49 protein-coding genes, 1 pseudogene and 2 riboswitches (1 of these 52 cut by a window edge) are annotated in these 57,106 nt (G+C 72.9%); of the genes and pseudogenes, 18 read left to right on the top strand and 32 right to left on the bottom strand.

Going from position 1 to position 57,106, the window contains the following annotated elements; all coding sequences use genetic code 11:
• Both ACZ4XJ_RS11155 and ACZ4XJ_RS11150 read left to right on the top strand, forming a co-directional pair.
• Positions 1-1,016: the 3' portion of an AbfB domain-containing protein gene (locus tag ACZ4XJ_RS11155; protein WP_468496272.1), read on the top strand. It extends 325 nt beyond the left edge of the window; 1,016 of the gene's 1,341 nt are visible here — the last part of the coding sequence; its start codon lies off the left edge, out of view; its stop codon occupies positions 1,014-1,016.
• A 279-nt stretch (positions 1,017-1,295) separates the two neighbouring features.
• Positions 1,296-1,865 (top strand): GNAT family N-acetyltransferase, encoded by a 570-nt coding sequence (locus ACZ4XJ_RS11150; RefSeq protein WP_468495984.1) that lies wholly within the window; start codon positions 1,296-1,298, stop codon positions 1,863-1,865.
• Here the strand turns inward: ACZ4XJ_RS11150 and ACZ4XJ_RS11145 are convergent.
• The 4 genes from ACZ4XJ_RS11145 to ACZ4XJ_RS11130 form a co-directional block, all read right to left on the bottom strand.
• A complete protein-coding gene (locus ACZ4XJ_RS11145; protein ID WP_468495983.1) occupies positions 1,841-2,623 on the bottom strand; it encodes a nucleoside 2-deoxyribosyltransferase domain-containing protein in 783 nt (260 codons plus the stop codon). The two genes, ACZ4XJ_RS11150 and ACZ4XJ_RS11145, sit on opposite strands and share 25 nt — an antisense overlap.
• The gene (locus ACZ4XJ_RS11140) at positions 2,613-3,359 is read right to left on the bottom strand and encodes an alpha/beta fold hydrolase (protein ID WP_468495982.1); all 747 of its coding nucleotides are present in this window, start codon (positions 3,357-3,359) and stop codon (positions 2,613-2,615) included. Before ACZ4XJ_RS11140 ends, ACZ4XJ_RS11145 begins: the two co-directional genes overlap by 11 nt.
• Before the next feature lie 104 nt (positions 3,360-3,463).
• Positions 3,464-4,390 (bottom strand): macrolide 2'-phosphotransferase, encoded by a 927-nt coding sequence (locus ACZ4XJ_RS11135; protein WP_468495981.1) that lies wholly within the window; start codon positions 4,388-4,390, stop codon positions 3,464-3,466.
• A complete protein-coding gene (locus ACZ4XJ_RS11130; RefSeq protein WP_468495980.1) occupies positions 4,387-5,901 on the bottom strand; it encodes an amino acid adenylation domain-containing protein in 1,515 nt (504 codons plus the stop codon). Before ACZ4XJ_RS11130 ends, ACZ4XJ_RS11135 begins: the two co-directional genes overlap by 4 nt.
• Before the next feature lie 70 nt (positions 5,902-5,971).
• Here ACZ4XJ_RS11130 and ACZ4XJ_RS11125 point away from each other — a divergent pair, with 70 nt between their 5' ends.
• Positions 5,972-7,558, top strand: coding sequence for a CocE/NonD family hydrolase (locus ACZ4XJ_RS11125; RefSeq protein WP_468495979.1), 1,587 nt, complete (start codon positions 5,972-5,974; stop codon positions 7,556-7,558).
• On the opposite strand, the gene ACZ4XJ_RS11120 is transcribed toward ACZ4XJ_RS11125, so the two are convergent.
• From ACZ4XJ_RS11120 to ACZ4XJ_RS11080, 9 genes are all read right to left on the bottom strand, one after another.
• Entirely contained in the window at positions 7,523-8,602 is a 1,080-nt protein-coding gene (locus tag ACZ4XJ_RS11120) for a glycosyltransferase family 2 protein (protein ID WP_468495978.1), read from the bottom strand. The genes ACZ4XJ_RS11125 and ACZ4XJ_RS11120 overlap by 36 nt on opposite strands.
• A gap of 56 nt (positions 8,603-8,658) precedes the next feature.
• Positions 8,659-9,891 carry an ATP-grasp domain-containing protein gene (locus tag ACZ4XJ_RS11115; protein ID WP_468495977.1) on the bottom strand — a complete coding sequence of 411 codons (1,233 nt, stop codon included), beginning with the start codon at positions 9,889-9,891 and terminating at the stop codon, positions 8,659-8,661.
• Entirely contained in the window at positions 9,884-10,603 is a 720-nt protein-coding gene (locus ACZ4XJ_RS11110) for a PIG-L deacetylase family protein (RefSeq protein ID WP_362879599.1), read from the bottom strand. Before ACZ4XJ_RS11110 ends, ACZ4XJ_RS11115 begins: the two co-directional genes overlap by 8 nt.
• Positions 10,600-12,639: an NAD-dependent epimerase/dehydratase family protein gene (locus tag ACZ4XJ_RS11105; RefSeq protein WP_468495976.1), complete on the bottom strand. Its 2,040-nt coding sequence runs from the start codon at positions 12,637-12,639 to the stop codon at positions 10,600-10,602. Before ACZ4XJ_RS11105 ends, ACZ4XJ_RS11110 begins: the two co-directional genes overlap by 4 nt.
• A gap of 70 nt (positions 12,640-12,709) precedes the next feature.
• Positions 12,710-13,459 (bottom strand): hypothetical protein, encoded by a 750-nt coding sequence (locus ACZ4XJ_RS11100; RefSeq protein ID WP_468495975.1) that lies wholly within the window; start codon positions 13,457-13,459, stop codon positions 12,710-12,712.
• A 7-nt stretch (positions 13,460-13,466) separates the two neighbouring features.
• Positions 13,467-14,501, bottom strand: coding sequence for an arginine beta-hydroxylase, Fe(II)/alpha-ketoglutarate-dependent (gene vioC, locus ACZ4XJ_RS11095; protein WP_468495974.1), 1,035 nt, complete (start codon positions 14,499-14,501; stop codon positions 13,467-13,469).
• A 250-nt stretch (positions 14,502-14,751) separates the two neighbouring features.
• Positions 14,752-16,620, bottom strand: coding sequence for a non-ribosomal peptide synthetase (locus ACZ4XJ_RS11090; RefSeq protein ID WP_468495973.1), 1,869 nt, complete (start codon positions 16,618-16,620; stop codon positions 14,752-14,754).
• Positions 16,617-17,777, bottom strand: coding sequence for a capreomycidine synthase (gene vioD, locus ACZ4XJ_RS11085; protein ID WP_468495972.1), 1,161 nt, complete (start codon positions 17,775-17,777; stop codon positions 16,617-16,619). Before vioD ends, ACZ4XJ_RS11090 begins: the two co-directional genes overlap by 4 nt.
• Before the next feature lie 21 nt (positions 17,778-17,798).
• Complete coding sequence (locus tag ACZ4XJ_RS11080; RefSeq protein ID WP_362879608.1) at positions 17,799-19,190, bottom strand: KamA family radical SAM protein; 1,392 nt, start codon at positions 19,188-19,190, stop codon at positions 17,799-17,801.
• Positions 19,191-19,693: 503 nt separating this feature from the next.
• Between ACZ4XJ_RS11080 and ACZ4XJ_RS11075 the strand changes: the two genes are divergently transcribed.
• From ACZ4XJ_RS11075 to ACZ4XJ_RS11050, 6 genes are all read left to right on the top strand, one after another.
• On the top strand, positions 19,694-20,290 hold the full coding sequence (locus ACZ4XJ_RS11075) for a helix-turn-helix domain-containing protein (RefSeq protein ID WP_468495971.1): 597 nt from the start codon (positions 19,694-19,696) through the stop codon (positions 20,288-20,290).
• A 74-nt stretch (positions 20,291-20,364) separates the two neighbouring features.
• Complete coding sequence (locus tag ACZ4XJ_RS11070; RefSeq protein WP_468495970.1) at positions 20,365-22,098, top strand: carbamoyltransferase family protein; 1,734 nt, start codon at positions 20,365-20,367, stop codon at positions 22,096-22,098.
• Positions 22,095-23,804, top strand: a complete 1,710-nt coding sequence (locus ACZ4XJ_RS11065; protein ID WP_468495969.1) for a condensation domain-containing protein — start codon at positions 22,095-22,097, stop codon at positions 23,802-23,804. Before ACZ4XJ_RS11070 ends, ACZ4XJ_RS11065 begins: the two co-directional genes overlap by 4 nt.
• A 309-nt stretch (positions 23,805-24,113) precedes the next feature.
• On the top strand, positions 24,114-25,652 hold the full coding sequence (locus tag ACZ4XJ_RS11060) for an AMP-binding protein (protein WP_468495968.1): 1,539 nt from the start codon (positions 24,114-24,116) through the stop codon (positions 25,650-25,652).
• Entirely contained in the window at positions 25,649-27,337 is a 1,689-nt protein-coding gene (locus ACZ4XJ_RS11055; protein ID WP_468495967.1) for an ABC transporter transmembrane domain-containing protein, read from the top strand. Before ACZ4XJ_RS11060 ends, ACZ4XJ_RS11055 begins: the two co-directional genes overlap by 4 nt.
• The gene (locus ACZ4XJ_RS11050) at positions 27,334-29,169 is read left to right on the top strand and encodes an ABC transporter ATP-binding protein (RefSeq protein ID WP_468495966.1); all 1,836 of its coding nucleotides are present in this window, start codon (positions 27,334-27,336) and stop codon (positions 29,167-29,169) included. The genes ACZ4XJ_RS11055 and ACZ4XJ_RS11050 overlap by 4 nt, the downstream gene beginning before the upstream one ends.
• A 20-nt stretch (positions 29,170-29,189) precedes the next feature.
• On the opposite strand, the gene ACZ4XJ_RS11045 is transcribed toward ACZ4XJ_RS11050, so the two are convergent.
• Positions 29,190-29,810 carry a cysteine hydrolase family protein gene (locus ACZ4XJ_RS11045; protein WP_362879620.1) on the bottom strand — a complete coding sequence of 207 codons (621 nt, stop codon included), beginning with the start codon at positions 29,808-29,810 and terminating at the stop codon, positions 29,190-29,192.
• Positions 29,811-29,885: 75 nt separating this feature from the next.
• On the opposite strand from ACZ4XJ_RS11045, the gene ACZ4XJ_RS11040 reads away from it, so the two are divergent.
• A complete protein-coding gene (locus ACZ4XJ_RS11040; protein WP_468495965.1) occupies positions 29,886-30,344 on the top strand; it encodes a pyridoxamine 5'-phosphate oxidase family protein in 459 nt (152 codons plus the stop codon).
• Positions 30,345-30,377: 33 nt separating this feature from the next.
• Here ACZ4XJ_RS11040 and ACZ4XJ_RS11035 read toward each other — a convergent pair whose 3' ends face one another.
• Positions 30,378-31,280, bottom strand: coding sequence for a LysR family transcriptional regulator (locus ACZ4XJ_RS11035; protein ID WP_468495964.1), 903 nt, complete (start codon positions 31,278-31,280; stop codon positions 30,378-30,380).
• A 74-nt stretch (positions 31,281-31,354) separates the two neighbouring features.
• Here ACZ4XJ_RS11035 and ACZ4XJ_RS11030 point away from each other — a divergent pair, with 74 nt between their 5' ends.
• Together ACZ4XJ_RS11030 and ACZ4XJ_RS11025 are read left to right on the top strand one after the other, a co-directional pair.
• On the top strand, positions 31,355-32,383 hold the full coding sequence (locus ACZ4XJ_RS11030) for a DMT family transporter (RefSeq protein ID WP_468495963.1): 1,029 nt from the start codon (positions 31,355-31,357) through the stop codon (positions 32,381-32,383).
• Between the two features lie 28 nt (positions 32,384-32,411).
• Complete coding sequence (locus tag ACZ4XJ_RS11025; protein WP_468495962.1) at positions 32,412-32,672, top strand: hypothetical protein; 261 nt, start codon at positions 32,412-32,414, stop codon at positions 32,670-32,672.
• A gap of 30 nt (positions 32,673-32,702) precedes the next feature.
• Here the strand turns inward: ACZ4XJ_RS11025 and ACZ4XJ_RS11020 are convergent, their stop codons facing one another.
• Positions 32,703-34,043 carry an aminotransferase class I/II-fold pyridoxal phosphate-dependent enzyme gene (locus tag ACZ4XJ_RS11020; protein WP_468495961.1) on the bottom strand — a complete coding sequence of 447 codons (1,341 nt, stop codon included), beginning with the start codon at positions 34,041-34,043 and terminating at the stop codon, positions 32,703-32,705.
• A 28-nt stretch (positions 34,044-34,071) separates the two neighbouring features.
• Here ACZ4XJ_RS11020 and ACZ4XJ_RS11015 point away from each other — a divergent pair, with 28 nt between their 5' ends.
• Positions 34,072-34,737, top strand: coding sequence for a pyridoxamine 5'-phosphate oxidase family protein (locus ACZ4XJ_RS11015; RefSeq protein ID WP_362879629.1), 666 nt, complete (start codon positions 34,072-34,074; stop codon positions 34,735-34,737).
• Here ACZ4XJ_RS11015 and ACZ4XJ_RS11010 read toward each other — a convergent pair.
• The gene (locus ACZ4XJ_RS11010; RefSeq protein ID WP_468495960.1) at positions 34,719-35,783 is read right to left on the bottom strand and encodes a DMT family transporter; all 1,065 of its coding nucleotides are present in this window, start codon (positions 35,781-35,783) and stop codon (positions 34,719-34,721) included. The genes ACZ4XJ_RS11015 and ACZ4XJ_RS11010 overlap by 19 nt on opposite strands.
• 295 nt (positions 35,784-36,078) lie before the next feature.
• Entirely contained in the window at positions 36,079-37,035 is a 957-nt protein-coding gene (locus tag ACZ4XJ_RS11005; RefSeq protein ID WP_362879633.1) for an EamA family transporter, read from the bottom strand.
• 171 nt (positions 37,036-37,206) lie between these two features.
• Here ACZ4XJ_RS11005 and ACZ4XJ_RS11000 point away from each other — a divergent pair, with 171 nt between their 5' ends.
• Positions 37,207-37,635 carry a type II toxin-antitoxin system Rv0910 family toxin gene (locus tag ACZ4XJ_RS11000; RefSeq protein WP_362879634.1) on the top strand — a complete coding sequence of 143 codons (429 nt, stop codon included), beginning with the start codon at positions 37,207-37,209 and terminating at the stop codon, positions 37,633-37,635.
• A gap of 122 nt (positions 37,636-37,757) precedes the next feature.
• On the opposite strand, the pseudogene ACZ4XJ_RS10995 reads toward ACZ4XJ_RS11000, so the two are convergent.
• Positions 37,758-37,835, bottom strand: a pseudogene (locus tag ACZ4XJ_RS10995) (PadR family transcriptional regulator); the annotation flags it as partial.
• A gap of 140 nt (positions 37,836-37,975) precedes the next feature.
• Between ACZ4XJ_RS10995 and ACZ4XJ_RS10990 the strand changes: the two are divergent.
• A complete protein-coding gene (locus ACZ4XJ_RS10990) occupies positions 37,976-38,794 on the top strand; it encodes a PhzF family phenazine biosynthesis protein (protein WP_468495959.1) in 819 nt (272 codons plus the stop codon).
• A 28-nt stretch (positions 38,795-38,822) separates the two neighbouring features.
• On the opposite strand, the gene ACZ4XJ_RS10985 is transcribed toward ACZ4XJ_RS10990, so the two are convergent.
• The gene (locus tag ACZ4XJ_RS10985) at positions 38,823-39,620 is read right to left on the bottom strand and encodes a CPBP family intramembrane glutamic endopeptidase (RefSeq protein ID WP_362879639.1); all 798 of its coding nucleotides are present in this window, start codon (positions 39,618-39,620) and stop codon (positions 38,823-38,825) included.
• Positions 39,621-39,779: 159 nt separating this feature from the next.
• On the bottom strand, positions 39,780-41,315 hold the full coding sequence (locus tag ACZ4XJ_RS10980) for a glutamate-cysteine ligase family protein (RefSeq protein ID WP_362879641.1): 1,536 nt from the start codon (positions 41,313-41,315) through the stop codon (positions 39,780-39,782).
• Positions 41,316-41,811: 496 nt separating this feature from the next.
• On the opposite strand from ACZ4XJ_RS10980, the gene ACZ4XJ_RS10975 reads away from it, so the two are divergent.
• A complete protein-coding gene (locus ACZ4XJ_RS10975; RefSeq protein ID WP_468495958.1) occupies positions 41,812-42,432 on the top strand; it encodes a hypothetical protein in 621 nt (206 codons plus the stop codon).
• Positions 42,433-42,702: 270 nt separating this feature from the next.
• A complete protein-coding gene (locus ACZ4XJ_RS10970) occupies positions 42,703-42,891 on the top strand; it encodes a DUF5999 family protein (protein ID WP_007262885.1) in 189 nt (62 codons plus the stop codon).
• A gap of 112 nt (positions 42,892-43,003) precedes the next feature.
• Here ACZ4XJ_RS10970 and gcvP read toward each other — a convergent pair whose 3' ends face one another.
• Entirely contained in the window at positions 43,004-45,889 is a 2,886-nt protein-coding gene (gene gcvP, locus ACZ4XJ_RS10965) for an aminomethyl-transferring glycine dehydrogenase (RefSeq protein WP_468495957.1), read from the bottom strand.
• Between the two features lie 59 nt (positions 45,890-45,948).
• Positions 45,949-46,083, bottom strand: a riboswitch (glycine riboswitch).
• Position 46,084: 1 nt separating this feature from the next.
• A riboswitch (glycine riboswitch) is annotated at positions 46,085-46,183 on the bottom strand.
• A gap of 114 nt (positions 46,184-46,297) precedes the next feature.
• Here gcvP and ACZ4XJ_RS10960 point away from each other — a divergent pair.
• Positions 46,298-46,693 carry a PRC-barrel domain-containing protein gene (locus ACZ4XJ_RS10960; RefSeq protein ID WP_468495956.1) on the top strand — a complete coding sequence of 132 codons (396 nt, stop codon included), beginning with the start codon at positions 46,298-46,300 and terminating at the stop codon, positions 46,691-46,693.
• Between the two features lie 33 nt (positions 46,694-46,726).
• Here ACZ4XJ_RS10960 and ACZ4XJ_RS10955 read toward each other — a convergent pair whose 3' ends face one another.
• The 10 genes from ACZ4XJ_RS10955 to ACZ4XJ_RS10910 form a co-directional block, all read right to left on the bottom strand.
• Entirely contained in the window at positions 46,727-48,157 is a 1,431-nt protein-coding gene (locus ACZ4XJ_RS10955; protein ID WP_468495955.1) for a DNA polymerase IV, read from the bottom strand.
• 155 nt (positions 48,158-48,312) lie between these two features.
• Complete coding sequence (locus ACZ4XJ_RS10950) at positions 48,313-48,951, bottom strand: MerR family transcriptional regulator (RefSeq protein WP_362879651.1); 639 nt, start codon at positions 48,949-48,951, stop codon at positions 48,313-48,315.
• A 216-nt stretch (positions 48,952-49,167) separates the two neighbouring features.
• Positions 49,168-49,641 carry a bifunctional nuclease family protein gene (locus tag ACZ4XJ_RS10945; RefSeq protein WP_350916703.1) on the bottom strand — a complete coding sequence of 158 codons (474 nt, stop codon included), beginning with the start codon at positions 49,639-49,641 and terminating at the stop codon, positions 49,168-49,170.
• 63 nt (positions 49,642-49,704) lie between these two features.
• Positions 49,705-50,478: a transcriptional regulator FtsR gene (gene ftsR, locus ACZ4XJ_RS10940; RefSeq protein ID WP_362879652.1), complete on the bottom strand. Its 774-nt coding sequence runs from the start codon at positions 50,476-50,478 to the stop codon at positions 49,705-49,707.
• 44 nt (positions 50,479-50,522) lie between these two features.
• The gene (locus tag ACZ4XJ_RS10935) at positions 50,523-51,467 is read right to left on the bottom strand and encodes an FHA domain-containing protein (protein ID WP_362879667.1); all 945 of its coding nucleotides are present in this window, start codon (positions 51,465-51,467) and stop codon (positions 50,523-50,525) included.
• Between the two features lie 82 nt (positions 51,468-51,549).
• Positions 51,550-52,401, bottom strand: coding sequence for a DUF881 domain-containing protein (locus tag ACZ4XJ_RS10930; RefSeq protein WP_468495954.1), 852 nt, complete (start codon positions 52,399-52,401; stop codon positions 51,550-51,552).
• 5 nt (positions 52,402-52,406) lie between these two features.
• Entirely contained in the window at positions 52,407-52,739 is a 333-nt protein-coding gene (locus ACZ4XJ_RS10925; RefSeq protein WP_281207173.1) for a small basic family protein, read from the bottom strand.
• Positions 52,736-53,638, bottom strand: coding sequence for a DUF881 domain-containing protein (locus ACZ4XJ_RS10920; protein ID WP_468495953.1), 903 nt, complete (start codon positions 53,636-53,638; stop codon positions 52,736-52,738). Before ACZ4XJ_RS10920 ends, ACZ4XJ_RS10925 begins: the two co-directional genes overlap by 4 nt.
• A 102-nt stretch (positions 53,639-53,740) precedes the next feature.
• Positions 53,741-56,239, bottom strand: a complete 2,499-nt coding sequence (locus ACZ4XJ_RS10915; RefSeq protein ID WP_362879657.1) for a mannose-1-phosphate guanyltransferase — start codon at positions 56,237-56,239, stop codon at positions 53,741-53,743.
• A gap of 103 nt (positions 56,240-56,342) precedes the next feature.
• The gene (locus tag ACZ4XJ_RS10910) at positions 56,343-56,933 is read right to left on the bottom strand and encodes a CDP-alcohol phosphatidyltransferase family protein (RefSeq protein ID WP_362879659.1); all 591 of its coding nucleotides are present in this window, start codon (positions 56,931-56,933) and stop codon (positions 56,343-56,345) included.
• Between the last annotated feature and the right edge of the window lie 173 nt (positions 56,934-57,106).

The raw sequence follows: 57,106 nt of genomic DNA, 5'->3' as shown, positions 1-57,106 counted from the left end.
TGAGGTCCTTCACGGGATACCGTCGAATCAAGGTACATTCCCTGCCGGCCACCCACGCCTGGGCTCCCGAGGCGTTCTGGGATCCGGCCCGACAGCAGTACGCCGTCATCTACTCGGCCCACAACGGCACACGAGACGTCATCATGGCGAGCTACACCACTGACTTCACCAACGTCAGCGCCGCCGAGACGTATTTCGACCCCGGCTTCGACATCATCGACGCCGATGTCGTCACCGGCGTCAACGGTATGAACTACCTCTACTACAAACGTGACCACGCCCTCTACGGAGCCAAGTCCGCCTCGCTCGCCCCCGGTGCGTTCAACAACGGCACCTATACCGGGCCGATCTCCCACGGCGGCACCGAGGCCCCCGTCCTGACCAAATCCCTCACCGGCACCACGTGGTACCTGTGGGGCGACACCTACACCCCCAACGGGGTCTTCTACGCCTGGCAGACGAACGATGTCGCCACCGGTAACTGGGCACCCGTGGACCAACGCACCTACACCCAGCCCTTGAACTCCAAGCACGCCGGAATCACCCCGATCACCACCGCTGAGCTCAATGCGCTCAAAGCCGCCTGGGGCACACCCCACTGGACCCGGATGAAGTCCTACAACCACCCCGACCGATACGTGCGCCACCTCAACTACGAGGTCCGCATCGACACATACCCCTTCGACCCCTACCGCGACTCGCAGTGGAAGACCGTCCCCGGCCTGGCCGACGGCGCCGGCATCTCCTTCGAGTCCGTCAACCACCCCGGCCGCTTCCTGCGCCACAGCGGCTACTCCGTCCTCCTCCACACCAACGACGGCAGTCCCGGCTTCGCAGCCGACGCGACCTTCTACCCGACTCCGGGTCTGGGCGCCTCCGCGGCAGTCTCCTACCGGTCCTACAACTTCCCCACTCGCTATCTGCGGCACAGCGGCTACAAGTTGCGTATCGACCCGCTCTCCCCCACGTCCTCACTCGGAGACCGTCAGGACGCGACCTTCCTGCTCACCGGCTGATCCCTGCCGTCCCGCGCGGCACAGGGTGGCGCGGGACACTCCCGCGCTGAAGGACGTCTGCGCACCGCACCGACCACCTGCCTGGAGAGCGCGCGCTGCGGAGTTTCCACGATGGGCCTTGTGATCAAAGGCCTCCTCGACGGGCATCGAGGAGCGCCTCCGCCAGGGTGGGCGGCTTGGTCGCCCCGCCCCACCGGGATTCCCCGGGGCCCGGCGTCGCGGACGCCGATTCGGCTGAAATCCGCCCTCAGTCGGGCAGAGCGGCCCTAGCCTCGGGGCATGACCACGACCAGTGACACGACGTACGAGTTCCGCCTCGCCGGGCCGGGGGACAGCGAGGCCATCGAGGGGATCGACGGCTCCTTCACCACCGCCACCGTCTTCGCGGTGGCGGTGACCGGCGAGGGCTTCGCCCTTCGCGAGGTGCCGGTGGATCCGCCGCTGGTCAAGGTGTTCCCCGAGGACGACGCAAGTGACGACGCGGACGGCGCGGACGCCCCGGACGACGACAACCGGACGTTCGTGGCCGTCGGCGCCGACGGCGGGGTCGCCGGCTTCGCCGCCGTGTCGTACTCCCCGTGGAACCGGCGGCTGACCGTCGAGGACATCGAGGTCGCCCCGGACCACCGGGGCCGCGGAGTGGGCCGCTCCCTGATGGGGTGCGCGGTGGACTTCGCGCGCGAGCGGGGCGCCGGGCACGTCTGGTTGGAGGTGACCAACGTCAACGCCCCGGCCATCCACGCGTACCGGCGCCTGGGCTTCGCCTTCTGCGGACTGGACACCGCCCTGTACCAGGGCACCGAGTCGGAGGGTGAGCACGCGCTCTACATGAGCATGCCCTGTCCCTGAGCGGCCAGTACGCGAACCACCGCGGGGGCGGGATCGGGCCCGGCCCCGGCCCGCGCCGCGACGGTGGCCGTCAGCAGCCAGCCGGCGACCCCCTCGGGGTCCGCCGGCGGCGCGTACCACTCCACGCGCGCGTCCAGCAGCCGGTCCCCGGCCGCGCCGCGTTCGGCGTACCAGCTGCGGAACGGGGCGGTCCGCCACACCGTCAGCGGCACTGACCGCTCTCCCCCGGTGCGTAGGGCTCCCGGCCCGACCGCGCGCAGGGCGGCGCCGGCCGCGCCCGTCAGCGTCCGTTCGACGGGCACGTTCAGGGCTTCGGCGAAGTGCAACAGATAGTCCATGCGTTCGGCTTCGGGCGGCGTGCCGAGCACCGCCCGACCCGAGTCGCACCACGTGCCCCACTTGATGTTGGAGACCAGCCCGGGCAACCGGGCCATGTCCCGGGGGATCCAGAACAGGATCACGTCGGAGCGGCGCATGGCGTCCTCCTCCCAGGCCACCTGGTCGGGGTACGCCGGGTAGCCGCCGGCCGCCGGCTCGGGCAGGAACACCACCAGGCGTCCGGCGCCGGACCACGCGGACCGCAGGGCCGCGACGGCGTCCGGCCGCCACGACGGCGCGGCGGGATCGGCCGGGGTGGGGCCGCACAGGTACACGGCCGCCGCCCAGGACTCCGGCGGCTCCTGGCCGACGTGCACGACCCGCACCTCGGCCGGCGCGGGGTCGGGTACGGCGACGGGTGCGGGGGGCTCATGCGACACGGGGGGCTCCGGGGTCGGTCGGGGGCAGGGTGGCGAGGAAGTCCAGCAGGAGGGTGTTGAAGGCCCCGGGGCGTTCCAGGAACCCGAGGTGCCCGGCGTCCGGCAGCTCCGCGTAGTGGGCCCCGGGGATCGCGCGGGCCACCTCGCGCCCCAGGAACGCGGGCGCCAGCACGTCGTCGGCGAACCCCAGCACGAGCACGGGCAGCCGGATCCGGCCGTAGTCGGCCCGTCGGTCGAGCATCGGCGGGGCCGGCCGGTGGGCCGCGGAGCCACCGGTCAGCGCGGCGATTTCGAACAGGTCGAGCCATTGCGCGGTCGCCGCTTCGTCGGCCAGGGTCCGGGGCGAGAGGTTGTGCGTCAGGCTGACGAAGGCCTCGTACTCCGGCGGCGGCCGGACCCCCGCCGCGGCGGACGCGGCCTCGGCGCGCGCCAGGGCCTCCCCCAACACGTCGGGCCGGCCGCGCGTCGCCGCGAGCAGCGCCCCGCTCGCCAGGTGCGGATCGCTCAGGAGCAGTTCCTGGACGGCGAGGGCGCCGAGGGAGTGACCGACCAGGGGGCAGCCGGGCAGGGCCAGTGCTTCCAACAACTCCCTCACGATGAGCGCCAGTTCATGGGGCCCGGTGACGGCGGGTCCGTGGTCGAAGGTGACGACGAGGTGGCCCGCCGCGGTCAGTGCGGGCACCTGGTGCTGCTCCCAGACGCGTCCGCCGCCGCCCGAGCCGGCGACCAGCAGCACCGGTCGTTCCCCGGTCCCGTGAAGGGTGTACGCCGTGCCCGCGGGGGTGCGTCCCGTCGACCGCGCCCCGCACCCCGGGCGGAGCGGGCCCGGCCGGCGGGTGGTCACGGCGCCATCCTGCGCAGCGCCGTCTCCACCCAGGCCGGGCGGCCCGTGTCCAGGCCGCGCAGCGCGACGTGGACCCACAGGAAGGAGGCCCGCTCCAGGACGTGGGCCCGCATGCCGCTGCGCACCTCGCCGCCCGCCGTCCGGTAGGCCTCCAGCAGCCGGTCGAGGACGGCGACGCCGCCCGCGTACAGCATGTCGACGAAGTCGACGGCGGGATCGCCGACATCGGCGTTGGCCCAGTCCAGCAGGCCGGACAGGGTGGGTGGGCCGGAGGGCGGGCGCGTCACCAGGGTGTGGCCGGGGTGCACGTCGCCGTGGACGAGCGCGAGCCGGTCGGGCCACAGGCGGTCGTCGTCCAGCCAGGTCCGCCAGCGCCGCAGGCCGGCGGCCGGCAGCGGTAGTTCGGCCCGGGCCCGGGCGAGCCGGTCCGCGATCCGGGCGCGGACCTGCTCCGCCGTCGCCGGGCGGCCGGGGAGGGCGTCCGGCGGGGTGGTGTGGATCGCCACCAGGGCCCGGGCGAGCGGCTCCAGGTAGTGGCCGAGGTGGGCCAGCGGGTCCATGGCCCAGGCGTAGGCGAGGGTGTCCGGATCCTCGGTGCCCGCCGCCTCGCCGGGCAGTCGGGGGTAGGCGACCAGGTCCGCCGTGTGCGGGCGCCAGTCCGGGACCGGGACGGGCATCCGGTCGCGTACGGCGGCCAGTACGGCTCCCTCGAAGGCCAGGCGCGCCGCGGCCTCGGGCCGGCGGGGGCGGCGCAGGATCCACCACGTGCCGTCGACCGCCCGGATGTGCGTGACCCGGAAGTCCCAACCGCTGTCGTCGGCCCGGGCGGTGGCGGGGTCGAGGTCCAGGCCCAGGTTCCGGGAGGCGTACGCGGCGAGGGCGGCGGGGTCGGTGAGCTCCGGCACGCCCGTCGCGGCGCTCATCGGCCCGTCCCGACGCCGGTCAGGTACCGGTCGCGGGTGGCGGTGCGGTCCACCTTGCCGGTGTGGGTGTGCTCCAGCTCCGTGACCGGCACCAGCAGGCTGGGCACCAGGTGCGGGGCCGCGCCGGCGGCGAGCCGGGCCCGGACTCCCTCGGTCACCTCGCCGGGGTCGTGGTCGGGCAGGGGTACGAAGAAGGCGGCCAGCGTGGTGTGTTCGGCCCGGTCCACCCTGGCTGCCGCCACCTCCCGCACCCCTTCGCAACCGCCGACGAGGGCCTCCACCTCGGTCAGGTCCACCCGGTGGCCCCGGATCTTGACCTGGTGGTCGGAGCGGCCCCGGAAGACCAGGGCGCCGTCGGGCGCCACGGACACCAGGTCCCCGGTGCGGTACCAGCGGGTGCCCCCGTGTTCGGCGAAACGGGCCGCCGTCGCCCCGGGGGCGTCGTGGTAGCCGAGGGCCAACGCGGGCCCGGACACGTACAACTCGCCCGCTTCGTCGACGCGTTGGCCCACGTGCGGCAGGGGCAGCCCGATGGGTGGGTCGCCGTCGCCGTCCCACAGTTCGGGGGTGTCCGGGCCGGCCAACTGCACGGCGTGGGTGACGAGCGCCGTCTCGGTGGACCCGTACGTGTTGAGCAGGCGCACCCCGTCGGCGCCGAGCCGCCGCCAGCGCGCCAGCATGTCGGGGCGTACGGCCTCCCCGCCGATCACCACCGTGCGCAGGGACGGCGGGAGGCCGGCGCCCTGGTGCAGCAGGTCACCGGTCAGGCCGTGCCAGAAGCCGGTCGGCAGGACCGCGACGGTGACCTCCTGGTCCTCGGCGACCTGCGCGAAGCCCTCGCGCGCCGCGTCGTCGACGACGAGGGCGGCGCCGGCCGTCAGGGTGGGCAGGATCTCCTCCAGGCTGGTGTCGCCGCCGGCGCCGTGGAAGTGCAGCACGGTGGCGTCCGGGCCGATGCCGTACAGGGTGCGCAGCGGCGGTACCACCGCGGCCAGCGCGCCGTGCGGCACCACGACCCCCTTGGGCGTGCCGGTGGAGCCCGAGGTGAACAGGACGTACGCCGGGTCCTCGGGCCGTACGCCGGAGTCGGGCAGCGGGTCGGCGGCGTGGGCCGTCGCGCCGGCGGCCGCCCAGCGGGGTCGGATCAGCTTCGCGACGGGTGGCTGCCAGCCGCTGTCCGCGGTCGCCACCGCCTCGTGGACCCCGAGCCGGTCCAGGATCGACTCCAGTCGGAGCGGCGGGTGTTCCGCCTCCAGCGGCACGTACGCGCGGCCCGCCGCGAGGACCCCCAGCAGGGCCGCCACGTCACGGGCCGAGTGGTGCACGACGACCCCGACCGGCGGTTGGGGGTGCCCGGTTCGGGGTGCGACGGAGCGGGCCACGTCCGACACCCAGGCGGCGAGGGTGCCGTAGCCGACGACGAGTCCGTTGTCGACCACGGCCGGGCGGCCCGGATCCGAACGCGCCGTCCCGAAGAACGGTTCCAGGAAATGGATTCCGGAGGACTGCATTGTGAATTCCCTCGTCCTGATGGAATATGGGCGGGTGCGAATTGTCGTGGAACACGATCTGAAAATACCCGTGCGTGACGGCACCTTGTTGAGTGCCGACCTCTACCGGCCGGAAACGGCCGATCCGGTGCCGGTCCTGGTGCGCCGGACGCCCTACGGGAAATCCGGCAGCCCGGGGGGCGCGTCCGTCGACGGCCTGCGCCTGGTCCGCTCCGGTTACGCGCTGCTGGTGCAGGACGTACGCGGCCGGTTCGACTCCGGCGGGACCTTCGAGCCGTACTGGCACGAGGCGCGGGACGGCGCGGACACGGTCGCGTGGGCGGTGGGGCAGCCTTGGTGCGACGGCTCGGCGGGATTGTTCGGCCGCTCGTACGAGGCGATGGCCGCCCTGCTCGCCGCGGCCGAACGTCCGCCCGGGCTGGGCGCGATCGCCCCGCACGTGGCCGGATCCGGCTTCGACGAGGGCTGGACCCACCAGGGCGGGGCCTTCCAGTTGGGCTTCGTCCTGTACTGGGTGCTGTACGACCTGCTGCTGGAGGGGGCCGGGCTGAGCGGCCCGGAACTCGCCGAGGTGACCCGCGCGGTCGACGGGATCGACGGGCTCTACCGCGATCCGCAGGCCGCTGCCGAGCTGCTGGACCGGTTGGCCCCGTACTACCGGCAGTGGCGCGAGCATCCGGCCGGCGATCCGTACTGGCGGCGCGCGGCGCCCCGTGCCTCGTATCCGGCGATCGAGGTCCCGGCGCTGCACCTCACGGGCTGGTACGACATATTCCTGGCCGGCGCCCTGGAGAATTACCGGGGAATCAAGGAATGTGGAATCCCGTCCCGACTGGTGGTCGGCCCGTGGTCCCATTGCGTCACCGGGGGGATATTCCCGCAGCGCCGTTACGGGACGGCCGGCGACGAACGCAGCATTGATGTCACCGGCCTCCACGTGCAGCATTTCGACCGGTATCTGCGGCGGCGCGGGGAAAGCGGCTCGGAGGCCGATCCGGTGCGGCTGTTCGTGACCGGCGCCGACGAGTGGCGCTCCTTCCCCGAGTGGCCCGTCCCCGGCGCGCGGGACCTCGTACTGCACCTGCGGGGCCGGGACCTGACGTCCGGTCCGGCGCCGCGGATCCCGGGAGCCGACCGGCTGCGTCACGACCCGGCCGACCCGGTGCCCACCACCGGCGGGGCCACCGCCCTGCCCGGCCAGTTCACCGGCGGCGACTGCGGCCCGCTGGACCAGCGCGAGGTGGAGCGGCGCCCCGACGTGCTGTGCTTCACCGGGGAGTCGCTCGCCGCGCCGCTGACCGTCGTCGGCGACACGGCCCTGACCGTGTACGTGACCCCGGACGCGGCGGGCGCGGACGTGACGGGCAAGCTCGTCGACGTCCACCCCGACGGCCGGGCGGAGCTGCTGTGCGACGGCGTGCGCCGCCTGGAGCCGGGAGCGGACGCGACGCCCGCTCCCGGTGGGCCGGTCGAGGTCACCGTCGCGCTGGGCGCGGTGTGCCACGTGTTCCGGGCGGGCCACCGGATACGGCTGGAGGTCGCGGCGAGCAACGCCCCGCGCTTCGACGTCCATCCGCGGACCCTCGCCCACCACACCGTCCACCACGGCGGTGACCATCCCTCACACCTGCTGCTGCGGCGGCTGCCCGGCGGTTGACGGGGCGCCCGGGCCGGCGGCGTCCGGGTGGAAGACCGAGAGGTCGGCCACCTTCTCGATCCGCCGGCCCGCCTCCCAGTGGGCCCGCCGCAGCCGGCGCAGTTGGGCGCCGGTCAGTCGGGTGCTGTGTTGCGGGATCGAGCGGACCATCCGGGCCCGTTTGGCCGGGCCCGGGTAGCGGTCGCGGACCCGGTAGGGGTCGTTCAGCAGGTGGTGGGCGGTGCCGGTGTGGAAGGCCGCCTTCAGCAGGGCGTAGTAGGCCGCCGCGGCCACGCCCTTGTCGCGGGCGCAGTGCACCAGCGTGCGGGAGGCCTCGAACACCCGCCAGAGCACCGGTACCGCCGGGGTGGTGAACACGCCGGTCTCCTGGGCGATGCCCTCGCCGACGCCGTAGCGGAAGTAGCTGCGCATGTTGGCGAAGCCGTGCTGGGCGTCGTGGAAGATCCGCGCCTGCGGCAGGTACACGACGGGGATCCCCGCGAGCTGGAGCCGGAAGTCGAACTCCCGGTCCTCGCACCAGTGGATCAGCTCGTCGAAGTGGTAGCCGCCGATGTGGGCGACGATGTCACGGTTGTAGACCAGCGGCGGGGACAGCGCACTGACGTAGTCCCCCTCGTCGAACTCCCTCACCCGCGCGGTGAGCTGACTGAGCAGTCCGTCCGACTGCCCGTACACGACCTGGCCCTTGACCACCGGTTGGGTGAGCACCTCGCGGACCATGGCGCGGACCACCCCCGGGGCGAAGGTGCAGTCGGAGTCCATCAGCAGCAGGTACTGCCGGTCCGTGGCGGCGGCTCCCGCGTTGTAGGCGGCGCCCAGGTTGCCGACGTCCTCGATCTCGGTGACGGTCAGCGGGCGGGGGTGGTCGGCGATCAGTTTCAGTACCGCGTCGCTGGGCCCGTTGAGCGCCAGGACGATCTCGACGTCCTCGTCGATCGACGCGATGCAGTCGGCGATACGCAGGTCGTCGCGCAGGGCGATGACCACGGCGGTCCGGGCGATGCCCTCGTCGACCGCCGCCTCGTCCACCAGGTCGGTGGCCATTGCTGTTCTCCCTCGTCAACTCGTGTGCGTACGGGTGTCTCGGCGCGCCGGCGCGGTCACGGGGACGCGGCCTTGAAGCGCAGGGGCAGGGCGCGCAAGGTGCGTTCGGCGATGGCCTCGGCCTCCGCTAGGTGCTCGGCGTGGGCGATCACCCCGGCCAGGACGTCAGCTCCGCCGCGGTAGGGCGGCACCACGGTGCCGGGGGCCAGGTCGAGGCCCCAGAACACGTCGTGCACGCCGGTCCGGCGGGCCACGTCGCGCGGGTCGCCCACCCACTCGACGACGCCCCCGTCCGCCGGGACGAACCGCTGCACCACCGCCCGCAGCTGCCGGGGCGCGAGTTCGGCCGGCCGCAGCGGTTTGCCCAGGGCCAGCCGGACCACGTTGGGCAGCGGGTCGACGCCGGTGGCCAGCCGCATCACCTCGGTGGCGATGCGGGCGCCGGTCAGCCGGCAGGTGATCTCCAGGAGGATCACCCGTCCGTCGTGGGTGCGCAGGACGTCGGTGTTGATGACCGCCGGGTCCAGGCGCAGGGCGCGCGCCCCGCGCCGGACCGTGTCGGTGACCTCCTCGATCTGCTCCGGGGTCAGCCGGCTGGGAAGGGTGTCGCCGCCCTCGAAGAAGTGGGGGGCGAACTCCTCCTTGCGGCCGTACTCCCGGTCCGCGAACCCGAACCGGTGCAGTTCGCCGTCGACCATGAAGGCCGCCAGGGTGTGTTCGGTGCCCTCCAGGAACTCCTCGATGACGATCCGCCCGCCGGGGCTGAGCCGCAGCGCCTCCTCGGCCAGGGTGCGGACCTGCGCGGCCGACTCCACCTTCAGCACACCCAACGACCCGGTCTGGTCGCTGGGTTTGATGACGGCCGGCAGGCCCATGTCGGCGGCGGCCCGGACCGCCTCGCCGACGCTCTCGGCGGTGGCGAACCGGGGCAGGTCGAGTCCGGCGGCGCGCAGGATCCTCAGCCGCCGGTCCTTCAGCGTGCAGTCGAGGGCCGTCTCCAGCGGCAGCCCCGGGCAGCCGAAGCGACCGGCGAGCACGCTGATCACCGGCGGGTTGTCCGCGCCCAGCGAGAACACCCCGTCGAGACGGTCGACGCCGGCCGCGGACAGCTCCGCGAGCACCGCGACGGCGTCGTTCGGATCGCACACGAGCAGGAGGTCCGCGGCGGCCCGGGCGCGGTCCGTCGGGTGGTCCGTGGCCACGATCAGTTCCCACTGCGGGGACCGCAGTTCCAGCAGGGAACGGTCCATCCCGGAGCCGATTCCGCAGACCAGCAGCCGGTCAGTCATGACCGCCTCCCCCGGGGTCGGCGGCGGCGTGGGCCGGGGCCGGCGCGGCGCCCAGGCTCAGCACCTGGAACACCTCCGCGTGCCCCGAGCCGGCCGAGACGGCGCCCCGGTAGCGGGCCAGGCCGCGAATGCCCTCGTCCCAGGCGGCGTGCCGCAGTTGGGAGACGTACGCGCGCATCGCCTCGACCTTGGCCTCGATCTGCCCGTCGATCTCCTCGACGTACTGGAAGCGCGCCATCGGCGCCCACACCTCGTAGCCGAGCACCAGACGGGGTGCGGGGCTGGGCGGGCCGCCCGCCTCGTGGAAGAACTCCGACTGGGCCATCCACAGCGCCTCAAGGGCGAGTTGGTGCACCATGCGGTGTTCGACGTCGTCGTCGTTGTCGTGCGGCAGGTACACCACCTGGGGCCGGACCTCCCGCAGCACCCGTACGAGGTCCAGATGGACCCGGCGGGAGAGGACGAAGTCCCGCGAGGGCTCGTCGAAGCGGACGCAGCGGTGCACGCCCAGGGCCTTGGCGGCCGCTTCGGTCTCGGCCGTGAACTCGGCGTCGGTCACCGCGTCGTCGAGGGCGCTGCGTTCGCGGCCGATGACGATGACGACCGTCACCCGGGCCCCGTCCCGCACGTGTTTGGCGATGGACCCGCCGCAGCCGATCACGTCGTCGTCGGGGTGCGGCGCGACCACGAGGACGTCGGTGACGCCCGTCACGCGCCGGCTCCCGGCAGTTCCCCCGCCCAGCGGGCCCACTCGCCGGTCGGCGCGACGGCCTCGGCGAAGGGGGTGCGCGCGGTGAAGCCGAGGATCCGGCGGGCCTTGTCGTAGTCCGCGCGGGCGGTCGAACGGTACAGCTCCAACTCCCAGTCGGGGACCGGTTCCGCGGCCGTCGCCGGCTCCCCGGCGGACGCCGTCGCGGGACCGCCGAGGCCGCGCAGGGTACGGACCGCGTCGAAGAAGGTGCCCCAGCGGAGCTCCTCGGGGTGGCCGACGAGGAAGCGCTCGCCCGCGGCCGCCTCGGTGTCCACGGCGCGCAGGACGGCTTCGGCGAGGTCGTCGACGTACACGGCGTTGCAGACCCCTCCGTCGCCACCCGACGGGAGCTGGTCGAAGTCGTCTTCGGGACGGTGCAGTTGGGCGGTGGTCCACTGGCCGCCCCACGGGCCGTGGACGACGCCCGGCTGGAGCACGACCGTCTCCAGGCCGTCGCCGTGGGCCTCCAGGACGAGCTGCTCCGCGGCGAGCTTCTGCTGCTCGTACTCCCGGTCGGCGGGGTCGGCCGGGCGGGCCGGGGAGTCCTCGGTCAGGGCTCCGGTGACGGCCGGGTCGTAGACGTCGATGGTGCTGAGGTGCACGACGCGACGGACGCCGGCGGCCCGGGCGGCCGCCAGGACGTTCGCGGTGCCCCGGACGGAGGCGTCCCAGCGGCCGGACTCGTCGCCGGAGCTGCCGAACGCGCAGTGCACGACGGTGTCGCAGCCCTCGAACGCGGTCCGGAGGGTGTCCGGGTCCAGCAGGTCGCCCCGGCGGAACTCCACCCGCTCCTGCGGCAGGACGGACAGCCGGGCGGCCCGACCGAAGCCGCGGACCACGGGCCGGACGCGGGCCCCGGTGCCGAGGACCAGCCGCTCGACGAGCCGACCGCCGATGAACCCGCTCGCTCCGGTGACCGCCACGGTGCGGCCGCCGAGCGCGGGAGCCTCGCCCGCGTCGCGCGTGGTCCACGGCTGCGCGGACGGGGTACGGGCGGGGCCGTCGTAGCACTCCTGGATCAGCTCGACGACGCGTACGCCGTCCTGAGCGCTGGAGTGGGCGGGGGCGGTTCCGCGTACGGCGGCGGCGAAGTTGGCGAGCTGCTCGGTGAAGAGCGGTTCCCACTCGTCCTGCGCCGGGGCGACGGCCTCCACGTCGCCGCGGTGCAGTTCCACCCCTTCGGCGGTGATCAGGGTGCACTCCCCCGCCGGGAAGTCGGTCCCGATGGTGACGGTCGCCCGGGTGCCGGTGACCTTGCAACTGATGCCGAGGTCGCGCACCCGGCTGAAGTGGCAGTGCACGTCGGCGGCGCCGAAGCGCAGGTGGGCGGAGGCGTCCGCCTCCACCCCGCCGAGGGAGTCGTCCTCGTAGCGGACCACCTCGACCTCGGGGCCCAGCCACCACAGCAGGGTGTCGAAGACGTGGGAGGCGGTGTCGGTGAGCACGCCGCCGCCGGCGAGCCGCCGGTCGAACATCGACCAGGAGACGGGCTCGTGGGCGTAGGGGTGGCCCTCCGACCAGTCGACGCGCACCACCTCGCCGAGTTCGCCGCTGTCGATGAGCCGCTTGACCCAGGCGTAGGCGGGGAAGAGCCGGCGCGGGTGGGCCATGGCCAGTACGGGGGCGCCGTCGGCCGCGGCGGTGGCCGCCAGGCCCTCGGCGTCCTCGACGGTGGTGGTCATCGGCTTCTCCAGCAGGACGTGCTTGCCGGCCGCCAGCAGCGCCCGCACGATCGGCGCGTGCAGGGTGTGCGGGGCCACGACCACGGCGGCGTCGTAGGCGTCGGCGGCCTCGGCCGGGTCGGTGGCGAGGACCACTTGGTCGGCGTCGGCGCCGCCGAGTTCCCGGTACAGGGCGAGGGCTGCCTCGGCCTGACGGGGGTCGCGGTCGATGAGCGCGGTCAGCCGCACGTCGCCCTTGAGCGGGGGCAGAGCGGGCAGGTGGCAGCCGCGGGCGGCGGCGCCGCATCCGACGATCGCGAGGCGTACGGGAGGCATGGGTCTCTCCAGGTTCGTCGAAGGGGGTGTGACGCGGAGCGGATCGGGGGTGGTGGGGTCCCGGACCGGGTTACGGGCCGGCGGGTCCGGCGGGGTGGTGGACCCAGACGTTGGGCTCGGCGTACGTGCCGTGGCCGTCCTCGGTGACGCGCAGCGGGACGAGGGCGCCGGGCAGCGGGTAATCCCCCGGGCCGGGCAGCGGATGCCCGAGGAACTCCGCCCATCGGATTACCGGTTGACGGATCACCAGGGACCGGTCGGCAATGCCCAGTTGACGGGCTCCGAGGTCGAGGTGGGTCCGCAGCCAGGGGTCGAAGCAGCGGCCGTCGGGCCGGCGCCAGGCCGCGTACTCGGCGATCGGGATCAGCGGGTAGCGCGGCTTGCGGGTGGGCCGGACCGGGATGATCACCCCCCGCGGGGCGTCGGTCGCGGCCCGCCGCCGGACCTCCGTCAGCAGTCGTTCCGCGAGGCCCTCGGCCCGGCGGGCGGGATCCACGGACACCGACAGCATGCACACGGCGTCGGGTCGGTCGGGCGGGCCGCGGTCGACGTTCTCCACCAGGACCTCGTCACTGCCGGACGGCAGCGAGGAGGCGCTGCCGTCCCAGCGGACCGGCAGCCCGTTGCCGGCAGCGACCAGGCGCCCGTCCTCGTCCACCAGGCAGAGCTGGTGGGCGGGGTGGCGGTCGTACATGCCGTGCCAGCGCCAGTTGCCGGGGGACTCCCAGCTCATGAAGGCCGGCATGTTGGCGCCGATGAGGGCGTCCACCTCGGGCAGCAGCCACGGGTCCCGGGACAGGTCGGTCAGGGTGAGGGACACCGGCGGGTCAGCCCAGCAGGCGGGTGTCGGCGGTGGCCCGCATCTCGCGGGAGCGGCGCAGGTCGCTCGTCACGCAGACCCGCTTCAGCCAACGGTCGGTGCCGTCGTAGCGGGCCCGGAACGGCAACCGGCCGTGCACGGCACGGTGGTTGTCGATGAAGAGCACGTCGCCCCGGTCCGCGACGACCTCGCGCATCCCGGCGTCCACCACCTTGAACAGCGCGTCGTAGGCGCGCCGCGCGTCGGTGTCCTCCTCGGGAACGGAGGTGAAGTACGGGTCGAGGCGCATGTACGGGTCCAGGCGCGAGCCGTAGAGCAGCGGCGCGAGCGGCCGCTCGTCGATCATCCGTTGGATGGTGGCGAACCGGGCCGCCTCCTCCGTCGAGGCGATCGTGTTGTTCTTCGGCAGGTGCGATTCGTCGGGCGCGATGTGGAAGCGCGGCTCGAAGAGGATGTCGATGTCCTCGACGGACAGGGAGGACAGGTCGAGTTCACCGACCGTCGTGGGCACGTGGTCGGGGTTGCGCAGCGCTCCGAGGATCAGGTAGTCGCTGCGGTAGGGGTGGAAGGCGTCCTCGGTGTGCCAGGTCAGCAGTTCCTTGCTGCCCATCCCGAGCTGGTCGTTCTCGTGCTGCCGGATCGGGAAGATGTCGTGCACGAGGTGGCCGTCCTGCTGGGTGGCCCATCCGAAGGGCTCGCCGAGCAGCGCCGAGTACAGCATCAGCAGCAGCTCTTCGGGGAACTCGGGCCCGGGCCGGGCACGGCCCCGCCAGTGGTCGGGGGTGGGGCCGATCCGTTCCTGGTCGAAGTCGTGGCCGCGGATCACGGTGTGGCCCCGGCGGTCGGCCAGTTTGAACTCGCGCAGGAAGTGCTGCACGCCTTCGGGGAGCCGGGCCGCGAGCCGCGGCAGGTCGCGCAGCAACACGGGGTCGCCGAAGGACGGGTAGTGGGAGGCCAGTTCGAGACCGAGTTCCGCGATGGCGGAGGCCTCGTCGGCCGTGAGGGTGTAGCCGGGCGTGGACTGGTCGGTGAGGTTCGACATGCCAACTCTCGCTGAGTGGTCGGGACGGGTTGCTGCCCGCGGGGCGGCCGGAGCCGGGTTCGCGGGCCCTCGGGTGGTACGGGCCGTCGGGTGACGGGCTGCCCTGCGGTGGTGGGGCGGCCGACCGGTGCGGCCGGTGGTGCGGGTCGCGGGTCGCGGACGGGTACGGGTTGCCGGGGGCCGGCGCGGACCGTGACCCGGTGTTCGGCGACCCGGCGGTCGGCGACCCGGCGCTCCGGTGACGCCGTCGTCAGGCCCGGGCCGTCGCGCGGTCGGCGAGGGCTCCGGCCAGTCGGCGCGGGGTCGGGTGGGTGAAGAGGGCGCTCGCCCGCAGTCCGGCGGCGGCGGGATGGGACTCCCGCAGTCGGGTGAGCAGGCGCATGGCGAGCAGGGACTGCCCGCCGTGGTCGAAGAAGTCGTCGTCGGGGCCGAATCCGGGGGCGTCCAGGACCTCCCGGAAGAGCGCCAGCACGGAGTCCGGCGGCTCCCCCCGGCCGGAATCCGCGGCGCCCCGCGCGTGCGCCGCCCGCGGGCCCGGGCCGGCCACCGATCCGGCTCCGGCTCCGGACGGGGCCGTCACCGCGGCCGCCCAGGCGGCCAGCCGCCGCTTGTCGACCTTGCCGTGCGCGTTCTTCGGCAGGACGGACACCCGGTGCAGCACCCGCGGTACGGCCCAGTCGGGCAGTCGCGCCTCCAGCGGGCCCATCAGCGCGTCCCGGTCGGCGCCCGTGAGGCGCACGGCCTCCCCGGGCGGCGGCGCCGTCGCCGGATCGGTCGGCACGGTGAACGCCCACAGGGCGGTGCCGGTCTCCGGATCGGGCAGCACCACCGCCTGGTCGACGTCGGGCAGCTCGCACAGGACGCGCTCCACCCGTGCCGGCTCCAGCCGGTGCCCGCGGATCTTGATCTGGTCGTCGACCCGGCCGAGGAAGACCAGTTGCCCGTCGGCGTCGATCCGGCCGAGGTCGCCGGTCACGTAAAGGCGCGCTCCGGGCTCGGCGGCGTACCGGTCGGGTACGAAGCGTCGGGCGGTGGCGGCCTCGTCGTCCAGGAAGCCGCGGGCCAGCAGCGGGCCGCCGATGTGGATCTCCCCGCTCTCGCCGTCCGGCACCGGGCGGCCGTCCCGCCGGATGCTGATGTCCACGTCGCGCAGGGGGGTGCCGAGCGGCACTTCCTCGGCGTCGGCGGGCAGCCGCCCGGTGTAGAAGGTGGAGCTGACGGTGCATTCGGTGAGCCCGTACACGTGGGCGAGGGCGGCGGGTTGCCGCGCCTGCCAGTCGCGGTAGGGGCGGGGGTCCATCCGTTCGCCGCCCACCACGACCGTGCGCAGCGTGCTCGGGGTGGTGGCGCCGCGGGCGTCGAGCCAGCGGGCGTACTCCAGCCAGTACTGGGTGGACAGTTCCACGACGGTGGTCCGCGTCCGGGCGAGGGTGAGGTGCAGTTCCTCGGCGTCCAGGGCCTGGGTGTCCTCGCGGCACACGACGGCCGCGCCGGCGGCGAACGCGGGGAACACCTCCTCGATCAGCACGTCGAAGCCCAGCGAGGCCACCTGGAGCCACCGGTCGCCCGGCGTCAGCTCCAACCGCCGCGCGACAGCGTGCGCGAACCGGCGCAGCGCGTCCCGCTCGATGACGGTGCCCTTGGGCCGGCCGGTGGAGCCGGAGGTGAACAGGACGTACGCCGTGTCGGACCCGGCGGCCCGCCCCGACCGGTCCGCGGCGGCGGAACCGGCCGCGTCCGCCGCGGCCTCGTCCGGTACGTACGCCCCTTCCGGCGCGTGCCGGCCGTCGCCGAGCCACACCCTCGCCGCGGTGCGGCCGACGAGCTCCGCCCGGGCGGCGGGCGGCAGTCGGTCGTCGAGGACGGTGAACCCGGCTCCGGCCTTCAGCGCCGCCAGCATGCCGAGCACGGTGCGTGCGGGGTCGGCGAAGGCCAGCCCCACCAACTCCCCCGGGCCGGCGCCGCGCTTCGCGAGGGAGTCGGCCCAGGCGTCGGTGAGCCGGTCCACGTCCCGGTACGACAGGACGCGCCGGGGGGTGACGAGCGCGGGCCCGTCGGCGTGGTCGCGCACCGCGAGGTCCCACAGGTCGAGCGGATCGGAGCCGGGCGCGGCCGTCACCGTCCGGCCCCCCGGGTCCGCAGGAAGTCCGACAGGCCGGCGAGGCCGGCGCGGAAGTCCTCCTCGGGGCCGCCGAAGCCGAGCCGGGCGCCGTGCGGCATCCCGAACGCGGTGCCCGGCACCAGCAGGGTGCGGTGGCGCGCGAGCAGCTCCAGGCAGAACCGTTCCACCGCTTCCGGTCCGGCCTGCGCGCGCTCCAGCTCACGGAAGACGGGCAGCGCGCAGACGCCGCCCTCGGGCGGGGTCCAGCGGACCTGGTCCGCGTGCTCGGCCGTCCACCGCGTCAGGTGCGCGAGGTTGCGCCGCGCCTCGGCCGCCCGTACGCCGATCAGCTCGTCGGCGTGGCGCATGGCGCGCTCGGCGACCAGCTCGACCAGCGGGGAGAGGAACAGGGTGGTCCGGTCGCGCAGCGGATAGGTGGAGGTGATCAGTTCCTCGGGCGCGACGGCCCAGCCCACCCGCAGTCCGGGCAGGCCGAACGTCTTGGAGAAGGTGCCGTACGACACCGTGTCGCCGCCGTCGGCGCCGGGGTCGGGGAGCACGTCCCAGCGGTGGGCGATCTCGGCGGTCGCGGCGTCCCACACGAGCACCGCGCCGGTCTCCGCGGTCCGTTCCGTCAGCGCCTTGAGGCCTTGGCCGGACAGGGTGACGCCGGTGGGGTTGTGCGGGAAGTTGACGATCACGGCCGCGGTACCGGGGGCGATCACGTCCGCCAGCACGTCGGGGTCGATCACACCGTCGCGGACCGCCCGCGCCGGCAGTTCGACCAGGTCGCAACCGGCCGCCCGCGGGTAGTGGCCCAGCGAGTGGTAGATGCCCTCCTGGAGGACGACCCGGTCACCGGGGTGCAGCAGCGTGCTCAGTGTCAGGGCGATGGCCTCGCTGGACCCGTGGGTGACGAGCACCCGGTCGGCGTCGCCGCCCGCGTACCGGTCGGCGATGGCCCGGCGGACGCCGGCGCCGCCCTGGGAGACGCTGTCGTCCATGACGATCCGGTCGACGTCGTCGACCGGGATCCGGCACAGGTCGCGTATCTCCGCGAAGGTGTACGGGTGGACGCCGCTGGAGCTGATGTCGTGGATGTCCGGGCCGAGGTGGCGGCGGTACCACTCCTCCAGCACCGGCGGTTCTTCACGCCGTGGACGCAGACTGCTCATGGCTGTGCAACTGTCCCTTCTCTACCCCTGACGGGCTTCCCGCCACCAGCGCTGCCCGGAGGGCGGCAGCGTGTCGATGGGGTCGTAGTAGTGGTAGGAGCCGCTGTGGGCGTCCGGGTCGGCCGCCTCCAGCGGGGTGAGGTAGCTCTTGCTCCAGTGCGAGACCCCGAGGTCACGGTCGTAGGAGTCGACCTGGTCGACCCACCGTTTGCCGGCCAGCGGTACGTCGCACACGAGGCGCGGGGTGGAGAACCCCGGGAGGTAACCCATGATCTGACGTTGAATCAGCTGGGCGCGGTGCAACGGCACCCGCCAGTGCTCGGCGTTCGGGATCATGTCGCACATGTAGAAGTAGTACGGAGTGATGCCCGCGTGGTCGACGAGCGCGAAGCACAGGTCGAGCAGGTCGTGCGCGCTGTCGTTGATCCCGCGCATCAACACGCCCTGGTTGCGCACGTCGTGCAGACCGGCGCCCAACAGGGCCCAGGACGCACGCGCCACCGCGGGCGTCACCTGCTGCGCGGCGTTGGCGTGGGTGTGCAGCGCGACGCGCACCCCGCGGGAGCGGGCCTTTCGGGCCAGGCGCTCGATCCCCTCCAGCACCGGAGTGGAGTTCCAGTACTGGGGCAGTCCGATCAGCCCCTTGCTGGCGAGCCGGATGTCGCGGATCGAGTCGATGTCCAGCAGGCCGTCCACGAAGCGTTCGAGCCGCGGCCAGGGCAGGTTGGCGAGGTCGCCCCCGGACACCACCACGTCCCGGATGCCGGGAGAGCCGCGCAGGTGCCCCAGGATCCGCTCGGCCCGGTCGACCGGCTTGAGTTGGAGTTTGTTCTTGGTGACCTGGGGGGTCGAGTTGCCCACCAGGTCCATGCGGGTGCAGTGCCCGCAGTACTGGGGGCAGGTCGACAGCAGTTCCGCCAGCACCTTGGTGGGGTAGCGGTGGGTGAGTCCCTCCACCACCCACATGTCCTGCTCGTGCAACGAGTCCCGATCGGCCATCGGGTGCGAGGGCCATTGGGGGTGCCGGTCGGAGAACACCGGCAGCATGTAGCGCCGTACGGGGTCGTCGTAGAAGGCCTTGGTCAGCTCGCCCGGACGGGCGGCCGCGGTGTCGGGCGCGATGGTGTTGAGCATCTGGGGCGGCAGCAGCACCGACATGGTGGCCCGGTGCAGCCGGTCCTGCTCCCAGTCCTCGTAGAACCGCTCGTCGAGCAGGTCGCCGACGACCGCGCGCAGTCCCTTCGCGTCCTTGACGCAGTGGGCGCGCTGCCACTGCGGGTCCGCCCATTCGGCTTCGGTGACCGCCCGCCAGCCGGGCAGACGCCGCCAGTCCGGTTCCACGAGCGGACTGTTCCGGTACTCGTAGACCTCTTCGAGCCCAGCTGACTCCGTCTGGCCGTGTGCTGTGTCCACCAGCCCGCCACCCATTCCCGTCGGTTTCGGCCGTGTCGGCTTACGGGAACCGATCTTGCAGAGCCCCGGCGTTGTACACGAGGGCGTGTTGTACGGGGTGCTCGGGCCCTGTGCCCCTGTACAACATGGCGCCGAAGGCGGATGGTTGTACGGCCAACGAACTGCGGCGATCCTTGACGGCACAACACGTCGCGACAGGAAGCGGAACGTTCGGGGAACGCCCCGGGACGGGCTGTTCGGCGAAGCGGGCCGGCCCACTCCGATCAGGACGAACCCGGTCGCGCGGTGGCCGGATCCATCGGCTGCCGATTGATGGAAATGTCGTTGGCATGTACCAATGTCCGAGAGGTCCGGTGCGGTGTCTTTCGGTTGACTCCGGGCCCTCGAACCGGTCCTCGTCACGGACCCGTGCGCCACTGACCAGGTTGTACGGCATCACAGAACATGCGCTTCGCTCGACACCACTTCACCACCAGGGGAGAAGCATGCCCAGGCCAGAGCGGTTGTTAGACCCCACAGCCGGACCGCTGGAGGAGTTCGCCCACACCCTGCGCGGTCTGCGCAAGCAGGCGGGCAACCCCTCCTACCGGACCATGGCGAAACGCGCCCACTACTCCGTGGCCACCCTTTCGGAGGCGGCGCGCGGACTGCACAAGCCCTCCCTGAAGGTGACGCTCGCCTACGTGACCGCGTGCGGGGGTGATCCGGAGCCGTGGACCCGCCGCTGGTACCGCCTGAGCAGCGAACTGGAGGCGCGCGACAACCCCGCCCGGGGCCAGCCGCGCGGCGCCGGTCGGCCCGCGACCTCCCCCTCGGCCGCGGATCGCCGCCCCGGGCCCGGCGCGTCCCCCGCCGCGGCCCGCCGGGCCGAGCCGCGCGCCGCCGCCCGGGCCGTCGCCCCGCCCGTCGCCGCCGCGCGCCGGCCGGCCGGGGACGCGTTGACCGCCGGCGAGCGGGCGGAACTGCGGCGGCTGCGCAGCGAGGTCGAGCAACTCCGGCACGCCAACGCGGTGCTGAAGGCGGCATCGGCGATCTTCGCCGCGGATCTCCGCACAAACTCACAGGTCGTGTACAACCCGGACGGCCGCCAAGATCCGTAGGCGAGACCGGACGCCGAGCGCCCTGCGGGCCCGAGGCGGAACCGGCGGATCCCGACCGACCTTTGGGGACTGACATGCGTGTGCTCGGAGTCAACGGATGGCCCGGTGCCAGCCACGACGGTGCGGCCTGCCTCGTCGTGGACGGCGAAGTCATCGCCCTGGCCGAGGAGGAACGCTTCACCCGTCACAAGCACGCCTACGGGGAGGCTCCTCTCCACGCCGCCGCGTACTGCCTCGCGCAGGGCGGTCTCACCCTGGACGACATCGATGTCGTCGCCCACGGGTGGGACCTGCCCACCCTCTTCGCGGACCGCGGTCTGGGCTGGTTCGACAACGACGCCGACTGCCTGGAACACCTGCTGCCCAAGGCGCTGTTCCCGCGGTCGCGCGACCCGCGGCTGACCTTCGTCAACCACCACGTCGCCCACGCCGCCAGCGCCTACCTCCTCTCCGGGCGCGACCGCGGCGCGATCCTCGTCCTCGACGGCCAGGGCGAGAACGAGAGCACCACCCTGGCCGTCGGCATCGACGGCGAGATCAAGACGCTGCGCGCCCACTCCCCCGGCTGGTCGCTCGGCTACTTCTACGCCGCCGTCTGCGAGTACGCCGGGCTCGGGTCGGACGCCGCGGGCAAGATGATGGGTCTGGCCTCCTACGGCACCCCCGGCGACCTCACCTTCGGTGGCGCCTTCGCCTTCGCCGACGAGGACTTCAGCATCGGCGTCGTCCCGCCCGACCTGCGCTCCACGGGCACCACGGACGAGGAGACGGCCACCATCCGGTACTGGCTGGAGCACCTGGAGAAGACCCTCCCCGAGGCGCCCAACCGCGGCGTGCGCCGCTTCGACGCCCGCGCCGGCCGGTACGCCACCATCACCGACCGGGACCCCTTCGAGTACCGCGACGTCGCCGCCACCGCGCAGGCCGCCCTGGAGCGGGCCGTCATGGGCCTGGTCCGCGGGCTGCTGCGGGAGACCGGTGAGACCACGCTGCTGATCGCCGGCGGCGTCGGCTTCAACGCCACCCTCAACGGCAAGATCATGCGGATGCCCGAGGTCCGGGACCTCTTCGTCCAGCCCCTCGCCGGGGACCAGGGCGTCTCGCTCGGCGCCGCGGTCCGGGTCGCCGCCCAGGAGGGCGACCGCATCCAACCCATGACGGGCACCGTCGCCTGGGGCCCGCAGTGGTCCCCCGACGAGATACGGCACGTCCTGGACGCCTCGGGCACCGCGTACACCGAGCCCGCCGACATCGCCGCCGCCACCGCCGACGTACTGGCCGCGGGCGGGGTCTCCGGCTGGTTCCAGGGCCGGGCCGAGGGCGGCCCCCGGGCGCTGGGCCACCGCAGCCTGGTCGCCGTACCCGATCCCGAGTCCACGCGCGACCGGGTCAACGTACGCATCAAGGACCGCGAGGCGTGGCGCCCGTTCGCCCCGAGCATGCAGGAGGAGGCCGCCGAGGTCCTCATCGGCACCACCACCCCGCTGCCGTACATGATCGTCACCACTCCGGTGACCGAGGCCGGGGCCGCGGCGATGCCCGCCGTCGTGCACAGCGACCGCACGACCCGCCCGCAAACCGTCTCCGCCGCGGTCGACCCCCTCTACCACCGCCTCATCGGCGAGGTCGGCCGGCACACCGGCACCGCCGTCGTGATGAACACCTCCTTCAACGGGCGGGACGAACCGGTCGTGTGCAGCCCCCGCGACGCCCTCGCCACCTTCCACCGGTTGCCCCTGGACGCCCTCGCCGTCGGGCCCTTCCTGGTGCGCCGCCCCTCCGGCTCCCTCGGGGAGGCCGGCGCGTGACCGCCCCGGTAAGCGCGCACACCGCCGAACGGACCCCGGCAGCGGGGCGGTCGGCCCCGCCCACACCGTCCGCCGAGGAGGTCCGCGTCACGCTGGTGGACTGGCTCGCCGAGGCGGTCCTGATCCCCGACGCGGACCTCACCGCACCGCTGCGCGACCTCGGCGTGGACTCGCTCGACCTGATCCGCACCGCCCGCCGCGTCGAGTCGGCCTTCGGCGTACGGGTGCAACTGCGCGAGCTGTTCGCCCCCGGGCTGACGACGGCCGGCCTCGCCGCGCACGTGGCCGAACGGGCCGCCCAGCGCGGCGCGACCGAGGCCGCGCCGCCCGGCGCCGCCCACGACCCGGTCGTCCTCACCCCCTCCCAGGAACAGGCCTGGGAGGAGCAGACGGGCGAGCGCGGCCAGTGGAACCAGGCTCTCCTGTTCACCACCCGGCCGGACGTCGACCCCGAACGGTTCGCCGAGGCCGTGCGCCGCTTGGTCGCCGGCCACGCGTCGCTGCGCCTCGGCGTCGAGGAGCGCCCGGCCCGCCGGCCCCGTCAGCACACGTCGGCGCTGGCCACCGGCGGCCCCGCGACGGACGCCCTCGGCCCGGTGCTCGACACCGTCGACGTCCGCGCGCTCGCCGACGCGGAGCTGACGGCCGCCGTCACCCTGCGGTGCGCGGCCGAGCAGCGCTCCCTGGACCCGCGGGCCGGACGCGTGGCCCGCTTCGTGCGCTTCGACGCCGGCCCGTCGCGGCCCGGTCGGCTGCTGATCGTCGTCCATCAGTTGGCGATCGACATGGTCTCGTGGTCGGTGCTGCTCGCCGATCTGGAGGAGGTGTACACGGCCCTGGAGGAGGGCCGGTCCGACGTGTGGCCGGTCGAGGGCACCTCCTACCCGGAGTGGGCGCGGACCCTCGCGGCCCACGCCCGCACCCCCGAGGCGCAGGAGCAGGCGCAGTGGTGGACGGAGGTCGCCCGCACTCCCGCCGCCCTGCCCCCGGACCGCCCCGTGGCGGACCCGCGGGCCGTGAACACCGCCGCGAGCGCCGCCACCCACCGCGAGGAGTTCCCCGCGGAGCTCACCGCCCGGCTCCACGCGGTGGCCCGCACCCACCGCGCCCACCCGGGCGACCTCGTCCTGCACGCCCTCGGCGAGGTGTTGGCCGAACGCCTCGGCGAACCCGCGGTCCGCGTGGACGTACTGCGCCACGGCCGCGAGGAGACCGTCGGTGACACCCAACTGGCCCGCACCACCGGCTGGTTCACCACCACGGTCCCCGTCCGCCTGGATCTGGCCCCCGGCTCCCCCGCCGAGCGCCTCGCCCGGACCGTGGGCCACCTCGCGGCCCTGCCCGGCGGCGGAGTGGGCCACGGTGCGCTCGCCCGGCACGGCCGGCCCCGGATCGCCGCGGCGCTGCGCGCCGCCCCACCCAGCAACGTCTCCTTCGACTTCGAGGGCGACGACGCCGACGCGCTCCCCCTGGGCACCCTCCTGCCGGACATCGCCCCGGAACCGGTCGGCGACATCACGGCCCCCCACTGGACGCGCCCGCACCCCGTCGAGGTCATCGCCACCACCGACGACGCGAAACTGTGCGTCGAGTGGTGGTACTCCACCGCCCTGTACGGGGAAACGACCGTGCGCGCGCTGGCCACCCGCCACCGGGAGGCCCTCACCGCACTCCTGCACGCCCTGACCGGATCGGACGCCGCCTAGTGCTGTGGCGGGAAAGGTCCACCGGGTCGCGGCGCCCGGCACGGCACCTCGCCGCGTTGTCGGACCACGGAAGTACGTCCGGTACGAACCGCGGCCCTCCGCCTCGCGACGCACCGCACCGAACACCGCGACCCGGCAAACCTTTCCCGCCACAGCACCAGGCGGTCACTTCCGGATCTCGCCCGACCCGCGCCGCCCGCCCCGCGCCGCCCGCCCGACCGGCGGGATCCGGGCGCGACGGCCCCAGACCGCCCCCTTCGACCCGGGCACCCCTGCACCACCCCACGGACGGACCGGAAGACTCCTGCCATGACCCTGCCCAGCGTGCTGGACCCCTTCTTCGCCATCGCCCACGCGGATCCGGACCGGCCCGCGGTGATCGACAACGGAGTGACCGTCGGATACGGCCAACTCGCTCGCTGGGCCGGGGCGGTGGCCGACCTGGTGGCCGGCCGAACCCCGCCCGGCGCACCACCGGTGGCCATCCACACGCACCACAGCGTCCGCGACATCGCGGCGGTCCTCGGTACGCTCGCCGCCGGCCGGGGGTACGTCCCGGTCGGCGACGGGCCGGCCGGCCACGCCGACCGGGCCCTGAAGTCCCTCGGTTGCCGGGAGATCATCACCACCGCCGGGACCGATCGGATACCGGCCGTCGACCGGGTCCTTCGACCCAACTGGGGCCGCTCGCACGGTCCGCCGCGCGCGGCCGGCGAGTCCGTACGGCCGCAGGACCCCGCGTACGTGCTGTTCACCTCGGGCTCCACCGGCGCCCCCAAGGCAGCGGTGGTCCCGCACGGGGCGCTGCACGCCGTGCTGCCGCACCTGAGCCGGCAGTACGGCGTCGGGCCCGGCACCGTCGCCCTCAACTTCCACCGGGTGGACGGGGACACCAGCCTGGAGGAGATCCTGCCGACCCTGCTGGCCGGCGGTCTCGTCGTCCTCGACGAGGACAGCGAGGCAGACCTCGACCGGGTCCTGACCGAGCACGAGGTCACCCTCGTCAACCTGCCCGTCGACTACTGGCACCTCTGGACCCGCCACCTGCTGGACACCGGCCGCTCCCTGCCCGGGTCCGTCGAGACCGTCGTGATCGGCGGCGAGGCCGTCCGACCCGACATGCTCGACCGCTGGCGGCGGCTCGGCGCCGACCACGTCGTCCTGCTCAACACCTACGGGTCCACGGAGACCGCGCTGGTCACCCACAGCGCCGTCCTCGCCGGCCCGGGCGCGCCCGCGGACTTCCCCGACGGGCTGCCGATCGGCCGCCCGTTGCCCTCGGTACGCCAGCGCGTCGAGCCGAGGCCGGACGCGCCCCACGGGCCGGGTGAACTCCTGGTGGCGGGACCTCAGTTGGCCACGGGTTACGTCGACGATCCGGTGCGCACCGCCGCCCGGTTCGTCGAGTCCGGGCCGGTGGGCGGCGCCGAGCGGTGGTACCGCACCGGGGACCTCGTCTCCGAGGGCGCCGACGGCTCGCTCGTCTTCCACGGCCGCGTCGACCACCAGGTCAAGATCCGCGGGCACCGGGTGGACCTGTTGGACGTCGAGGGGGCCCTAGGCGCCCTACCGGGGGTGACGGCCGTCGCCGCCGTGGCGCACGACAAGGGTGAGCACACGGTCCTGGTCGCCTTCGTGGTGCCGGCGACCGGGTCGCACGACGTACGGGAGCCCGCCGCGGGCGGGCCGCCCCCGGACCCCGCGGCCGCCGCGGCGGCGCTGCGCGAGCGGCTGCGGGCCACCGTCCCCGGCCCGTTCGTCCCCGACCGGATCCTCGTGGTGCCCGAACTGGCGCACACCCGTACCGGCAAGGTCGACCGCGCGGGCACCCGGGACCGGTACCTGTGAGCAACCGACTCTTCGACGCCTCGGTCGACCCCGCCGACGTGCCCGAGGCGGACGCCCGCGGGCCCTGGGCCTACCTGTGGTGGCTGGCCCGGATCCGCCCCTGGCCGCTGGTCCTGGCCGCCGTGCTCGGCGCCCTGTGGATGGTCCCCCTCGCCCTGATACCGCTGGTCATCGGGCGGGCCATCGACGAGGCGGGCCGGGCCGACGGGCAGGTCGGGCTGTACCTGTGGGCGCTGCTCACCCTGGGCCTGGGCGTCCTCCAGGCCGTCGCGGGCGCGGGCCTCATCCAGGCCGCCGTCGGCGCCGAGGCGCACGCCCTGTCGGTCACGCACCGCGTACTGATGCGGCAGGTCGTACGGCTCGGCGCGGCCCTGCGCGGCAAGGCCCGCTCGGGGGACGTGGCGGCCTCGGCGGCCGCCGACGTGGAGAGCATCGGCAACGCCTTCGAGGTCGTCGGCCGCACCATCGGGGCGGTCGTCGCCGCCGTCCTGGTGGCGGTGGCCCTCACGGTCACCTCGCCCGTCCTGGGACTCGCCGTACTCATCGGTGTCCCCGCCGCCGTCCTCGGCATCGGCCCCTTGCTGCGGCCGCTCCAGGAGCGCGACGAGGCGCAGCGCGAGCAGATGGGCATCGCCACCTCCCAGGCCGGCGACATCGTGGCCGGCCTGCGCATCCTGCGCGGCATCGGCGGCGAGGCCGGTTTCGCCGAGGGGTTCAGGCGCACCAGTCAGCAGGTGCGGCGGGCCGGTGAGTCGGCGGGCCGGATGGAGGCCTGGCTCCAGGCGGCCGGCGTGCTCCTGCCCGGGCTGGTCACCGTCGGCATCGTCTGGCTGGGCGCCCGACTCGCGCTGGAGGGGACCATCACCGCCGGTGAACTCATCGCGTTCTACGGCGCGTCCGCCTTCCTCACCCTTCCGGTCAGCACCGCCACCGAGGCCGCCGAGACCCTCAGCCTCGCCAAGGTCGCCGCCGGCCGCGTCTGCGCCCTGCTGCGGCTGACCCCCGACACCGTCCGACCGGCCCGGCCCGAACCGTTGCCGGCCGGCGCCCTCGCGGTGGTCGACGCGGACACCGGGATCACCGCCGGCGCCGGTCGCCTCACCGTGGTCACCGCGCCCGCCGACCGCACCGGCGAGCTGGCCGACCGGCTGAGCCGGCCCGGCGCCGGCGGCGCGGCGACCGTCCTGCTGGGCGGGGTACCCCTGGAGCGGGCCGATCCCGACGAGTTGGCCGCCCGGTCGCTGCGTTCGGGCCCCGCCGACGTCCTGTTCAGCGGCACCGTCCGGGAGGAGCTGACGGCCGGGTCCGCCCGGTCCCGCGAAGCCGTGGCCCGGGCCCTGTTCGCGGCCGACGCCACCGACGTCGTCGACGCGTTGCCCGGGGGCCCGGACGCCTGGCTGGACGAGGGGGGCCGCACCCTGTCCGGTGGGCAGCGCCAGCGGCTGGTCCTCGCCCGTGCCCTGCTCGCGGCCACCGACCTGCTGATCCTGGAGGATCCCACCGCCTCCGTCGACGCCCACACCGAGGCCCGGATCGTCGACCGGGTCGCCGCCCTGCGCGCCGGCCGGACCACGGTGGTCTTCAGCGACAGCCCACTGTGGCGGGGCGCCGCCGACCACGTGGTCCGCCTCGACGCCGAGCCCGCCCCCGGCGGCCCCGACCGCTCCACGGGAGTGCCCTCATGACCACCACCCCCGTCCGGGCGCCCGCTCCGGGTCCCGACACCGACCCGGAGCCCGTCGCCGCACCCGGTGGCGCCGGCCGGCTGCCGCTCGCCGACCGGGCCGAGGTCCGCGCCTGGATCCGCGTCTTCCTCCGGGGCGAGGCCCGCCGACTGGCGGTGACCTTCGCCCTGTTCGCCGCCGCCCTGGTGGCCGGCCTGGTCGGACCCCGCCTGCTCGGGCACCTCGTCGAATCCGTCAAGAACGGCACCACCACCGGCCGGGTCGACGTCCTGGCCCTCGCCTTCGTCGCCATCCTGCTCGGGCACGCGCTGCTCGCCCGCGCCGCCCGCACCCGGGCCACGCTGCTCGGCGAACGGGTCCTCGCCCGTACCCGGGAGAACTTCGTCGGCCGGATCCTCGGGCTGCCGCTGTCCGAGGTGGAGGCGGTCGGTACGGGTGACCTGCTCAGCCGCGCCACCACCGACGCCGACCGGCTGAACGAGAGCATCCGGCAGGCCGTGCCCCGCATCGCGCTGGCCGCCGTCACCCTGGTCTTCACCTTCGCGGCCATCCTGCTCACCTCGCCGCTGCTCGCCCTCGGACTGCTGGCCGGCGTACCGTTCGCCGCGCTGTCGACGTGGTGGTACCGGCCGCGCGCGACCCGCGCGTACGAGCGCCTCCTCGCCCAGGAGGCCGACGTGCTGGCCGTCACCCACGAGAGCGCGCGCGGCGCCGCCACCGTCGAGGCCCTCGGGTTGGGCGCACGCCAGCTCCGGCGCCACGGCGCGGCCGTGGACCGGGTGGTGCGCACCCGACAGCGCACCACCTGGCTGCAGGCCATCTGGTTCCCGAGCCTGGACCTGGCCACGATGGTCCCGATGGCGCTCACCCTCCTCATCGGCGGGCTCGCCTACCAGCGCGGCGAGGTGGGACTGGCGGAGTTGACCGCCGTCGTGCTGTACGTCCAGGCCCTCGGCGAGCCGCTGAACGACCTGCTGACCTGGACCGACGAACTCCAGATCGGCAACGCCGCGCTCCGGCGCATCCTCGGTGTCGAGCGCCTGCCCCGCGAGGTGCGGCAGCCGCCGGCGGACGTCGACGGCCACGCCATCAGCCTGGCGGGGGTCGACTTCGGCTACGGACCGGGCCGCCAGGTCCTCACCGGCATCGACCTCGAAGTCGCCGCCGGTGAACGCCTGGTGGTCGTGGGGGCTTCCGGCGCGGGCAAGTCCACCCTCGGCAAGGTGCTCGCGGGCGTGCACCACGCCACCCGCGGGACGGTACGGATCGGCGGCGCCGACCTCACCACCCTGCCGGTGGAGCAACTGCGGCGGGAGATCGTGCTCGTCACACAGGAGCAGCACGTGTTCACCGGGACGGTACGGGACAACCTGCTGCTGGCGTACGACGACGCCGGGGCCGGCGACGCGGAGGACGCGCGGCTGTGGCAGGCGCTGGAGACCGTACTCCTCGCGGACTGGGTCCGCTCCCTACCGGACGGGCTGGACAGCGGGATCGGGCCGGGCGCGGCCCTGGTGTCCCCGTCGCACGCCCAGCAACTGGCCCTGGCCCGACTGCTGTTGTCGGACCCGTACGCGCTGGTTCTCGACGAGGCCACCGCGCTGCTGGACTCCTCCGCCTCGCGCCGGGTCGAGCGTTCGCTCGCCGCGCTGATCGAGGGGCGCACGGTCATCTCGATCGTGCACCGTCTGGAGTCCGTGCGCGACGCCGACCGGATCGCGGTCATGGACGGCGGCCGGATCGTCGAGCTGGGCAGTCATGACGAGCTGTTGTCGGCCGACGGGGCCTACGCGGCGCTGTGGCGCTCCTGGGACGCGGCGCGCCGCACCTGAGGCCGGCCGCCGGGGCGCGCTCAGCGCGCGGCTGCGGGGGCCCACTGCCGGAGCAGTTCGTCGGTGGTGACGACGGACGCGACGAGGACGAGCGAGTTGCGGATCACCTCGTCGGTACAGGAGGCGGGCACGCCCGCGATGGCGTCCGCCGGCACGACCACCCGGTAGCCGAGGTTCACGGCGTCGAAGACGGTGTTCGGGATCGCGATGTTGGAGGAGACGCCGGTCACGACGAGGGTGCGGATGCCGACGTTGCGCAGCAGCGCGTCGAGGTCGGTACCGGCCATCGGGGACAGTCCGTGCAGCCGGCGCACCATCAGGTCCTGCTCGGCCACCACGATCGGGGGCGCGATCTCCACCGCCCGGGTGCCCGACAGTTGGCGCACGGGTAGTTTCCCGGCGGCGCGGAACAGCCGCGCGTTGGCATTGGCCCCGCGCCCGTCCGGCCGCCGTTCGGCGACCGCGTGCACCACCTGTACGCCGGCCCGGCGCGCGGCGTCGGCCAGCGCGGCGACCCGGTCCAGCATGCCGGAGTCCCGTGCCGCCTTGGCCAGTTCGGGCAGGGCGCTCTCCTCGCCGACGACGCCGTTCTGGCATTCGACGGTGAGCAGCGCGGTGGTGGCGGGATCGAGATCCGGCATGGCTCCCCCTGGTGCGGCGGCGTGAGAGCCCCCATGATTCCTGACACGTAGTCAGATGTGAAGGGACGTGGGCGGATGGACGGCACCCAACGGCGGGGACGCCGCATCATGATGACCGACGGGGAGGTGGACGCCTTCCTGCGCGAGCAGCGGACCTGCCGGGTGGCCACGGTCTCCCCCGACGGGCGCCCGCACGTGGGCGCGCTGTGGTTCGTCTGGGACGGCACGTCGCTGTGGCTGTACTCGATCACCCGCAGTCGGCGCTGGTCCGACCTGCGGGCGGATCCGCGGGTGTCGGTGGTCGTCGACTCCGGGGAGTCCTACGACGAGCTGCGCGGGGTGGAGCTGTCCGGCAGCGTCGTCTTCGTCGGTGAGGCGCCCCGGACCGGGGAGCCCTGCCCGGAACTGGCCGAGGCGGAGCGGCTCTTCCCGGTGAAGAACTTCGGGATCGAGGACATGCCGCACGACGGCCGGCACGCCTGGATCCGGCTCACCCCGGACTCGGTGGTGTCATGGGACTTCCGCAAGATCTGACGGCGCGGGCGCCCGCTCCGGGAGCGCGGGCCATCACCCGACACCGGCCGTCGCCTCGTGCAGCGCCTCGACCGCGGCCCGGATCGAGGGCCTGCGGCCGGCGTCGGTCCGCCAGACGGCGTACACGTGGCGGCGTACGGTGTCGCCGACGGGGAGCAGCCTGACGCCGGGCGGTACGGGACCGCGGCCCAACCTGGGGGTCACGCACACACCCAACCCGGCTTCCACGAAGGCCAACTGGGTGTGGTGTTCCTCGGCGATGTGGCGGATGCGGGGCTCGACGCCGACCCCCCGCAACGTGAAGACCAGCCACTCGTGACAGAACTGCCCCTCGTTCCAGGAGATCCAGTCGTCGTCGGCGCACTCGGCCAGTGAGATGTCGGCGCGATCGGCGAGCGGATGGCCTGCCGGGACCGCGATGTCGACGCCGTCGTCCAGGAGATGGGTTCGGGTCAGCTCGCCGGGCACCGGCATGCGCTTGTTGTGCCAATCGATGGCCAGGGCCATGTCGAGGTCCCCGCGCACGACGGCGGCCATGCTGTCCTCGGGCTCCCGTTCCCGTACGAGGACCCGCAGTTCGGGATGGCCCTCGCGCAGGGAGGTCAGGGCGCGGGGCAGCAGTCCGCGCATGGCCGTGGGGAAGGCCCCGATCCGCAACTCTCCGACCGCGCAGCCCCGTTGGGCCTCCACATCGGCCTGGGCACGTTCCACCTGGGAGATGATCCGGGCCGCGTGCCCCGCCAGCAGCCGTCCGGCGTCCGTGAGCCGCACCCCGCGCCCGTTCTTGGTCAGCAGGGGCTGACCGACCTCCCGCTCCAACTTGGCCATCTGTTGGGAGACGGCGGAGGTGGTCACGTGGAGACCACCGGCGGCCCCGCTGACGGATCCGTGGCGGGCCAGGGCGTCGAGGGTGCGCAGGCGCTCCAGGTTCAACATGTAAGCGATGCTACGTCGTCGCTCCCAAGAAATCTCGCTTGTCCTACGAGGTCGGGCGCTGGAGAGTAAGCCGCATGAGCGCACCCGCCCCTTCCCGCCCCGCCCTTCCTCCCTCCGCCACCCCGGCGCCGGCCGCGACGCCCGCCGGCCGACCGCGCGCCGCCGGCTCCGGGCTGGACTGGCGGCTGCGCTTCGCCCTCCTCTCGGTGATCTGGGGCTTCAGCTTCCTCCTGATCAAGGTGGGCACGCAGGGCTACGCCCCCTTCCACGTCGCGCTCGGCCGGGTGTTCTTCGGGGCGCTGGCCCTGCTCGCGGTACTGCTGGTGCGCCGCGAGCCCCTACCCCGGACGGCGCGCACCTGGGCGCACCTCACGGTGGCGGCGCTGCTGCTGAACTCCGCCCCGTTCTCGCTCTTCGCCTACGCCGAACTCAGCATCCCGTCGAGCCTGGCAGGCATCTGCAACGCCACCTCCCCGCTGTGGGGCATGGCCCTGTCCCTGGTCGCCCTCTCCGAGGACCGCCCGACGCGACGCCGCTTCGCCGGGCTGGGCCTGGGCTTCCTCGGCGTCCTGACCGTGCTCGGCGCCTGGCAGGGCTTCGCCGGGATCGACGCCAAGGGCACGGCGCTCGCCCTGCTCGCGGCGCTCTGCTACCCGATCGGCTGGATCTGGGTACGCCGTACGCTGGCCTCCGTTCCGGGCTCACCGGTGGCGCTCACCGGAGCCCAACTGTTGATCTCGACCGTCCAACTGGCCGCCGTCAGCGCGATGTTCACCTCGGCGCCGGTCTCGTTCCCGCTGTGGCCGACACTGTCCGTGATCGCCCTGGGCGCCCTCGGCACGGGCATGGCCCTGCAGATGCAGTACCAGTTGGTGACAGAGGTGGGCCCGACCACGGCCCAGATGGTCACCTACTTCATCCCGGTGATCGCGACCACGGCGGGCGTCCTCGTCCTCGGCGAGCAGCTGCACTGGAACACCCCGGTCGGCGCGGCCGTCGTGCTGGCCGGCGCCGCCCTCACCCAGGCCCGCCCGAGGACCCCCGGTCCGAAGGCCCCCCGCCCGCAGGGGGCCCGTCGGGCGGCCCTACCCTGGCGGCGATGATCACCGTACGTCTCTCCGGGGGAACACCGTGAGCCCAGCCCTCGCCCTGTTCGTCATCGGTTCCGTCACGCTCGCCTGCGGAACCTGGGTGGCCACGAACCTGCGCGGCTCCGCCGACGCCCTGGCGCGGCGGGCGGCGGCCGCCGGCGAGCCGTCGACGCCCGCGCGCGGTGAACCGGGCCCGCCGGCGCGGATCATGTCCCCCGGGGTCTACCGCTTCCTGGGCGGGATCATCGGCGCCTGCGGGTTCCTCTTCCTGGTGGTATCCCTGGTCGAACACGCGAGTTGAGGGGCCTCCCCGGGCGGGGCGGCCCCCGTTTCAGTCCCGGCGCCCGCCGAGTACGGGACGTACCGCCGACGCCACCGCGTCGGCCAGTACGGGCACTTCGGCCGGCGTGAGCCCGGAGACGGTGATCCGGACCGCGGGCCCCGATTCCACCCGGAACCGGGCTCCCGCCGTCACCGCCCAGCCCGCCGTCAACAGCCGCGTCACCACGGCCGTCTCGTCGGACACCGGCACCCACACGTTCATCCCGCTGCGCCCGTGCGCCCGTACCCCCCGCTCCGCGAGCGCGGCGACCAGCGCGTCCCGTCGGGTCGCGTACGAGCGGGCCACCACAGCCGGGTCGACGGCGCCGGTGGCCCACAGTTCCACCACGGCGTACTGGAGCAGTCGGCTCACCCACCCCGGGCCCAGCCCCTGCCGACCGCGCACCCGGTCCATCGTCACCGTGTCACCGGTCAGCACGGCCAACCGCAGGTCCGGGCCGTACGCCTTCGACGTGGAGCGGATCAGCGCCCAGTGCCGGGTGGCGCCGCTCAGCGCGCACAGCGGCAGGTCCACGATCCCGTGACCGTGGTCGTCGTCGATGACCAGCACGTCGGGGTGGCCCGCCAGCAACTCCCGCAGGACCGCGGCCCGCCCCGCGTCGACCACCGCCCCCGTCGGGTTCTGCGCTCGGGCCGTCACCACCAGGGCCCGGGCCCCTTCGGCCAGCGCCCGGGCCACCGCGTCCGGCAGCGGACCGTCGTCGTCGACGGCGACCGGGAGCACCCGCAGCCCCAGCGCGGGGGCGAGGTCGAGCACGCTCCCCCAGCCCGGGTCCTCCACGGCCACCGCGTCACCGGGCCGCAGGTGGGCGGCCAGCACCCGCTCGATGCCGTCCAGCGCGCCCGAGGTCACGGCCATGGCCCCGGCCGGGACGCCGTCCGCCTCGAACCCGGCCCAGGCGAGGCGCGCCAGTTCCGGGACCACGGGGTCCTGCCCGTACAGGGTCGGCTCCTGCGCGTACCGCCGGGCGGCCGCCGCGAGCGGCCCGTCCAGCGCGGGCAGCAGGGACACGTCGGGGTTGCCCTGGGCGGCGTCCCGCACCCCCTCGGGCACGACCATCCGCAACGAGCTCCGGGGGGCGGTGGCCGGCCGCCGGCGCACCCGGCTGCCGCGCCGGCCGTCCGTCTCGATGACTCCGCGTTCGCGCAGCGTCCGGTACGCGGCGGCCACGGTGTTGGGGTTCACCCCCAACTCACCGGCCAACTCCCGCATCGCCGGCAACAGCGCCCCCGGCTCCAGGGCGCCCGATCCGACGCCCGCTTCGACACTGGCCGCGATTTCCGATGCGCGACGCCCACTGATCCGATACTCTCCTAGCACAAACAACATTATGCACTAGTACAACGGAGTTCGCACCATGACCACCACGCCCGCCGCCTACGAGCCCACCGACCGCACCGTCCCCAGCCGCTCCCGCGACCGGGCGCGCTACGACCGGGAGACCGTGTACTCGATACTCGACCAGGCCTACGTCTGCCACCTCGGGTTCATCCGGGACGGCGCGCCCGTGGTCCTGCCCACCCTCTTCGGACGGGTCGGCGACACCCTGTACGTCCACGGCTCCACGGGCTCCCGCCCGCTGCTCGCCGCGGGCAAGGCCGACCCGGGCCTGCCGGTCTGCCTGACGGTGACCCACGTCGACGGCCTCGTGCTGGCCCGCTCGGCCTTCCACCACTCCCTCAACTACCGCTCGGTGGTCGTCCACGGCACCGCCCACCAGGTCACCGACGAGGCCGAGTGCCGGATGGCGTTGGACGCCCTGGTCGACCACGTGGTTCCCGGCCGCTCCGCCGACTCGCGGCCCGCGAACGCCCGGGAACTGGCCGCCACGGCCGTGATCCGGCTGGACCTGGAGGAGGTCTCGGCGAAGCTGCGCACCGGCGGCCCGAACGACGACGCCGAGGACCTGGACCTGCCGTTCTGGTCGGGCGTGGTCCCGGTCGCCCCGGCGTACGGGACGCCGGTCCCGGCGGCCGATCTGGCCCCCGGCATCGCCGCGCCGGACTACCTCGCCGCGCTCTGAACCTCCGGGGCGGACCGGATCTCCACCGGCTCGCCCCCGGGTCCGCCCGCCTCGCCCCCTTCGCCCCCGGGTCCGGCCGCCTCGCCCACGGGCACGCGCGTCCCGCGCGCCTCGGCCCCGATCAGCGCGCCGACGGCCGCGAGGAGCAGCACGGTGCCCAGCACCACGGCCCCGGTCAGTCGCTCCCCGAGCAGCCCGACCGCGATCGCCGCCGCGCTCACCGGCTCGATCAGCATGATCACCGACACCGTCGCGGCCCGCACCGACGCGGCGCCGGTGAAGTAGAGCGCGTACGCCAGCGCCGTCGGCACGGTGGCGACGTACACCAGCAGCCACAGCACCCGCGCCGGGTCCGCGGTGTGCGGCACCAGCCCCTCCACCACGGCGAGCGGCAGCAGGCACACCGTGCCCACCCCGACCGACCACGCGGTGGTGACGAGCGGGTCCCCGCCCTCCCCGCGCCGCCCGAGCAGGCGCGCCCGCAGCGTCATCGCCGCGTAGCCGGCGGCCGAGAGCAGCGCCCAGAACACCCCGAGCGGCCGCACCTCCCCGCCGCCGGAGCCCAGCACGAGCACGGCCAGTCCGGCGAGCGCGCCGCCGACGGCGGCCGCTCCGCCCCGGCCCAGCCGCTCGCCCGTCCAGTACCGGCCGCCGAGCGCGATCAGTACGGGCCCCGCGCCCAGGGTCACGACGGTGCCGACGGCAAGGCCGGTCTCCCGCACGGCGCCGAAGTACGCGGCCTGGAACAGGGTGAACAGCAGGCCGGTCCCGATGAGCGAAGGGACGGACGGCCGGCCCGCCTCCTCCCGGCCGCCTGCGGGGCGACGTACGGCACCGGAGCGGCGCAGGGCTCCGGCGCGACGTACGGCGAGCACCGCCAGCAGCACGACGAGCCCGCCCGCGCACCGCCAGAAGGACAGGGCGAGCGGACCGAGGTCACTGGCCAGGAAGAGGAGTGAGGCGGCGGCCCCGGCGGTGCCCCAGGCGACTCCGGCGACGACGAGGTACAGCAGATCGCGCCCTGAAGCGGGCGAATGGTTCGACACGTGGATCTCCGCGCATGCGTGAAGTGAAGGATGAGAGGAACGGTCATCACTTCGCGGGCAGCACGAACCCGCCCCGGGCCGTCGAAGGGCGGCCGGGACGGGTGGTCCTCAAGGGAGCGGCCACCCGCGCCAGATCCTGCGCGGAAATCTCCGCGGACACCCGCACGACGGGCGGGATCCACGAGAGCGTCCGGACAGGACCTAGGCGGCGGGAGGCGGAAGTACGGTCAAAGGCATGGTGCGTACCCTACGCGGTCCGCCTGCGGCCCGACCGGTTCGGCGGGCCGCCACCGCGTCACACCCGGGTGTGCTCCGGGTCGAGCACGGCGGGATCGACCGCGGCCGGCGGCGTCGGCCGGGCGGACTGCGCGATGAAGGCACCGCTCAGCACCAGCGCCCCGCCGATGATCTGCGGCAGCGAGAGGTGTTCGCCCAGCAGCACCCACGCGAGGACGGTGGCGATGACGGCCTCCAGGCACGCCACCACGCCCGCCACCTGCGGGGACAGCTTGCGCACCGACACCACTCCGGTGACGTACGCGAAGACGGTGGCGACCAGCACCACCCAGCCGAGCAGCGCGTACGCGGGCACCACGAGGTCGTCGAGGGAGGCGTACCCGCTCAGCACCCCCCAGTCCATCCGCCACGGTCGGGCGATCACGGTCATCACCAGGGTCCCGATGATCATTCCGTACGCGATCACGCCCATCGGGTCGGGCACGTCCTCCCCGTCCGCGCCCTGGTCCGCGAAGACGAAGTAGAAGGCCTGGCAGCAGGCGGCGGCGAGACCGAGCAGCACGCCGAGCGGGTCCAGGCTCAGACCGGACCAGATCTCGACCACGCAGGCCAGACCGACGACGGCCACCGCCGCCCCCGCCGCGGCCGCCCGGGTCACGGGCTTGCGCTGGACGAAGCGGATCCAGCCGAGCAGCAGGGCCGGCCCCAGGTACTCCAGGAGCAGGGCCACGCCGACGGGAATCCGGGACAGGGAGGCGAAGTAGAACGCCTGCACACCGGCGACGGCGATCAGCCCGAAGCCGGCGAGCAGCAGCGGCTTGCGCCGGACGAGATCGCGGTGCCGCCAGGCCAGCGGGGACAGCACCAACGCCGCCCCGGCCACCCTGAGCCAGACCACGTGCAGCGGGTCCAGACCCGCCTCGATCAGCGGCTTCGCCGCGACCCCCGAACCACCGAACGCACACGCCGAGACGAGGGCCAGGCCCAGTCCGGCGTTCTTCCCTGACGCTTGCATCGGGCCATCATGGCAGGACCGGTCAGCACCGTCACGACCGTGACGCCTGTTGAGACGCAGCCGAGACCCGGGCACCGGCGAACCTCCGAACCTGACAGGTCGTCAGTATTGAATGTTGGGGTCGCCGGGACTACCTTCCGCCGCACGTACCCGACGAGAAGGGGTGGACGCATGGCTGAAGTCACCGCGGAATCACGCATCGAGGCGCCCGCCGCGCAGCTCTGGGCCCAGCTGACGGACTGGGACGCGTACGACAAGTGGAGCATGACCCACACCAACTTCCCGAAGGGCGGTCCCGAGACCCTCGCGCTCGGCGCCACCTTCGCGGAGAACATGAAGATGATGGGCTTCCCCGCCGAGGTCCTGTGGACCGTCTCGGAGCTGGAGGACGAGCGCCTGTTCGCCATCACCGGCAAGGGCCCCATGGGCGTGGCCGTGCTGACCCGCTACACGCTGACCCCGAACGGCGACGCCACCACGGTCCGCATCGACGGCGAGTTCACGGGCGCCGCCGTGTCCCTGATGGCGGGCAAGCTCAAGGACTCGGCCACCGCGGCGCTGAACGAGTCGCTGCGCAAGCTGGCCGGACTGGTCGTCTGACCCCGGCACGCGGCGACCGCGGCCGGTTCACCCCGTACGCATGACGGCGCGCCCCGCGAGGCTTCTCGCGGGGCGCGCCGCCGTACGTCCACCCGGCGCCCGGGCGAGGTCGGGCCGGCGGTTCAGTGCTCGTCGGCAAGGATCAGGTGGAGCTTCTTGCGGGCGTCGTTGATCACGGCGAGGGCCTTCTCCCGCTGCTCGGGCCGCAACCGACACCGGCGGCCGACGCCGGAGCCACCGGAGCCACCCCGAACCCGTAACCCACCCACCCCCGCGGCCAGGCCAGCCAGCCCGAATTGGCCTTTGTCCGCGCCCCGGGCGCCGCCCTACCGTCGAGGGCATGCGCATCCGAATCGTCGACGCCTTCACCGACCGCCCCTTCCACGGGAACCCCGCAGGAGTCCTGCTCCTCGACGGCCCCTTCCCCCCGGACTCCTGGCTCCAGCAGGTGGCGGCCGAACTGAACCTCTCCGAGACCGCCTTCGCCCACCCCCTGCCGCCCGGCGGGGACGCGGACTGGGCGCTGCGCTGGTTCACCCCGGCCGCCGAGGTCGACATGTGCGGACACGCCACCCTCGCGACCGCCCACGTCCTCGGCTCGGCCGGCCTCGCGCAGGGCCTGATCCGCTTCGCGGCGCGTTGCGGCGTCCTCACCGCCCGGGCCGCCGAGGACGGCTCGATCACCATGGACTTCCCGACGTCCACCCTGACGCCGATCGACCCGGACCCCGAGGTGGCCCGCGCGCTGGGCGCCGGGATCACGTCGGTCCACGACACTTCCGACCACGTCGGCGACCTGCTGGTGGAGCTGGCGGACGAGCGGACCGTACGGGAGCTGACCCCCGACCACGCCGCCCTGCGCGCCCACTCCCGCCGCGGGGTCATTGCCACCGCGGTCGCCGAGGACCCCTCCCTGGGGTACGACTTCGTCTCGCGCGGCTTCTTCCCCGCCGTCGGCATCGACGAGGACCCGGTCACCGGCAGCGCGCACACCGCGCTCGCCCCCTTCTGGGCCGCCCGCCTGGGTCGCACCACGATGACCGGCCGGCAGGGCGGAGCCCGTACGGGTCTGGTCCGCGTCACCCTCGCCGGCGAGCGCACCCTCCTGACCGGGCACGCCGTCACCGTCCTGGACGGCGAGCTGCTCACCGCGCCCTGAGGCCCCTCGGGGCCCGGGTGGGCGCGGCCTACGGGGTGGGCAGCCAGTCCACCTCGCCCGCGAGCAGCGCGTACCCGCCGAAGGCGACGATGTCGAGCAGCGCGTGCGCGACGACGAGCGGCCCCACCCGCCCCCAGCGCCGGTACGCCAGCACGAAGACGACGCCCATTACCATGTTGCCGATGAACCCGCCGATGCCCTGGTAGAGGTGGTACGAGCCGCGCAGCACGGAGCTGGCCAGCAGCGCCGCCATCGGCGACCAGCCCAGCTGGTCGAGCCGGCGCAGCAGGTAGGCCAGCACGATGACCTCCTCCACCACGGAGTTCTGCAGGGCGGAGAGGATCAGTACGGGGAACTTCCACCACACGTCGGGCAGCGCCTCGGGCACGACCGTCAGGTTGAAGCCGGTCGCGCGGGCGGCCAGGTAGAAGGCGAGTCCGGCGCTGCCGATCCCGGCGGCCACGAGCGCCCCCCGGCCCAGGTCCTGCCACGGCCGGGTCCGGTCGAAGCCCAGGACCCGCAGCCCGGGCGCCCCCTCGCGGGTCAGCAGGTGCGCCACCAGCAGGACGGGGACCAGCGCCGACGCGATGCCGAACAGCTGCCAGGCGAGGTCCAGCCAGGGCCGGCCGGGCGCGTACGAGCCGTTGAGCGTGGCGGCCTGGTCCTTCAGGCCGCCCGGCTTGGTCAGCGAACCGATGAAGCTGATCAGCGCCGAGACCCCGCTCGCGCCGAGCGACAGCGCGAGCACGAGCAGCGTCTCGGTGCGCAGGACCCCCCGCCGTCGCCCGTCCTCGCCCAGCTCCACCACCACCGGCTCCGCGCGCACGTCCGACTCCCGTCCCGCCGTCCCGCTGCGAGCCACCCCGCCGCGACGTCCTGTTCCGATCACCCCATACTGCCTCCTCGGTGGCCGGAGGGGATCATCACGGCGGGATCGGGGGGCCGACCGACGGCGCGCGGACCGGCGGACCGGCCCGCGCCCCGCTCAGCGGCCGGCCACCGTCGCGGGGTCCACCTCCCGCTCCGCGATGCCGACGGGCCAGGTGTGCACGGGCTCGCCCCGGTGCATCAGCTCGCTGTAGCGGCGGGTGGTCGCCGCGAGCGCGGCGTCCCGCTCCAGTCCACCGGCGCGGGCCCGGTGGTAGGTGTCCACCTGCCAGGTCGCCCCGTTCACCCGACGCCGGCAGCGTTCCTCGATGATTCCGAGGTAGTGGTCCCGGTCGGCGGCCGCGATCCCCCACGCGTCGAGCCCGGCCGCGGCCATCGGCAGCAGCTCGTCCAGCACCAGCTTCACCGCCGGTACGCTCACCAGTCCCCCGGCCCGCCCCCGCCGCGGCCAGCGCAGCCGGGCGTCGATCCCGTACCGGCAGGCGGCGTCGAAGTTGGCCTCGGCCTCGGTGAACGGCATCCGGGTCCACACCGGGCGCTGTTCGTCGGCGAGGGTGCGCACGAGCCCGTAGTAGAAGGCCGCGTTGGCGACGACGTCGGTGACGGTCGGACCGGCCGGCAGCACCCGGTTCTCCACCCGCAGGTGCGGCACCCCGTCGGCGACCCCGTAGACGGGCCGGTTCCAGCGGTAGACCGTGCCGTTGTGCAGGACCAGTTCCCGCAGGCCCGGCACCCCGCCGTCGGCCAGTACCCGCAGCGGTTCCTCCTCGTCGCAGATCGGCAGCAGCGCCGGGAAGTAGCGCAGGTTCTCGGCGAACAGTTCGTACGCCGAATCCACCCACCGCTCCCCGAACCAGGTCCGCGGCCGCACCCCCTGGGCCTGCAGCTCGGGCGGCCGGGTGTCGGTGGCCTGCGTGAACAGCGGCGGCCGCGACTCGCGCCACAGCTCGCGCCCGAACAGGAAGGGCGAGTTGGCGCCCACCGCGATCTGGACGGCGGTCACCGCCTGCGCCGCGTTCCACACGTCCGCGAACCGCGCCGGAGTCACCTGCAGGTGCAGCTGTACGGAGGTACAGGCGGCCTCCGGCACGATCGACCCGGTGCTCCAGGTCAGCCGCTCCACCCCGTCGATGTCGAGGGTGAAGTCCTCCCCCCGCATCATCAGGATCTGCTCGTTCAGCAGCGAGTAGCGGTCCACCGCCGAGAGGTTGGTGGGCGCCAGGTCCGCGCGGGACAGCGTCGGCAGGATCCCGATCATCACCACCCCCGCGTCGATCTCCGCGGCCTGCCGGTGGGCGTAGTGCAGACCCGCACTCAGTTCCTCCGCGAGCTGGTCGAATACCCGACCTTCGAGGCGGTGCGGAAGTACGTTGACCTCCAGATTGAACAATCCGAGTTCGGTTTGGAAATCGGGGCTGGCTATCCGCTCCAACACCTGGGCATTCATCATTCGCGGCAAACCGTCGGCACCCGCGAGATTCAATTCGATCTCCAGCCCCATCATGTTCTTGGGGCGATCGAACCTCTTCTCCGCCAGAAGCCGCTCCAGTCCCTCCAGGCACTCGTGAAGCTTCCTCCGATACCGATGCCGATCGGACAGGTCGAATCCGCCTGCCACGACCTTCTCCCCCATCGAAGCGTCCCTCCTCGACTGGCCCGGCCTTGTGCCCCCAGGCGCGCATGTACGGTCGATGATGCCCAGGCGCCGTGATCGATAACGCCGATGACCACCCCTCGGACAGGAGCGCGCGCCGGTATGGCCGGATGGGCGCTTCGGCACATTCACCTGGCAAGTCGCCCTCTGCAAATTCCGCGTCGACTTTGCCGGTTCCGGATAACCGACGCTTTCCAGCCGAGCCCCCTTCGGGTAGCCTCCGAGGTCAGCGCGGCAGGTCTGCGCCCAGGCGGCACGAATGGCTCCGCAGCGGGGCCGGTAAGCGACTTGTCGGCAATAGCCGGGACAGCTAGCCGAAACACTGCGTGAACACGCGTCGTATAAACTCCGCTATCGAGGCAGAGAGTTGGCGCGCGGTCATTGCCCCTCAGCCCCCCTCTGGCCCCAGAATGCGACAGCGCCGTCCCGTTCCTTCCCCCGCACCCCAGGTCTCCCAAGTGAGAGGCGACCCACCATGCCGCTGCATGTCCCTCCGGCTCCCGCGCCCGCCCTGCGCAGCGTCCTCGCGGCACTCGGTTCCCCCACCGCCGTCCACGAGGCGCACACCCCGGCCCTGCGCACGGTCCAGGGCCCGCTGACCGCCGAACTGCCCCTTCCGGTGCACGTGATGGACCGGCTGCACACGCCGAACCCCACGGCCGGCGGAAGGCCCCCGCGCACCCGGCTCACCGCGTGGCGGTTCCTGATCCGCAGCGGGGACCGCTTCGTCGCCGCGGCCGACACCCGCCTCACCGCGGACGGCTGGACCTTCTCCCACTTCTTCGAGGGGCCCTACGTCACCGCCACCGAACGGGCCCTGCGCCAGGCCGAGTCGCTGGGGACCGGCTACCAGCCGCGCCTGCTGTCCGTACCGGAGCTGTACATGCTGACCCTGTGGCTGCACGGCGCGGTGGGCGCCGACGCCGCAGCCGGTCTGCCCGCCGCCGCCGACCTGCTGGTTCCGCTCGCCCCGGCGCCTCCCGGCATCGCCGCGTTCCGGCCGCACACCGTGTCCGAACTCCTGCCCGTACTGACGCACCGGCTGACCCGGCAGGCCCCTCCCGTACCGCCCCCCGTAGCCGCGCCGGCGGCCTGACCGCAGCCACCCGGACTGCCCATTCGGCCTAGTCCGTCGGGACCACTCGCGAACCATCCGAAATGACAGGGGAGTTGGCCTGAACCGCCCGCACGGGTGATGCGTCCTCAATCCATGAGGACAGCTGCCGGGAAATACCTGCGAAGCAGCCGTCCTGGGGGAAGACTGAGCCCATCCTCCCCGCAGGTGCGGGGACGACCCAGGGGGACGGCCATGAATCACGCATCGAGCCGTAGCGAACAGACCACAACGCAGCGAAAGAACGCATCCATGTGCCAGCACCAGCCTGCCTGCCCGTCATCAGAGTCCGCCGACCGGGAGGCCGCGCGCCCGGTGGCCAACCACCCGGAGCAGGGCTGGAGCCTGCTGTGCAACGGCGTCCTGCTCTTCGAGGACACCGGTGAACTCCTGCCGGACGGACAGATCATCGCGCCGCACCGCCCGCTCGCGGCAGCCTGAGCGGACCGGATCGAACGGAAGAAGGGGCCGTTCCCGGAGCATGTGCTCCGGGAACGGCCCCCTCAGCGCGTCGGCCCCGCGGGTCCGCGCCCCGTCACGCCGTCATCCGGGATCAGTTGTCGTACTCGTCCAGCGACGGGCAGGAACACACCAGGTTCCGGTCACCGAACGCGCCGTCGATGCGGCGCACCGGCGGCCAGTACTTCTCGGCGGGCGTGACGCCGGCCGGGAAGACGGCCTCGTCCCGGGTGTACGGGTGGTTCCACTCGCCGCCCAGCGACGCGGCGGTGTGCGGGGAGTTGGCGAGCGGGTTGTCGTCGGCCGGCCACTCGCCGCCCGCGACCCGGTCGATCTCGCCGCGGATGGCGATCATCGCGTCGCAGAAGCGGTCGATCTCGGCGAGGTCCTCGGACTCCGTCGGCTCGATCATCAGGGTGCCGGCGACCGGGAAGGACATCGTCGGCGCGTGGAAGCCGTAGTCGATCAGACGCTTGGCGATGTCGTCCACGCTCACGCCCGTCGACTTCGACAGCGGACGCAGGTCGATGATGCACTCGTGCGCGACCAGGTTGCCCGGGCCGGTGTACAGCACCGGGTAGTGCGGTTCCAGACGCTTGGCGATGTAGTTCGCGCCCAGTACCGCCACCTGGGTGGCGCGCTTGAGACCCTCACCACCCATCAGGCGTACGTACGACCAGGAGATCGGCAGGATGCCCGCCGAGCCCCACGGCGCGGCCGAGATCGGGCCGACGCCCGTCTCGGGACCGGCCGTCGGCTGGAGCGGGTGGTTCGGCAGGTACGGAGCCAGGTGCGCCCGGACGCCGACCGGACCCACGCCGGGGCCGCCACCGCCGTGCGGGATGCAGAAGGTCTTGTGCAGGTTCAGGTGCGAGACGTCGCCGCCGAAGTGACCGGGCTTGGCCAGGCCCACCAGGGCGTTCAGGTTGGCGCCGTCGACGTACACCTGGCCACCGGCCTCGTGCACCTGGGCGCAGATGTCGGCGACGTGCTCCTCGAACACACCGTGCGTCGACGGGTAGGTGATCATGAGTACGGCCAGCTCGTCGCGGTACTGCTCGATCTTGGCGCGCAGGTCGGCCGCGTCCACCTCGCCGTCGTCGGCGGTCTTGACGACGACGACCTTCATGCCGGCCATCACGGCGCTCGCCGCGTTGGTGCCGTGCGCGGAGGACGGGATGAGGCAGATGGTGCGCTGCTCGTCGCCGTTGGCCCGGTGGTAGGCGCGGACGGCCAGCAGGCCGGCGAGCTCGCCCTGCGAGCCGGCGTTCGGCTGGATGGAGACCTTGTCGTAGCCGGTCACCTCGCAGAGACGTTCCTCCAGCTCGGTGATGAGCGTGAGGTACCCCTCCGCCTGCTCGACGGGGGCGAACGGGTGCAGCTGGCCGAACTCGGGCCAGGTCACCGGCTCCATCTCGGTCGTCGCGTTGAGCTTCATCGTGCAGGAGCCCAGCGGGATCATGCCGCGGTCCAGCGCGTAGTCCTTGTCCGACAGCTTGCGCAGGTAGCGCAGCATCGCGGTCTCGGAGCGGTGCTGGTGGAACACCGGGTGGGTGAGGACCTCGTCCGAGCGCAGCAGGGCCTCGGGGAGGGTCTCGGCCGTGGTCGCGTCCAGGGCCTCCAGGTCGGCACTGACCCCGAAGGCGCCCCAGACGGCCTCGAGGTCGGCGCGCAGGGTGGTCTCGTCGCAGGCGACGGAGACCAGGTCGGAGTCGACCTGGAACAGGTTGACACCGGCGGCGCGGGCGGCGGCGACGACCTCGGCGGCCTTGCCGGGAACCCGGGCGGTGAGCGTGTCGAAGTACGAGCCGTGCACGATCTCGACCCCGCCGGCCGTCAGGCCCGCGGCGAGCAGGGCGGCGTAGCGGTGGGTGCGGCGGGCGATCGTCCGCAGCCCGTCCGGACCGTGGTAGACGGCGTACATGCCGGCCATGACGGCGAGCAGCACCTGTGCGGTACAGATGTTGCTGGTGGCCTTCTCGCGGCGGATGTGCTGCTCACGGGTCTGCAGCGCCAGCCGGTACGCCCTGTTGCCGTCCGCGTCGACGGAGACTCCGACGAGCCGGCCCGGCAGGGAGCGGGCGTGCTTGGCCTGGACGGCCATGTAGCCGGCGTGGGGTCCGCCGAAGCCCATGGGGACGCCGAAGCGCTGGGTGGTGCCGACGGCGATGTCCGCGCCCAGCTCGCCCGGCGAGGTCAGCAGGGTCAGGGCGAGCAGGTCGGCGGAGACGGTGACGATGGCACCGAGCTCGTGCGCCTGGTCGATGACCGGCTTGATCTCCCGGACGGCGCCGGAGGCACCGGGGTACTGGAGCAGCACGCCGAAGACGCCGCGCTCGGCGATCTCGGCGGGGATGCCGTCCGACAGGTCGGCGACGACGACCTCGACGCCCGTGGGCTCGGCGCGGGTCTCGATCACCGCGATGGTCTGCGGCAGCGCGTCGGCGTCGATCAGGAAGACGCCGCCCTTGACCTTGCCGACCCGGCGGGCCAGGGACATCGCCTCGGCGGCGGCGGTGCCCTCGTCGAGGAGGGAGGCGCCGGAGGTCGGCAGACCGGTCAGGTCGGCGACGACGGTCTGGAAGTTCAGCAGGGCTTCCAGCCGGCCCTGCGAGATCTCCGGCTGGTAGGGCGTGTACGCCGTGTACCAGGCCGGGTTCTCCATGACGTTGCGCAGGATGACCGGCGGGGTGAAGGTGCCGTAGTAGCCGAGGCCGATCATCGGGGACAGGACCTGGTTGCGGTCGGCGAGCGAGCGGAGCTCGGCGAGCACCTCCGCCTCGGTCCGCGCCTCGGGCAGGTTCAGCGCGTCGGCGGTCTTGATCACATCCGGTACCGCGGCGGCGGTGAGCTCGTCCAGGGAGCCGTAGCCCACCTGGGCGAGCATCTTCGCCTGCGCCTCGGCGTCCGGGCCGATGTGGCGCTGCTCGAAGGGGATGCCTCGCTCCAGCTGGGAGAGCGGAATGCGGTTGGCGGTCATGACGGAGGCCTCCTGGTCGTACGACCTGCGAGGGGCACCACGGCGCGGGCACCCGGACGGCCTCCCCCTCTGTCATCTCAACCTGAGAGCTTCACCGGGCCGCGCGGGGATCGCCCACGGGGTCCGGCTTTCACCGTCGGTGAGGAGAGGAGCCGGCACTGCGTCCCGGATCCGCCCCTGCTTTCCAGAGTGGCCTCTTCACGTGCGGTACGTATGCCTGAGAGATTCCGGGGAGGATTTGCTCCTTCGGCGCCTCCGTCGAACTCACTCGGAGGACTCTCCCGCACAGGGTCAACAGCCGTCACCCAGCCTACCAGCGAGGATCTGGACCCTCCCTCGAGTGGCCTCGTCTGCGGATATGCACTTTTGTAGTGATTACGGATGGAGTTGCGACCCTGTGGAGGGACCGTGCAGACCGACATCGATCCGCGCAGCCTGATCGGCCGCAAGGCGTTCGACCGGAACGGCGCCAAGATCGGCACCGTGGACGAGGTCTACCTCGACGACGCCACGGGCGTTCCGGAGTGGGCCGCCGTACGGACCGGCCTCTTCGGCCGGGACGCCTTCGTCCCCCTGGAACCCAGCGAGGTGGTGGACGACACCCTGCGCGTGCCGTTCGAACGCTCCCTCATCAAGGACGCCCCCGATTTCGGGGTGGGCCGCCACCTCTCCCCCGAGCAGGAGCTCCAGCTCTACCACCACTACGGCCTCGACGTGATCCTCCCCTCGGAGTTCCAGCACGCCGCGCCCCCACCCACCAGGAAGCGCCGCCGCGACGCGGGCCGGCCGGCGGGCGGGGGTTAGGACGGACGCGGCCCAAAGGTTGTGCAACACCCTTCAGCCCGGACCCACCAGGGCCGGCGGATCGGACGGCTCCAGTTCGGGGTCGTCCACCCGGAAGGTCCGGGCCCGACCGGGCGGGGACCCGGGCCCCTCGAACCGTACGGTCACCCGACCGACCCCACTGCCCTGGACCCAGCCGGGCCCGTACACCGCGTGCCGTACGTCGCTCCCGGCCGCCCAGTGCCGCACGGGACTCCCCTCCGGGCTCCCGACCGGGGCCACGGCCGCTCCGCCGCCCTCCGGGCCCCCTACGGCCGCTCCTGCCCCGGCGGTCCCGGACGCCGCGTCCGCCCCGTCCGGCACGACGGCCCCGCTCCCGCGCACGACGCCCGGATCCGTGTCCGCCTCGGCGGCGCGCACCTGGGCGAAGAGGTCCTCCTGCGTGTAGTCCGCGAGGCCGGCCACCCCGACCCCGAGGAGCCGTACGCCGCCGGTGGTGTCCACGCCCTCCAGCAGCCGCGCCGCCGCCTCCCGCACCACGGCGGGGTCGTCCGTCGGGCCGCGCAGGGTCTCGGAGCGGGTCAGCGTCGAGAAGTCGTAGCGCCGCACCTTGAGGACGATGGTCCGACCCGAGTGCCCGGAGGCGCGCAGCCGGCCCACGCACCGGTCGGCGAGCCGCCGCACCTCGTTGCGGATCCGTACCCGGTCGTGCAGGTCCACGTCGAAGGTGTCCTCGACCGACACGGACTTCGCGTCCCGCTCCGCGACCACGGGCCGGTCGTCCAGCCCCAGCGCCATCCGGTACAGCCCCGCCCCGTGCGCCTTGCCGACCATCCGGACCAGTTCGTCCTCCCCGGCTTCGGCGAGCTCCCCGACGGTGGTGATCCCGGCCCGGCGCAGGTGCTCCCCGGTGGCCGGCCCCACCCCGGGCAGGGTCCGCACCGACATCGGCGCGAGCAGGTCCCGTTCGGTGCCGGGTTCGATGAGCAGCAGCCCGTCCGGCTTGGCCTCCTCGGAGGCCACCTTGGCGAGCATCTTCGATCCGGCCAGCCCCACCGAGCCGCTGAGCCCCGTGGCGGCCGTGATGTCGGCCCGCAGCCGCTCCCCCACCGCCCGGGCCCCGGCGGCGTCGAAGGCGACCCCGCCCGCCTCCAGGTCCACGAAGGCCTCGTCCAGGCTGAGCGGCTCGACCAGCGGGGACAGCTCCCGCAGCAGGCCCATGACCAGCTCGCTGACCTCGCGGTAGAGACTGAACCGGGGGATCAGGCAGGCCCCGTTCGGGCAGAGCCTGCGGGCCTGGGCCATCGGCATCGCCGAGTGGACGCCGAACCGCCGGGCTTCGTAGGAGGCGGTGGCCACCACACCGCGCGGTCCGAGACCCCCCACGATCACGGCCTTCCCGCGCAGGCTGGGCTTCGACGCCTGCTCCACCGAGGCGTAGAAGGCGTCCATGTCCAGGTGCAGGATGGTCGGGGCGGATCTCACAGCCCGATGCTCCCCTACGGCACTGACACGGCCACTGACATCACCGCGGCGGACGCGACGACGCAGGCACCTCCCCGGCCCTCCACGAGGGTCGAGCCCCCGGAAGAACCGGATCAGCCGGGCCGCATCGCCCGGCTTCGATCAGGCGGCCGCGATCAGACGGCCCGGTTCCGGCGCGCGGCCAGCTCGTCGGCCGGATTCTGGCCGACCAAGGTCTCGCCGGTGTCCACGCGTTCCCCGTGCAGCTGCGACAGGGCGTTCTCCACGTCCCGCCAGACCACGCCCACCGCGATGCCGAAGATGCCCTGCCCGCCCTGGAGCAGGCTCACCACCTGGTCCGGCGAGGTGCACTCGTACACGGTCGCGCCGTCGCTCATCAGCGTCATGCGCTCCAGGTCCTGGAAACCCCGGTCCCGCAGGTGCTGCACGGCGGTGCGGATGCTCTGCAGCGCCACCCCGGTGTCCAGGAAGCGCTTGACGATCTTGAGGACCACCACGTCACGGAAGCTGTACAGCCGCTGCGTGCCGGATCCGTACGCGAGCCGGACGCTCGGCTCCACCAGCCCCGTCCGCGCCCAGTAGTCGAGCTGCCGGTACGTGATGCCGGCCGCCGCGCACGCCGTGGGGCCTCGGTAGCCGACCTCCTCCGGCGCCGGGGCGTCGCTCACCGGCCCGACCGGCGTGGACGCCGGCTGACGGTGCGCGGGCCCGGCCGCGCCGCCGTGCAGCGGGTACGGCCCACCATCACTCCGTGCGGGGGTGCCCCCGGTCGTACCGTCGCCCGTGATCCTCACGCCGACCCTCCGTCCTTGACCTGCCCACCTTGACGGTAGGCAGTGACCAGGGGTGCGTCAACGATCGCCACACTCGGCACGCCGAGTGATAATCACCCTGAGAGTGGTTTCCCGTACCCCATTGCGGGGAAAGGCTACTCGAATGGGCTGAAAGTTCCCGGTGGGCGACGCGGCCGCGTCGCGCGGCGTCCACCCCCGCGACTCCCCTCGTACCCCTCATTGGGGCCCGGTACCGAAGTCCTCCGGTGAGATCTGGTCGAGGAACTCGCGGAACTTCTCCACCTCGTCCTCCTGTTCGTCGGGAATGGCGATTCCGGCGTCGTCGAGCACACCGTCACTGCCGTAGATCGGCGTCCCCGTCCGCAGGGCCAGCGCTATGGCGTCGGAAGGCCGCGCGCTCACCTCGACCCCGCTCGCGAAGACCAGCTCCGCGTAGAAGACGCCCTCGCGCAGATCCGTGATCCGGACCTCGGAGAGTTCCTCACCCACCGCTTCGAGCACGTCCTTGAACAGGTCGTGCGTCAGCGGCCGGGCAGGGGCCATTCCCTGCTGGGCGAAGGCAATGGCGGTAGCCTCCCCAGGACCGATCCAGATGGGGAGGTACCGGTCGCCTCCCACTTCACGTAGGAGCACGATCGGCTGGTTGGAGGGCATTTCCACCCGGACACCCACAACGTCGAGCTCGTTCACACAGCAACCCTAGGACCTGCCCGGCCGGTTTGGGTAGTCGGGGCCCCACGCCGACCAGCGCCGTCAGCGCAACCGGACGCCGAGAGCGGTCTGCACGAGGGCCTCGTGGAGCCGTACGGACAGGCCCGCGAGCTCCTTCAACGTCGCCTCGGCGTGCGCCCTGGTCTGCGGATTGCGGTGCCTGCGCAACGGCGCGACGACCTGCTCCACCAGACCGGCCTCACGGTCCGCGGCCGCCTTCATGGCCCGCAGGTGGCGCGGTTCCAGGCCGAACCGACCGAGATCGGCGATCAACCGGGCGACGGTGACCGTCTCGGCGTCGAACCCACCGCCGGGCGCCTCGGAGATGAGGCCGTACGACTCCCACTCCACGAGCTGGACGTCGTCCACCTCCGCGGCGGCGAGCAACTCGGCCCGCCCCACCCGGGGCACGGTCGGCCGCTCCCGGCCCACCTCGCCGTACAGGGCGGACGGGCTCGCGGGATCCACGGACTCACCGTGGGCGGTGGGACCGGGGATACGGATCGGCTCACCCCGGTCCAGCGCGTCGAGCTGCTCCCGGATGACCTTCAGCGGCAGGTAGTGGTCCCGCTGGAGGCGCAGGATGTGCCCGAGCCGTTCCACGTCGCCGGTGCTGAACTTGCGGTATCCGGAAGGCGTGCGCCGGGGCTCGACAAGCCCCTCGGCCTCCAGGAAGCGGATCTTCGAGATGGTGACTTCGGGAAACTCGTCGCGCAGCGTGGTCAGCACCGTGCCGATGCTCACCAGCCGCCCGGCCTGGCCGACGGCGTTGGCGGTGCCGTTCTTCGGGGCACCGCCGGTGGGGGTACGCAGCATGGAACCTTCCCTGTGGTTCCCCCGGACCGGGTCCGGGGGAAGGGTCAGATGCCCCGCAGGCTCGCGTAGAAGACCAGCCGGTACTTGCCGATCTGCACCTCGTCGCCGTTGTGCAGGGCGACGGAGTCGATCGGCTCGCGGTTCACGTACGTGCCGTTGAGGCTGCCCACGTCGGAGACGGTGAAGCCGCCCTCCTGGCCCCTGCGGAACTCGACATGGCGCCGGGAGACGGTGACGTCGTCCAGGAAGATGTCGCTCTGCGGGTGCCGGCCCGCCGTGGTCAGCTCACCGTCGAGGAGGAAGCGGCTGCCCGAGTTGGGGCCGCGTCGCACGATCAGCAGAGCGGAACCGGGCGGCAGCGCTTCCACCGCGGCCTGGGCCTCGGGAGAGAGCGACGACGACGCGTGCGGCTGTCCCGACACCTCGGCCTCATAGGCCTCGAGGCCCGAGATCGAGATCGTGGACGTGGTCTCCGAGGCACGCTCCGGCGTCAGGCCCGCCCGCAGCGGCGCGCCGCAGTTGGAGCAGAAGCGGCTGGCCGCATCGCTGCGGTGCCCACACCTGCTGCAAACCTGCTCGGCCGACATGGACGGCTCCTCGCGCCGCGGCTGCCCCGCGGAGGCATTGGTGGCATACGGGTCGGGCGCAAACCCTCCACCCGCACTTGAGGTTGATGGTTCACCGAAACCTATGCGTCCGGAACCGGCAGGGTCAACACTCGACGCGCCCTGCGCGCCCGAATTGTCACCCTGGCCGGCCACCTCATCGCGGAAGAGCGGTCGGTCGCCCTGCCCTTCCCCCTCACCGTGCCCCGCACGATGACGCGCGGCACCACTGTCCTCGCGGTTCTTCTTGCCGAACAACTTCTCAAACAACTTCACGGGCGATTCCCCTTGACCGAAACAGACCCGCCCGTGGGGCAGGACGAACTCTGCATGCACACACCTGCCGACCCGGACATTCTCACAACGTCCGTAACCACCAGACAGTTTCCACCACGCACCGCGACTTCGGTGCGGCGACCCCCCGCAGGCAGCCGCCCGCGTGAGCCGGTCCACGCTCCGCCCGACATCACGGCGATGACGACCGAGCGTAGTCAGGCTGCTTCGCAGCCCGCAAGGCATCCACAACGATCTTCGCCGACCGCGTGACGTCGACCGTCGCCTGTTCCTTCTCCAACGTCTGCACCACACCGCCGGGAATGTTGAGCGCCGGCTCCAGATCCTGCGGTCGGCCGATCACCTTGAACTCATAGGGCTGTGTGATCTTCTTACCGTCGATCGCCACACCACCGGCCTCGTCCGAGAAGAACGAGCTCGCCACCACGCGCACACCGTTGATCTGGATCGCCTCGGCCCCGGCCGCCCGCAGCTCCTGCAACGTGTCCAGGAGCTGGTCGGACTGCACCTGACCCTGCGGATCGTTGATGCGCAGGGTGATGCCGGGTCCCTGCGCTGCCACGGTACCGGCCAGGATGCCCAGTTGGCGTTCCTTCTCCACGGTCTGCCGGCGGGCCTCCTCCGCCTGGTTGGAGCTGCTCTCCAGTTCCTTGCGCTGGTCGTCGAGCCGCTGCTTCTCGTCCTCCAGGCGCGTGGTCCGCCCGTCCAGCTCGTCGAGGATCCGTACGAGGTCCTCCTGACGGGCCCCCCGCAGCGGGGCGCTGGCGTCGTTGTTCGACCGTACCTGGATCGCGAGACCCAGGCCCAGGACGAACAGCAGCAGCGCGACGATCAGTTGGGCGCGACTCACGCGCGGCGGCCACAGCCCGGCCGCGAGCCGCTGGCGCCCGGTCTGTTCCCCGGTGGTCCCGGGGCCCCCGGAAGCTCCCGCGGAGGGCTCTGACGCGGCCTGCGCCGCCGGTTCGTCCTTCGGGGGCCGCAGCGGCTCCCCGGGCTCCCCCAGCGGGGTGTTGTCGCTGCTCATCGGCCTCACGCCCGGAAGACGTGCCGGCGGATGGCCGCGGCGTTGGAGAAGATCCGGATGCCGAGGACGACGACCACGCCCGTCGACAGCTGCGCGCCGACACCCAGTTTGTCGCCGAGGAAGACGATCAGCGCGGCCACGACCACGTTCGACAGGAACGACACCACGAAGACCTTGTCGACGAAGATGCCGTCCAGCATCGCGCGCAGGCCGCCGAACACCGCGTCCAGCGCGGCCACCACCGCGATCGGCAGATACGGCTCGACGACGGCCGGCACTTCGGGCCGGACCAGAAGCCCGACCACCACTCCGGCCACCAGGCCCAGTACCGCGATCACGATGCACCCTTCTTCGGCTCTTCCGCCGTGGCTGTACGCACGGTCAGGCTCGACGCGGCCGGCACCTTCACCTCGTCCATCGCGGACAGGGTGTAGCGGATCCCGTAGCTCTCATGCAACACGTGCAGGTACTGGCCGTCCACGGAATCCTGGAAGGTGGTGCCGAGTCGTTTCTTGTCCCCCACCGCGAGGACCTCGTAGGGCGGCACCAGCGGCTTGTTGTCGACCAGTATCGCGTCACCGGCGGCCCTGATCGCCGACAGCGCCGTCAGCCGCTGTCCGTTGATCGAAACGGCCTCCGCGCCCGCCTGCCACAGCCCGTTCACGATGCGCTGCATGTCCCGGTCACGGACCCGGCCGGTGTCGGAGAAGCCCGCGCTCTCGCGCGGGGCCCCGCCGCCGGCCGCCGCGCCCTTCGCGTCGTCGACCACCAGCTTGACGCCGGGGCCGCGCACTTCGGTCGCGCCCGACAGCAGGTCCACGAGCCGGCCCTGGTCCCCGCCGTGCTGCTTGAGCGCCGCGCCCTGCCGGTCGGCGACCTCGGTCCGCAACCGCTCGATGTCGCGCTCCAGCCCGTTCGCCCGGTCGTCGGCGCGCTCCACGCGGTCGATCAGCTCGTGACGCTCCTTGGCCAGCACCGGCGCCGCTATGCGCGCCTGGGCGGCGCCGAGCGTCACGACCATGGCGGCGACGACCAGCCCGGCCGCGAGCCCCAGCTTCGCCTTGAGGGTGCGTGGCAGGCCCGCCGTACCGTCCGCCCGGCTTCGGGCCGCCGCTTCCGCATAGCCCTCGTCGAGGCCGTGGTCCATCACGTGCGTCAGCAGCGACATGGAGGCGTCCGGGCGCGCGGGCTGTGGGGCCGAACTCCGGTTGTTGAGCGGCTGCGACATGCCCCACATCGTCGCATGTCGCCCCCGCTCCCACCGAATGCGGTCGTACGACGGGCCGGGACGGGCAACTGCCCGTCCCGGCCCGTCGTACGCGCTGGTGGGCGCGGGCGCTCAGTGCTGTCCCGCGCCGTCCACGACCTCCGCCCACTCGTCGAGGAGGGCCTGCGCGGACGCGTCGTCGGGGCCTTCCGCCCACAGGTGGGTGACCGCTTCCGCCGGGTCCGGCAGGACGAGCGCCCACCGACCGTCGGCCTCGACCACGCGCACTCCGTCGGTGGTGTCCACCTGACGGTCCCCGGCGACCTCCACGACCCGCCGCATGACGAGCCCCTTGACGGCCCACGGCGTCGGCACGTCCCGCTTGAGGACGTGGGCCCGCGGAATCCGGGCGTCGATCTGGCTCAGCGTGAGCTGCGTCCGCGCCACCAGTCCGATGAGCTGCACGAACGCTGCCGAACCGTCGAAGACGCTGCCGAACTCCGGGACGATGAACCCGCCCCTGCCGTCACCGCCGAAGATGGTGCTCTCGGCCCGACCCACACGGGTCAGGTCGTCGGGCGAGGTCGTCGTCCACTCCACCTGCGTCCCGTGGTAGGCCGCGACCTGCTCGGCGACCCGGGTGGTCGTCACGGGCAGCGCGACCTTGCCGCTGCGCTTCGCCGCGGCGACCAGGTCGAGGAGTACGAGCAGGGCCCGGTCGTCCTCGATGATCCGTCCGCGTTCGTCCACCAGCGAGATCCGCTCGCCCACCGGGTCGAAGCGGACGCCGAACGCCGCCCGCGCCGAGGCCACGATCTCCCCGAGCCGTACCAGTCCGGCGCGCCGGGACTCGGCGGTCTCCGTCGGCCGGGACTCGTCCAGACCGGGATTGATCGTCAGCGCGTCGACCCCGAGCCTGCCCAGCAGGCTGGGCAACACCAGACCGGCACTTCCGTTCGAAGCGTCCACCACGACCTTGAGGCCGGATTCGGCGATGCCCGTGGTGTCGACGCGGCGCAGCAGGGAGCCCGTGTACGAGTCGAACACGCTCGACGGGAACTGCAGGTCGCCGATCTCCCCCGGGAAGGCACGCCGGTACTCCTGGCGTGCGTAGACCCGGTCCAATTTGCGCTGGCCCGCCTGCGAGAGGTCGGCTCCCCGCTCGTCCAGGAACATGATGTCCACGGAGTCCGGCACGCCGGGCGAGGTTCTGATCATGATGCCGCCGGCGGCGCCGCGGGCCGTCTGCTGCCGCGCCACCGGCAGGGGTACGTTCTCCAGGTCGCGCACGTTGATGGCGCTGGCCTGGAGCGCCGAGATCACGGCCCGCTTGAGCGCTCGCGCGCCTCGGGAGTGGTCTCGGGCGGTGGTGACGATCGCACCCTTCTTCAGGGTGGTGGCGTAGGCACCGGCCAGCTTGACGACCAGCTCGGGGGTGATCTCCACGTTCAGGATCCCGGAGACCCCTCGGGCACCGAACAGGTGTGCCTGCCCGCGCGACTCCCAGATCACGGACGTGTTGACGAAGGCACCGGCCTCGATCGTCTTGAACGGGTAGACGCGGACGTTGCCCTGGACGATCGATTCCTCGCCGACGAGGCACTCGTCGCCGATGACGGCTCCGTCCTCGATCCGCGCGGCCCGCATGATGTCGGTGTTCTTGCCGATGACGCAGCCGCGCAGGTTGCTGTGCGGGCCGATGTACACGTTGTCGTGAACGACGGCCTTGTGCAGGAAGGCGCCGCTCTTCACCACGACGTTCGAGCCGATGACCGTGTGTTCCCGGATCTCGACCCCGGCCTCCACCTTGGCGTAGTCCCCGATGTACAGGGGGCCGCGCAGGACGGCGTCGGGGCTGACCTCGGCGCCTTCGGCGATCCACACTCCGGGCGAGATCTCGAAGCCCTCCATGTCGACCTGGACCTTGCCCTCGAGGACGTCGGCCTGCGCCTTGACGTAGCTCTCGTGGGTGCCCACGTCCTCCCAGTAGCCCTCGGCCACGTAGCCGTAGATCGGCCGGCCTTCCTTCATGAGCTGGGGGAAGACGTCACCGGACCAGTCGACCGAGACGTCGGCGTCGACGTAGTCGAAGATCTCGGGTTCCATCACGTAGATGCCGGTGTTGATGGTGTCCGAGAACACCTGGCCCCACGTGGGCTTCTCCAGGAAGCGTTCGACCTTCCCTTCCTCGTCCACGATGGTGATGCCGAATTCCAACGGATTCGGCACCCGGGTCAGGCACACCGTGACCAGTGCGCCCTTCTCCTTGTGGAACCTGATGAGATCGGTGAGGTCGAAGTCGGTGAGCGCGTCGCCGGAGATGACGAGGAAGGTGTCGTCCTTCAACGCCTCCTCGGCGTTCTTCACGCTACCGGCGGTGCCGAGTGGCTTCTCCTCGTTGGCATAGGTGAGCTCCATTCCGAGCTCTTCGCCGTCCCCGAAGTAGTTCTTGACGAGCGACGCCAGGAACTGCACGGTGACGACGGTCTCATTGAGCCCATGCCGTTTGAGCAACCTGAGCACGTGCTCCATGATCGGCCGGTTCGCCACCGGCAGGAGCGGCTTGGGCATGCTTGAGGTCATGGGGCGAAGCCGCGTACCTTCGCCACCGGCCATCACGACGGCCTTCATGTCGGAAGAGTCCTCCTAGAGAGATGACGGTCTGGCCGACCTCACCCGCCCCCGGACGGTGACTCCGCTACTCCTCCGCGTCAGTTACCGGCGCCGAGCGAGCTCAATCGGCCGTGGCATCCGCCTTCACGAGACGACGGACTTGCACCACGTAAAGGATTCCTGCCCACCAATAGAGCGTTGTACCCCATCCTGCGAACGCCCATCCGAAAACGGACCCCGTCCAGGCCAACCAACCGGTCCCGTCACTGAGCAGTAGCAAGGGGAACGCGTACATCAGGTTGAAGGTGGCGGCCTTGCCGAGGAAGTTCACCTGGGGCGGCGGATAGCCGTGTCGACGCAGGATCCACACCATGACCAGCAGCATCGCCTCTCGGGCGAGGAGCGCGGCGGTGAGCCAGAGCGGCAGGATCTCGCGCCAGGTCAGCCCGAAGAGCGTGGTCAGGACGTAGAGCCGGTCCGCGGCGGGGTCCAGCAGCCGGCCCAGTTTGCTGATCTGATTCCAGCGCCGCGCGAGTTTCCCGTCGAGGTAGTCACTGATCCCGCTGAGCATGAGGACCGCGAGGGCCCACCCGTCGTACTCGGCCAGGATCAGCCAGAGGAACAGCGGTACGCCGACGAGGCGAGCCATGCTCAGGATGTTCGGAATGGTGAAAATTCGGTCAGTCTGGACCCGAGTCTCCTGGACCTCCACCCGGGGGCCTCCACTGTGACTGTAGAAAATGTCGAATCGATGCCCCCTGACCCTACAGGAGACCCCGACCCGGCCCGGAACGCAGAAAAGCCCCGCACCGAACCCTGAAGGGCTGGTGCGGGGCTTTCCCACAATGATTGTTCGGCGGCGTCCTACTCTCCCACAGGGTCCCC

The organism is Streptomyces sp. NPDC029836 (genome assembly GCF_055574495.1).
This window is presented reverse-complemented; position numbering and strand designations above follow the sequence as displayed.

Bases quoted from the DNA above. Each gene is read 5' to 3' on its own strand.
- ACZ4XJ_RS10915 (WP_362879657.1), bottom strand. From the start codon at position 56,239: ATGAAGGCCGTCGTGATGGCCGGTGGCGAAGGTACGCGGCTTCGCCCC.
- ACZ4XJ_RS10990 (WP_468495959.1), top strand. From the start codon at position 37,976: ATGCGCATCCGAATCGTCGACGCCTTCACCGACCGCCCCTTCCACGGG.
- ACZ4XJ_RS11060 (WP_468495968.1), top strand. From the start codon at position 24,114: ATGACCCTGCCCAGCGTGCTGGACCCCTTCTTCGCCATCGCCCACGCG.
- gcvP (WP_468495957.1), bottom strand. From the start codon at position 45,889: ATGACCGCCAACCGCATTCCGCTCTCCCAGCTGGAGCGAGGCATCCCC.
- ACZ4XJ_RS11035 (WP_468495964.1), bottom strand. From the start codon at position 31,280: ATGTTGAACCTGGAGCGCCTGCGCACCCTCGACGCCCTGGCCCGCCAC.
- ACZ4XJ_RS11070 (WP_468495970.1), top strand. From the start codon at position 20,365: ATGCGTGTGCTCGGAGTCAACGGATGGCCCGGTGCCAGCCACGACGGT.
- ACZ4XJ_RS11105 (WP_468495976.1), bottom strand. From the start codon at position 12,639: ATGCCTCCCGTACGCCTCGCGATCGTCGGATGCGGCGCCGCCGCCCGC.
- ACZ4XJ_RS11040 (WP_468495965.1), top strand. From the start codon at position 29,886: ATGGACGGCACCCAACGGCGGGGACGCCGCATCATGATGACCGACGGG.
- ACZ4XJ_RS11050 (WP_468495966.1), top strand. From the start codon at position 27,334: ATGACCACCACCCCCGTCCGGGCGCCCGCTCCGGGTCCCGACACCGAC.
- ACZ4XJ_RS11045 (WP_362879620.1), bottom strand. From the start codon at position 29,810: ATGCCGGATCTCGATCCCGCCACCACCGCGCTGCTCACCGTCGAATGC.
- ACZ4XJ_RS11115 (WP_468495977.1), bottom strand. From the start codon at position 9,891: ATGACTGACCGGCTGCTGGTCTGCGGAATCGGCTCCGGGATGGACCGT.
- ACZ4XJ_RS11020 (WP_468495961.1), bottom strand. From the start codon at position 34,043: ATGTTGTTTGTGCTAGGAGAGTATCGGATCAGTGGGCGTCGCGCATCG.
- ACZ4XJ_RS11130 (WP_468495980.1), bottom strand. From the start codon at position 5,901: ATGCAGTCCTCCGGAATCCATTTCCTGGAACCGTTCTTCGGGACGGCG.
- ACZ4XJ_RS10975 (WP_468495958.1), top strand. From the start codon at position 41,812: ATGCCGCTGCATGTCCCTCCGGCTCCCGCGCCCGCCCTGCGCAGCGTC.
- vioC (WP_468495974.1), bottom strand. From the start codon at position 14,501: ATGTCGAACCTCACCGACCAGTCCACGCCCGGCTACACCCTCACGGCC.
- ACZ4XJ_RS11120 (WP_468495978.1), bottom strand. From the start codon at position 8,602: ATGGCCACCGACCTGGTGGACGAGGCGGCGGTCGACGAGGGCATCGCC.
- ACZ4XJ_RS11135 (WP_468495981.1), bottom strand. From the start codon at position 4,390: ATGAGCGCCGCGACGGGCGTGCCGGAGCTCACCGACCCCGCCGCCCTC.
- ACZ4XJ_RS11005 (WP_362879633.1), bottom strand. From the start codon at position 37,035: ATGCAAGCGTCAGGGAAGAACGCCGGACTGGGCCTGGCCCTCGTCTCG.
- ftsR (WP_362879652.1), bottom strand. From the start codon at position 50,478: ATGCTGCGTACCCCCACCGGCGGTGCCCCGAAGAACGGCACCGCCAAC.
- ACZ4XJ_RS10970 (WP_007262885.1), top strand. From the start codon at position 42,703: ATGTGCCAGCACCAGCCTGCCTGCCCGTCATCAGAGTCCGCCGACCGG.
- ACZ4XJ_RS10920 (WP_468495953.1), bottom strand. From the start codon at position 53,638: ATGTGGGGCATGTCGCAGCCGCTCAACAACCGGAGTTCGGCCCCACAG.
- ACZ4XJ_RS10930 (WP_468495954.1), bottom strand. From the start codon at position 52,401: ATGAGCAGCGACAACACCCCGCTGGGGGAGCCCGGGGAGCCGCTGCGG.
- ACZ4XJ_RS11150 (WP_468495984.1), top strand. From the start codon at position 1,296: ATGACCACGACCAGTGACACGACGTACGAGTTCCGCCTCGCCGGGCCG.
- ACZ4XJ_RS11000 (WP_362879634.1), top strand. From the start codon at position 37,207: ATGGCTGAAGTCACCGCGGAATCACGCATCGAGGCGCCCGCCGCGCAG.
- vioD (WP_468495972.1), bottom strand. From the start codon at position 17,777: ATGAGCAGTCTGCGTCCACGGCGTGAAGAACCGCCGGTGCTGGAGGAG.
- ACZ4XJ_RS11030 (WP_468495963.1), top strand. From the start codon at position 31,355: ATGAGCGCACCCGCCCCTTCCCGCCCCGCCCTTCCTCCCTCCGCCACC.
- ACZ4XJ_RS10980 (WP_362879641.1), bottom strand. From the start codon at position 41,315: ATGGGGGAGAAGGTCGTGGCAGGCGGATTCGACCTGTCCGATCGGCAT.
- ACZ4XJ_RS11015 (WP_362879629.1), top strand. From the start codon at position 34,072: ATGACCACCACGCCCGCCGCCTACGAGCCCACCGACCGCACCGTCCCC.